Annotated in this window: 46 protein-coding genes, 1 pseudogene and 1 riboswitch (1 of these 48 only partly in view); of the genes and pseudogenes, 11 read left to right on the top strand and 36 right to left on the bottom strand. The window is 70.9% G+C overall.

Features of this window, described 5'->3' with window-relative positions; genetic code table 11:
• Positions 1–49: the 5' portion of a hypothetical protein gene (locus OG242_RS25100; protein WP_405900292.1), read on the bottom strand. The gene continues 923 nt to the left of window position 1, outside the view; only the first 49 of its 972 coding nucleotides appear in the window; its start codon is at positions 47–49; its stop codon lies beyond the left edge, outside the window.
• A 495-nt stretch (positions 50–544) separates the two neighbouring features.
• On the opposite strand from OG242_RS25100, the gene sepH reads away from it, so the two are divergent.
• On the top strand, positions 545–1603 hold the full coding sequence (gene sepH / locus OG242_RS25095; protein WP_405900291.1) for a septation protein SepH: 1059 nt from the start codon (positions 545–547) through the stop codon (positions 1601–1603).
• A 76-nt stretch (positions 1604–1679) separates the two neighbouring features.
• Here the strand turns inward: sepH and OG242_RS25090 are convergent, their stop codons facing one another.
• On the bottom strand, positions 1680–2510 hold the full coding sequence (locus OG242_RS25090) for a sulfurtransferase (RefSeq protein ID WP_405900290.1): 831 nt from the start codon (positions 2508–2510) through the stop codon (positions 1680–1682).
• A gap of 229 nt (positions 2511–2739) precedes the next feature.
• Here OG242_RS25090 and OG242_RS25085 point away from each other — a divergent pair, with 229 nt between their 5' ends.
• A complete protein-coding gene (locus OG242_RS25085; RefSeq protein ID WP_405900289.1) occupies positions 2740–3516 on the top strand; it encodes a VOC family protein in 777 nt (258 codons plus the stop codon).
• 172 nt (positions 3517–3688) lie between these two features.
• Here the strand turns inward: OG242_RS25085 and OG242_RS25080 are convergent, their stop codons facing one another.
• From OG242_RS25080 to OG242_RS25060, 5 genes are all read right to left on the bottom strand, one after another.
• Positions 3689–4288, bottom strand: a complete 600-nt coding sequence (locus OG242_RS25080; RefSeq protein ID WP_405900288.1) for a hypothetical protein — start codon at positions 4286–4288, stop codon at positions 3689–3691.
• Positions 4289–4709: 421 nt separating this feature from the next.
• Positions 4710–5360 (bottom strand): thymidine kinase, encoded by a 651-nt coding sequence (locus tag OG242_RS25075; protein ID WP_405900287.1) that lies wholly within the window; start codon positions 5358–5360, stop codon positions 4710–4712.
• A gap of 57 nt (positions 5361–5417) precedes the next feature.
• Positions 5418–6608 (bottom strand): alkaline phosphatase family protein, encoded by a 1191-nt coding sequence (locus OG242_RS25070; RefSeq protein ID WP_405900286.1) that lies wholly within the window; start codon positions 6606–6608, stop codon positions 5418–5420.
• Positions 6608–7204, bottom strand: coding sequence for a DUF5998 family protein (locus tag OG242_RS25065; RefSeq protein WP_018520601.1), 597 nt, complete (start codon positions 7202–7204; stop codon positions 6608–6610). The genes OG242_RS25070 and OG242_RS25065 overlap by 1 nt, the downstream gene beginning before the upstream one ends.
• A gap of 90 nt (positions 7205–7294) precedes the next feature.
• Positions 7295–10405 carry a GNAT family N-acetyltransferase gene (locus OG242_RS25060; protein ID WP_405900285.1) on the bottom strand — a complete coding sequence of 1037 codons (3111 nt, stop codon included), beginning with the start codon at positions 10403–10405 and terminating at the stop codon, positions 7295–7297.
• 174 nt (positions 10406–10579) lie between these two features.
• Between OG242_RS25060 and OG242_RS25055 the strand changes: the two genes are divergently transcribed.
• Complete coding sequence (locus OG242_RS25055) at positions 10580–10861, top strand: HPr family phosphocarrier protein (protein WP_018520603.1); 282 nt, start codon at positions 10580–10582, stop codon at positions 10859–10861.
• A 165-nt stretch (positions 10862–11026) separates the two neighbouring features.
• Here OG242_RS25055 and OG242_RS25050 read toward each other — a convergent pair whose 3' ends face one another.
• The 4 genes from OG242_RS25050 to OG242_RS25035 all read right to left on the bottom strand — a co-directional run bounded on the left by OG242_RS25050 (position 11027) and on the right by OG242_RS25035 (position 15958).
• Positions 11027–11737 carry a GntR family transcriptional regulator gene (locus OG242_RS25050; protein ID WP_405900284.1) on the bottom strand — a complete coding sequence of 237 codons (711 nt, stop codon included), beginning with the start codon at positions 11735–11737 and terminating at the stop codon, positions 11027–11029.
• Between the two features lie 205 nt (positions 11738–11942).
• A complete protein-coding gene (locus OG242_RS25045) occupies positions 11943–12776 on the bottom strand; it encodes a M23 family metallopeptidase (RefSeq protein WP_405900283.1) in 834 nt (277 codons plus the stop codon).
• Positions 12777–12789: 13 nt separating this feature from the next.
• Positions 12790–12954, bottom strand: a riboswitch (cyclic di-AMP (ydaO/yuaA leader).
• A 233-nt stretch (positions 12955–13187) separates the two neighbouring features.
• The gene (locus OG242_RS25040; RefSeq protein WP_405900282.1) at positions 13188–14570 is read right to left on the bottom strand and encodes a M16 family metallopeptidase; all 1383 of its coding nucleotides are present in this window, start codon (positions 14568–14570) and stop codon (positions 13188–13190) included.
• Positions 14571–14596: 26 nt separating this feature from the next.
• Positions 14597–15958, bottom strand: a complete 1362-nt coding sequence (locus OG242_RS25035; protein ID WP_405900281.1) for a M16 family metallopeptidase — start codon at positions 15956–15958, stop codon at positions 14597–14599.
• A gap of 297 nt (positions 15959–16255) precedes the next feature.
• Between OG242_RS25035 and OG242_RS25030 the strand changes: the two genes are divergently transcribed.
• Positions 16256–18706 carry a DNA topoisomerase (ATP-hydrolyzing) subunit A gene (locus OG242_RS25030; protein WP_405900280.1) on the top strand — a complete coding sequence of 817 codons (2451 nt, stop codon included), beginning with the start codon at positions 16256–16258 and terminating at the stop codon, positions 18704–18706.
• A 26-nt stretch (positions 18707–18732) separates the two neighbouring features.
• Here the strand turns inward: OG242_RS25030 and OG242_RS25025 are convergent, their stop codons facing one another.
• Together OG242_RS25025 and OG242_RS25020 are read right to left on the bottom strand one after the other, a co-directional pair.
• On the bottom strand, positions 18733–19833 hold the full coding sequence (locus OG242_RS25025) for a CobW family GTP-binding protein (protein WP_405900279.1): 1101 nt from the start codon (positions 19831–19833) through the stop codon (positions 18733–18735).
• Between the two features lie 19 nt (positions 19834–19852).
• Positions 19853–21013, bottom strand: coding sequence for a citrate synthase/methylcitrate synthase (locus OG242_RS25020; protein WP_405900278.1), 1161 nt, complete (start codon positions 21011–21013; stop codon positions 19853–19855).
• A gap of 136 nt (positions 21014–21149) precedes the next feature.
• On the opposite strand from OG242_RS25020, the gene OG242_RS25015 reads away from it, so the two are divergent.
• On the top strand, positions 21150–22424 hold the full coding sequence (locus tag OG242_RS25015) for a citrate/2-methylcitrate synthase (protein WP_405900277.1): 1275 nt from the start codon (positions 21150–21152) through the stop codon (positions 22422–22424).
• A 40-nt stretch (positions 22425–22464) separates the two neighbouring features.
• On the opposite strand, the gene OG242_RS25010 is transcribed toward OG242_RS25015, so the two are convergent.
• Positions 22465–23487 carry a LacI family DNA-binding transcriptional regulator gene (locus OG242_RS25010; RefSeq protein WP_405900276.1) on the bottom strand — a complete coding sequence of 341 codons (1023 nt, stop codon included), beginning with the start codon at positions 23485–23487 and terminating at the stop codon, positions 22465–22467.
• 229 nt (positions 23488–23716) lie between these two features.
• On the opposite strand from OG242_RS25010, the gene OG242_RS25005 reads away from it, so the two are divergent.
• Positions 23717–24211 carry a hypothetical protein gene (locus OG242_RS25005; protein ID WP_405900275.1) on the top strand — a complete coding sequence of 165 codons (495 nt, stop codon included), beginning with the start codon at positions 23717–23719 and terminating at the stop codon, positions 24209–24211.
• Positions 24212–24227: 16 nt separating this feature from the next.
• On the opposite strand, the gene OG242_RS25000 is transcribed toward OG242_RS25005, so the two are convergent.
• From OG242_RS25000 to OG242_RS24975, 6 genes are all read right to left on the bottom strand, one after another.
• A complete protein-coding gene (locus OG242_RS25000; protein WP_405900274.1) occupies positions 24228–25820 on the bottom strand; it encodes a cation acetate symporter in 1593 nt (530 codons plus the stop codon).
• Positions 25817–26260 (bottom strand): DUF485 domain-containing protein, encoded by a 444-nt coding sequence (locus tag OG242_RS24995; protein ID WP_405901721.1) that lies wholly within the window; start codon positions 26258–26260, stop codon positions 25817–25819. The genes OG242_RS25000 and OG242_RS24995 overlap by 4 nt, the downstream gene beginning before the upstream one ends.
• Positions 26261–26391: 131 nt before the next feature.
• Positions 26392–27072 carry a response regulator gene (locus tag OG242_RS24990; RefSeq protein WP_405900273.1) on the bottom strand — a complete coding sequence of 227 codons (681 nt, stop codon included), beginning with the start codon at positions 27070–27072 and terminating at the stop codon, positions 26392–26394.
• Complete coding sequence (locus OG242_RS24985) at positions 27069–28232, bottom strand: sensor histidine kinase (RefSeq protein WP_405900272.1); 1164 nt, start codon at positions 28230–28232, stop codon at positions 27069–27071. Before OG242_RS24985 ends, OG242_RS24990 begins: the two co-directional genes overlap by 4 nt.
• Entirely contained in the window at positions 28229–28747 is a 519-nt protein-coding gene (locus OG242_RS24980; protein ID WP_405900271.1) for a DUF1453 domain-containing protein, read from the bottom strand. The genes OG242_RS24985 and OG242_RS24980 overlap by 4 nt, the downstream gene beginning before the upstream one ends.
• A 172-nt stretch (positions 28748–28919) precedes the next feature.
• Positions 28920–31040: a type IIA DNA topoisomerase subunit B gene (locus tag OG242_RS24975; RefSeq protein WP_405900270.1), complete on the bottom strand. Its 2121-nt coding sequence runs from the start codon at positions 31038–31040 to the stop codon at positions 28920–28922.
• Between the two features lie 434 nt (positions 31041–31474).
• Between OG242_RS24975 and OG242_RS24970 the strand changes: the two genes are divergently transcribed.
• Positions 31475–31705 (top strand): hypothetical protein, encoded by a 231-nt coding sequence (locus tag OG242_RS24970; RefSeq protein ID WP_018105354.1) that lies wholly within the window; start codon positions 31475–31477, stop codon positions 31703–31705.
• A gap of 106 nt (positions 31706–31811) precedes the next feature.
• On the opposite strand, the gene OG242_RS24965 is transcribed toward OG242_RS24970, so the two are convergent.
• From OG242_RS24965 to OG242_RS24940, 6 genes are all read right to left on the bottom strand, one after another.
• Positions 31812–32642, bottom strand: coding sequence for a S1 family peptidase (locus OG242_RS24965; RefSeq protein WP_405900269.1), 831 nt, complete (start codon positions 32640–32642; stop codon positions 31812–31814).
• Between the two features lie 174 nt (positions 32643–32816).
• Complete coding sequence (locus OG242_RS24960) at positions 32817–34367, bottom strand: RNA polymerase sigma factor (RefSeq protein ID WP_405900268.1); 1551 nt, start codon at positions 34365–34367, stop codon at positions 32817–32819.
• A 320-nt stretch (positions 34368–34687) separates the two neighbouring features.
• The gene (locus OG242_RS24955; protein ID WP_405900267.1) at positions 34688–35554 is read right to left on the bottom strand and encodes a FadR/GntR family transcriptional regulator; all 867 of its coding nucleotides are present in this window, start codon (positions 35552–35554) and stop codon (positions 34688–34690) included.
• A gap of 179 nt (positions 35555–35733) precedes the next feature.
• A complete protein-coding gene (locus OG242_RS24950) occupies positions 35734–37605 on the bottom strand; it encodes an ATP-binding cassette domain-containing protein (RefSeq protein WP_405900266.1) in 1872 nt (623 codons plus the stop codon).
• A gap of 203 nt (positions 37606–37808) precedes the next feature.
• Positions 37809–38573, bottom strand: coding sequence for an NUDIX domain-containing protein (locus tag OG242_RS24945; protein ID WP_018520828.1), 765 nt, complete (start codon positions 38571–38573; stop codon positions 37809–37811).
• A 143-nt stretch (positions 38574–38716) separates the two neighbouring features.
• Positions 38717–40021, bottom strand: coding sequence for a DUF4192 domain-containing protein (locus OG242_RS24940; protein ID WP_405900265.1), 1305 nt, complete (start codon positions 40019–40021; stop codon positions 38717–38719).
• 110 nt (positions 40022–40131) lie between these two features.
• Between OG242_RS24940 and OG242_RS24935 the strand changes: the two genes are divergently transcribed.
• Positions 40132–42303, top strand: coding sequence for a RecQ family ATP-dependent DNA helicase (locus OG242_RS24935; protein ID WP_405900264.1), 2172 nt, complete (start codon positions 40132–40134; stop codon positions 42301–42303).
• A 217-nt stretch (positions 42304–42520) separates the two neighbouring features.
• Entirely contained in the window at positions 42521–43150 is a 630-nt protein-coding gene (locus tag OG242_RS24930; RefSeq protein ID WP_405900263.1) for a hypothetical protein, read from the top strand.
• 105 nt (positions 43151–43255) lie between these two features.
• Here OG242_RS24930 and OG242_RS24925 read toward each other — a convergent pair whose 3' ends face one another.
• The 7 genes and pseudogenes from OG242_RS24925 to OG242_RS24895 all read right to left on the bottom strand — a co-directional run bounded on the left by OG242_RS24925 (position 43256) and on the right by OG242_RS24895 (position 49876).
• Entirely contained in the window at positions 43256–43873 is a 618-nt protein-coding gene (locus OG242_RS24925) for a hypothetical protein (RefSeq protein ID WP_405900262.1), read from the bottom strand.
• Positions 43874–43933: 60 nt separating this feature from the next.
• A complete protein-coding gene (locus OG242_RS24920; protein WP_405900261.1) occupies positions 43934–44644 on the bottom strand; it encodes a ribonuclease HII in 711 nt (236 codons plus the stop codon).
• Between the two features lie 128 nt (positions 44645–44772).
• Positions 44773–45105: pseudogene (locus OG242_RS24915) on the bottom strand (TetR-like C-terminal domain-containing protein); the annotation flags it as partial.
• A gap of 245 nt (positions 45106–45350) precedes the next feature.
• A complete protein-coding gene (locus OG242_RS24910; RefSeq protein ID WP_405900260.1) occupies positions 45351–46847 on the bottom strand; it encodes a DUF4153 domain-containing protein in 1497 nt (498 codons plus the stop codon).
• 738 nt (positions 46848–47585) lie between these two features.
• Positions 47586–48512 (bottom strand): ADP-ribosylglycohydrolase family protein, encoded by a 927-nt coding sequence (locus tag OG242_RS24905; protein WP_405900259.1) that lies wholly within the window; start codon positions 48510–48512, stop codon positions 47586–47588.
• A gap of 10 nt (positions 48513–48522) precedes the next feature.
• Entirely contained in the window at positions 48523–49182 is a 660-nt protein-coding gene (locus OG242_RS24900) for a histidine phosphatase family protein (protein WP_405900258.1), read from the bottom strand.
• A gap of 88 nt (positions 49183–49270) precedes the next feature.
• A complete protein-coding gene (locus OG242_RS24895; protein WP_405900257.1) occupies positions 49271–49876 on the bottom strand; it encodes a YdbC family protein in 606 nt (201 codons plus the stop codon).
• Positions 49877–50067: 191 nt separating this feature from the next.
• Between OG242_RS24895 and OG242_RS24890 the strand changes: the two genes are divergently transcribed.
• The gene (locus OG242_RS24890; RefSeq protein ID WP_405900256.1) at positions 50068–50604 is read left to right on the top strand and encodes a TerD family protein; all 537 of its coding nucleotides are present in this window, start codon (positions 50068–50070) and stop codon (positions 50602–50604) included.
• Between the two features lie 100 nt (positions 50605–50704).
• On the opposite strand, the gene OG242_RS24885 is transcribed toward OG242_RS24890, so the two are convergent.
• Together OG242_RS24885 and nrdR are read right to left on the bottom strand one after the other, a co-directional pair.
• Complete coding sequence (locus OG242_RS24885) at positions 50705–53608, bottom strand: vitamin B12-dependent ribonucleotide reductase (protein WP_405900255.1); 2904 nt, start codon at positions 53606–53608, stop codon at positions 50705–50707.
• 164 nt (positions 53609–53772) lie between these two features.
• A complete protein-coding gene (gene nrdR, locus OG242_RS24880) occupies positions 53773–54285 on the bottom strand; it encodes a transcriptional regulator NrdR (RefSeq protein ID WP_018520799.1) in 513 nt (170 codons plus the stop codon).
• Positions 54286–54791: 506 nt separating this feature from the next.
• Between nrdR and lexA the strand changes: the two genes are divergently transcribed.
• The gene (lexA, locus tag OG242_RS24875) at positions 54792–55586 is read left to right on the top strand and encodes a transcriptional repressor LexA (protein WP_026171816.1); all 795 of its coding nucleotides are present in this window, start codon (positions 54792–54794) and stop codon (positions 55584–55586) included.
• Positions 55587–55690: 104 nt separating this feature from the next.
• Here the strand turns inward: lexA and OG242_RS24870 are convergent, their stop codons facing one another.
• Positions 55691–57661, bottom strand: a complete 1971-nt coding sequence (locus OG242_RS24870; RefSeq protein ID WP_405900254.1) for an ATP-dependent DNA helicase — start codon at positions 57659–57661, stop codon at positions 55691–55693.
• Positions 57662–57671: the final 10 nt, after the last annotated feature.

The raw sequence follows: 57671 nt of genomic DNA, 5'->3' as shown, positions 1-57671 counted from the left end.
CGATCCGCCTCTCCTTGGGTTCTATGCCGCTTTCCGGCTTATGCACCATTTCCAGCCCTTGATTGACATCTCTCCCACCATGCACCAACTAGGGACACGTGAACGAAGCCGAAAGTTCCGGTTGCGTGGATTATGTGAAGCACGACACGGATCATGGGCAGGAGGCATCTGGAGGGGTAGGTCAACTCCCGCACCTCGCGAGAACTTCGGCGGCGCGGCGGTCCACCTACATGGCCCGAATGGAGTACTGTGGCGAGCCCTGGGGCCGGACTCCCGCGCGGGCGTCCGGAACCTTCGGGAGGGGGCCGAAGGAGGCACTCGATCCGGCGGCGCACGGCATCGCACGGCGGCCAGCTACACGGAGTGACCATCGGTCACTTTGTGTTGCGCAAAGGCTACCGTGGCATACCGGCGATCAAGGGCTCAGGCCCGACACGCCGGGCAACACGGCAATGTTGTGGCAGGCTGCACCCGGGCAGGCCACACTCGACTAGCGGAAGCAGCGACGCACGTGACGTCGGCAGGCACCACCCGGGAGGTCCCCATGCCCGAACTGCGTGTCGTGGCCGTCTCCAACGACGGCACACGACTGGTGCTCAAGGCTGCGGACAGCACGGAGTACACGCTTCCGATCGACGAGCGGCTGAGAGCCGCCGTGCGCAACGACCGCGCCCGGCTCGGCCAGATCGAGATCGAGGTGGAGAGCCACCTCCGCCCGCGCGACATCCAGGCACGGATACGAGCAGGCGCCTCCGCCGAGGAGGTCGCCCAGTTCGCCGGGATCCCCGTCGACCGTGTCCGCCGTTTCGAGGGCCCCGTACTCGCGGAGCGCGCCTTCATGGCCGAGCGGGCCCGGAAGACCCCCGTGCGCCGTCCCGGCGAGAACACCGGCCCCCAGCTCGGCGAGGCGGTGCAGGATCGGCTGCTGCTGCGCGGCGCCGACAAGGAGACCGTCCAGTGGGACTCCTGGCGCCGCGACGACGGCACCTGGGAGGTCCTCCTGGTGTACCGGGTCGCCGGTGAGCCGCACTCGGCGAGCTGGACGTACGACCCGCCGCGCCGGCTGGTCCAGGCCGTCGACGACGAGGCTCGTTCGCTGATCGGCGAGACGGACGAGGTCGCGGCGCCCGAGCCCAGCTTCCCGTTCGTCCCCCGGATCGCCCGGCTGCCGCGCGACCGGCCGCTGGACCGTGCACTGGACCGGCAGATCGAGCGCCCGGCACCGCCGCCGCCCCCGGAGCCGGAGGAGCGGATCGCCGGGGTGACCGCGAGCGAGCGCGATTCGCTCACCAGCCTGCTGGAGGCCGTCCCGAGCTTCCGCGGCGACATGGTCGTACCGGAGCGGCCGGCTCCGCCCGAGCCGCCGTCGATCGAGCCCGCGGCGCAGGAGCCGGAGGCCGAGGAGTCGCCGGCCGCCTCTGCGGGTGCGGGCTCCGCGTACGCCGACGTACTGATGCCGCGTGCGGTCGCCGGTCACCGCGACCGGCTGACCGGGACGACGGACCGGCAGGCCGAGGCGGACGGGGTCCGGCCCGGGCGCCGGGCGGCAGTGCCCAGCTGGGACGAGATCGTCTTCGGCACGCGCCGCAAGAAGCAGGACTAGAGAAGGACCCGCCGGCATGACAGGGGCCCGTACGCGAGCGCGTACGGGCCCCTGCGCGTCGCGCGACGGCGTGCCGTTACCGCGGGTCGGGTCCGGTGGCGACCGGGCGCGACTCGTCGGCGGACCAGTGCGACCAGGAGCCCGCGTAGAGGGCGGCCCGGTGCCCGGCGAGCTCCAGCGCCAGCACCTGCTGGGCCCCGGAGACGCCCGATCCGCAGTAGACGCCGACCTCCGCCGTGTCGCCGTCGACGCCGAGCCCGGTGAACCGGGCGGCCAGGCGCTCGGCGCCCAGGAAGCGTCCGTCCGCGTCCACGTTCTCGCCGGTCGGGGCGGAGACCGCGCCGGGGATGTGGCCGCCGACCCGGTCGATGGGCTCGACGTCTCCCCGGTAGCGCTCGGCCGCCCGCGCGTCGAGCAGGACACCCGAGCGGGCCAGGGCCGCGGCGCCGTCCGCGTCCAGCAGTGGCAGCGCGCCCGGCGCGGGCACGAAGTCGCCCTCCGCGGGGTCCGGGGTCTCCTTCGACAGCTCCCCCGTCCAGGCCGCGAGCCCGCCGTCCAGCACCCGGACATCACGGTGCCCCGCCCAGCGCAGCAGCCACCAGGCGCGCGCCGCGGCCCAGCCCTGACCGCCGTCGTAGACGACGACCGGGCTGTCCTTCCGTACCCCGGAACGGCGCATGGCCGCGCCGAAGGCCGCCGGGTCGGGCAGGGGGTGGCGGCCGCCGCCGCCCGCCGGACCGGCCAGTTCCGTGTCGAGGTCGACGAAGACAGCACCGGGCATGTGCCCCGCCTCGTAGTCGGGCCGGCCGTGCGGACCGCCGAGCTGCCAACGTACGTCGAGGAGCACCGGGGGACGCGGCCCCGCCAGTTCGCTCGCACATTCGGATGCGGAGATGATGGGCTTCATGCGTGCCATCCTCGCGCAGACGCCTGGCTGCCCGTAACAACGGCGAGGACGCCATACCATGACAAACCGGGCTTCCTGTGGCGAGATCCCGGAAAGGACGGCGCGGCCGGAGGGCATCCCACGGCCGGTGGTGCAAGCATCTGCACGGGGCGTACCCGCTCGCACCGCACCACGGCGCGCCGGCCCCGTTTTCCCGTACGGCCACCACGATGGTCCGAGGAGAGTGACGATGACCGAGGCTGCCGCTCGGCGTACACCCGGAACACCTTGCTGGGTGAGTCTGATCGTGCACGGCCTGCGCACGACCCAGAACTTCTACGCCGAACTGTTCGGCTGGGAGTTCGCCCCGGGCCCCGAGCAGCTCGGCCCGTACGTACGGGCGCTGATCGACGGGAAGGAGGTCGCGGGCATCGGGCAGCTGCCGCCGGACCGCCACCTCCCGATCGCCTGGACGACCTACCTGGCCACCGATGATGCGGACCAGACGGCGGAGGCCATCCGGGCCTGCGGCGGCACCGTCGGCGTCGGACCGCTGGACGCGGGCGAGGCGGGCCGCATGGCCATCGCGTCCGACCCGGGCGGAGCCGTCTTCGGTATCTGGCAGGCCGCCGCGCACACCGGCACCGCGCTGGCCGGGCGGCCCGGCACCCCGGTCTGGAACGAGCTGGTGACCCGGGAGACGTCGACGGTCGCCAAGTTCTACCAGGCGGTCTTCGGCTACGAGACCAAGGCCGTCGTCTCGGCGGACTTCGACTACCAGACCCTGCACATCCAGGGGCGCCCGGTGGCCTCGCTGCACGGCGTCGGCCACGCCCTGCTGCGCGACCGGGGACCGCACTGGATGACGTACTTCGAGGTGACCGACACGGACGAGGCCGCGCAGCAGGTGGCGGAGCTCGGCGGGCAGGTCCTGAGCCCGCCGAGGGAGGGCCCGAGCGGCAGGGTCGCGACGGTCGCGGACCCGGAGGGCGCGGTGTTCACGATCCAGCGGTCGACGCGACAGTAAGCCCGCGGCGGGCGCACCCGTCACACGACGGTGGCGGCGGGGCACGGAGCCCGCACCCGTAAAGGGCGAGGCGTGACCGCAGCCGACGCCCCGCCCTGTGCCTGGTGGCACGTGCGGGGCGCGGTTCACCGGACATCCGCCCGGAATCACGCCTCGCACGGTCAGCCGACGGTCACAGCGCCTTCAGGTAGTACTTGGTCCCGAAGCTTCCGCTGGTCGAACAGTCCAGAGTGGACTGCGTGTTCGTGTACGTGTAACCGGACGGCACCGTACAGGCCCACAGGCCGGTCTTCGGAGTCTGCAGGTAGTACTTGGTCCCGAAGCTCCCGCTGGTCGAACAGTCCAGAGTGGACTGCGTGTTCGAGTACGTGTAACCGGACGGCACCGTACAGGCCCACAGGCCGGTCTTCGGAGTCTGCAGGTAGTACTTGGTCCCGAAGCTCCCGCTGGTCGAACAGTCCAGAGTGGACTGGGTGTTCGAGTACGTGAAGCCGGAAGCGGTAGAACAGGCCCAGAGGCCGTTCGTGGGCGGCTGTACGTAGTACTTGGTGTGGAACCCGCCGCCTGTCGAGCAGTCCAGGGTGGACTGCGTGTTCGTATACACGTAACCGGACGGCACCGTGCAGGACCAGAAGGCGGCAGCCGCGACGCCGGACGAGGATTCGGGTGCGGCGTCGTCCGGTGCGGCCGACGCGGGGGCGATGACGGCGCCGAGCAGGGCGACAGCGCCTACGACACTGAGCAGCAACATCCGCAATTTCGATGGCGCCATGAGCTTGAGTACTCCTTGGTCATCCCACGGACAGAACCAACGGGTGGGGGGGTCGGCCGAGGTCTGGCCCGTGCCCGGCCGCCGAATCGTGTGCACGCCGGAATGCTGTCAGCTGCGGTCATGGGCGGCAATGGGCCCCTTCGGCCCCCGCCATGATCCAGCCGTCCGACGCACAGCTCCGGCCTGCCCCTCCGTACGAGAACGTAAGTGCGGCACTGGCTCCACAGCCGGCCGCAGTGGCCGAAAACCCGCCCGCGTCAGCAATCGGGGTGCCTGGAAGACCGGAGGCACGTTCTGACAGCCGCCCTTGCCCGGCTCAGTAACGCTGTCTTCGAATGCGGATGGCTCCCCCTGGGTCGTCCGTGATTCGGGTCACCGCCACCAGTCCCGCGGGCGCCGACGGCCGATGACGGTGCGGCACTCAGGCGGAGGCGACCGGCAGGACGTCCGGAGAGAGAGCGGCGGCACGCGCGGCGGCGCTCGTCATACGGCGGCGGTGGTGGCGGCGGCAGAGCACCTCGTAACCGACCTCGCCCGCCGGGCGGTTCACATCGCCGACGACGACCTGCGCGCCCTCGACGACCATTTCGCCGTCTATGGTCCGGGCGTTGTGCGTGGCGCGGGCACCGCACCAGCAGAGGGCCTCGACCTGGAGCTGTTCGATCCGGTCCGCCAGCTCCACCAGTCGCTGCGAGCCGGGGAACAGGCGGGTGCGGAAGTCCGTCGTGATGCCGAACGCGAAGACGTCCATCTCCAGGTCGTCCACGACCCGGGCCAGCTGGTCGATCTGTGCCGGGGCCAGGAACTGCGCCTCGTCCACGATCACGTAGTCGACCCGGCTCCCCTTGGACAGCTGGGCGACGAGATACGCGTAGAGGTCCATGCCCTCGTCCGCCTCGACCGCCTCGGTGACGAGGCCGAGACGGGAGGACAGCTTCCCCTCCCCCGCCCGGTCGTCCCGGGTGAAGATGACGCCCTGCAGGCCCCGGGCCGAGCGGTTGTGGCCGATCTGGAGGGCCAGGGTGCTCTTGCCGCAGTCCATCGTCCCGGAGAAGAACACAAGCTCGGGCATGAGGGGTTGAGCACCTTTCGGGACGGGAAGCGAGAGCGGCTGAGCGGAGCGGAACGGCTAGGAGCGTACTTCGAGGAGCGGGACGAACTGCTCGACGGGGGTCATGGAACCGTGCATGCCGACCATGGCCGACTCATGCGGTTCGTTGCGCGAGGCGATGATCACCACGTCGTCGTGGGCGGCCGCGACCACGTCACCGATCCTGCCGTACACCCGCTCGTCGATCGTGGGGCCGAACCAGCCCGCCGCGACGGCCTCGTCCCGGCTCGCCACCCAGAACTGCTCGCCCAGCACCTCACGCCAGACGGCCAGCACGTCGGACGCCGCGCCCGGGACGGCGTACACGTGCCGGGCACGGCCCTCGCCGCCGAGCAGCGCGACGCCGGCGCCCAGCTCCCAGTCCTCGTCGAAGTCGATCCGGGACTGCTCGTCGAACGGGATGTCGATCATGCCGTGGTCGGCGGTGATGTAGAGCGCCGAGCGCGGCGGAAGCTGCTCGGCCAGGCGGCGGGCCAGCCCGTCGACGTACATCAGCTGTCCGCGCCAGGCGTCGGAGTCCATGCCGAAGCGGTGGCCCTTGCCGTCGACCTCGCTGTAGTACGTGTAGACGAGCGAGCGGTCGCCGGCGGCGAGCCGCTCGGCGGCGGTGTCCATCCGTTCCTCGCCGCTGAGCCGGCCGAGGAAGGAGCCGCCGCTGAGCGCGACCTTGGTCAGCGGGGTCTGCTCGAAGGCGGGGGCGGAGACCTGGGCGGTGCGCACACCGGCCGCGTCGGCGAGCTGGAAGAGGGTGGGGTGGGGCTGCCAGGCCTTCGGCGGGGTCCACGGGTTCCAGCGGAGCTGGTTCATCAGCTCGCCGGTCTCGGGGTTACGGACCGTGTAACCGGGAAGACCGTGCTCGCCGGGCGGCAGGCCGGTGCCGACGGAGGCCAGCGAGGTCGCCGTGGTGGCCGGGAAGCCCGCCGTGATCGGGCGGCCGGTGCCGCCGCGCGAGGTCGGCAGCAGCGAGTGCAGGAACGGGGCCTCGTCCGGGTGCGCCTTTATCTGCTCCCAGCCGAGGCCGTCGATCAGGAAGACGCAGTTGCGGTCGGCGGGGGTGAGTTCACCGATGGACGCGCCGAAGCCGGGCACTTCCTGACCCGCGAGCAGGGTCGGCAGCAGATCGGCGAGCGAGCCGCTGCCGTACTCCGGGACGGGCGCGGAGTCGACGGACAGCGGGACGAAGTCGTCCTGCCAGGCCGGCTGGGCCATCAGCGGCCGGCCGCGGGGGTCGCGGCCGTGGCCTCGGAGAGCGCCTGGGCGAAGGCGAGGGTCTGACGCACGGTGTCCGGGCCGTCGCCGGCCTCGCTGACCCGCAGGCTCAGGTCGTCGGCGGTGGTGCTGCCGGTGTAGCCGTGGTCGGCCTCGCAGTTGGGGTCGCCGCAGGCGGCGGGCTCCAGGTCGATGCGGGAGACCGCGCCCCAGCCGATGGTCAGGACGACCTCGCGGGGCAGCGTGCCCGGGACGTACTTCTCCGGGTTGGCGACGACGCGGCTGACCACGACAGAGGAGATCCGGTCGAGCTTGACCGACTCGGTGGAGGTGGTGGCGTACGGCGACGGGGAGCTGGTGTCGGCGTTCTGCTCGTCGGTGTGGCTGACGATGAAGCGGGTGTCCGTGAGCACCAGCACCGTGACGTGCCGGCGCACCTCGTTGGAGTCGAAGGTCGTCTCCTGGTGCACCAGGTACGAAGCGACCGGCTCACCGCCCACGGCGGCCTCCACCGCCTCGGCCACGAGGGCCGGGTAGTAGCCGCTGCGCTCGATCGCCGCGCGCAGCCCCTGGGTCGTCGTACCGGTCTTAGCCATGGGACCCATCCTACGGGGGCCAGGTGGCTGCCGGGGACGCCGCTGCGCGCCCGCGCGGGGCGGTCCAGAGGGAAGCGAGCGGGGGCGCGGTCAGTAGTTGGCCAGGCGGCGGGGGCCGAGGTCGGTCCGGGCCGGGGGCGGCGAGAGACGGACGCTCGCCCCGAGCACGGAGATCCCCTGCGGGGCGACAACGACCGGTTCCAGGGCGATGGAGACCACTTCGGGGTGGTCGTCGACCAGCCGGGAGACCCGCAGCAGCAGTTCCTCCAGCGCGTCGGTGTCCACGGGCGCCGCGCCGCGCCAGCCGAACAGGACCGGGGCCGCGCGGATGGACCGGACGAGCTCCGCGGCGTCACGGTCGGTGGCCGGGACCAGGCGGTGGGCGGTGTCGCCGAGCAGTTCGGAGGGCGCGCCCGCCAGCCCGAAGGAGAGCACGGCGCCCGCGGCCGGGTCGATGGTGGCCCGCACAACCGTGTCGACGCCGCGTGGCGCCATGGCCTGGACGACGGGCCGCAGCTCCGCGGGCTTGCCGAGCAGTTCGGTCAGATCGCCGTACGCGCGGCGCAGCGCGGCCTCGCTGTCGAGGTCCAGGCGTACGCCGCCGAGGTCGGCCCGGTGGCGCAGGTGGGGGGCGGTCGTCTTCAGGGCTACCGGGTAGCCGAGCCGGGCGGCCGCGGCCACCGCCTCCTCCGGGCCGGGGGCAGGCAGCGTGGGGCGGACGGCGATGCCGTAGCAGGCGAGCAGTTCGCGGGCCTCGTCGTGGCCGAGCGGCCGGCCGCGCGGGTCGGGGTCCTTGCCGAGCAGTGCGTCGATGCGGGCGGCGGCGCCCTGGGGATCGATGGTGTCGTCGAGGAAGTCGGGCACCTTCCCGGGCACCGCCGCCTGGCGCCGCCACTGCGCGTACCGCACGGCCTCGGCGAGCGCCCGCACGGCGCGCTCGGCAGCGGGGTAGGCGGGGATGCGACCGATGCGGGGGGCGTTCTGGGGGACGCCGGGGGCCTCGGGGGTGCCGTCCGGGGCAGAGGTGCCGTCCGCGCCGACGGGCTGTGCGGCGCCGGACGGCGGGGCTGTGGTCGGCACGTGCGTTCGGAACGCGCCGTTCGTAGCGGGGAACGTCGGTGTCGGAGCAGCAGCGTTCGTGGCGGCGGACGGCTTGGGCGCCCGGGCGCCGGACGGCTTGGGCGCCGGGGCGCCGGTGTACGGGGCGCCGGTGTCCGGGGCGCCGGTGTACGGGGCGCTCGGCGACGCGGCGGGCGCCCCCGTCGCACCGGCCGCCGTCGTCCCCTGCGCCGCCGCGAAGGGCTGCGTGGCCGGGCGCTGCTGGGACACCGTGCTGGTGGCGGCGGACAACGCCTCCGCCAGGCCGCCGATCTCCACGTGCACCACGGCGACCGGCTTGGCCGGTCCGGCGGCGGCCGCCGTGTGCAGGGCGGTGGCCAGGACCTCGCCGTCGCCCGGTTCCGCCTCGCCGTTCTCGCCCACCCAGGGGATCGCCGTGACGATCACGGCGTCGCATCCCCCGTCCGCCAGGGCGGCCGACAGCGCGTCCCGGAAGTCCTGCGGGGTCGCGGACGTGGTGAGGTCGATGGGCGGGCGCGGCCGCAGCCCCTCGGCCAGGCAGACGTCGTACGTGAGGAGCCCGAGGGATTCGGAGTTGCCGAGGATCGCGACGCGTCCGCCCGCGGGAAGCGGCTGGTCGGCGAGGAGCAGTCCGGCGTCGACCATCTCCGTGACCGTGTCGACGCGGATGACGCCCGCCTGCCGCATCAGCGCGGAGACGGTCGAGTCGGGGATGCGGCTGATGGGTACGGCGTGGCCGGGCGGGGTGGAGCCGCTGTGCCGGGCGCCCTTGACCACGACCACGGGCTTCACGGCGGCGGTGCGGCGGGCGAGCCGGGTGAACTTGCGGGGGTTGCCCAGCGACTCCAGGTAGAGCAGGGCGACGTCGGTGTCCGGGTCGTCGTGCCAGTACTGGAGGAAGTCGTTGCCGGAGATGTCGGCGCGGTTGCCGGCCGAGATGAAGGTGGAGAGGCCCGCGCCGCGCCGGTAGAGGCCGGAGAGCAGGGCGATGCCGATGGCGCCGGACTGGGTGAACAGACCGATGCGGCCGGAGGCGGGCCGTTCCGGGGCGAGCGAGGCGTTGAGCCGGACCTCCTCGGAGTTGTTGATGATGCCGAAGGCGTTGGGCCCGATGATCCGCATGCCGTACGAGCGGGCTTGGCGGACCAGTTCGCGCTGGCGCTCGCGGCCCTCGGCGCCCCACTCGGCGTAACCGGCGGAGAGGACGACCAGCCCCTGGACGCCGTGTTCGCCGCAGTCCGCGACGGCCTCCGGGACCCGGTCGGCGGGGACAGCCACGACCGCGAGGTCGACCGGCTCGCCGATCTCGCCCAGGGAGCGGTGCGCGGGGGCCCCGTCGATGGTGTCCTGGCCGGCTTCGAGGGCGCTGTTCACCGCGTGGACACGGCCGGTGAAGCCCGCGCCGAGGAGGTTGCGCAGGACGGTGCGGCCGACGCCGCCGGGGTTGCGGCCGGCTCCGATGACGGCGACGGAGCCGGGGGCGAGCAGCCGCTGCACGGACTTGGCCTCGGCGCGCTGTTCACGGGCGCGCTGGACGGCGAGGGACTCGGCGGTGGGTTCGAGGTCCAGGGTGAGGTGGACGGAGCCGTCCTCGAAGCTGCGCCGCTGGGTGTAGCCCGCGTCCCGGAACACCTTGATCATCTTGGTGTTGGCGGGCAGCACCTCGGCGGCGAAGCGCCGGATGCCGCGCTCGCGGGCGACGGCCGCGATGTGTTCGAGCAGGGTGGAGGCCACGCCCCGGCCCTGGTGGGCGTCCTGGACGAGGAAGGCGACCTCGGCCTCGTCCGCGGGGGCCGAGGCGGGGCGGCCGGTCGCGTCGATCCGGTCGTAGCGGACGGTGGCGATGAACTCGCCGCCCACCGTGACGGCCAGGCCCACCCTGTCGACGTAGTCGTGATGGGTGAAGCGGCGGACGTCCTTGGCGGAGAGCCGGGGGTAGGGCGCGAAGAAGCGGTAGTACTTCGACTCGTCGGAAACCTGCTCGTAGAAGCTGACGAGGCGCTCGGCATCGTCCGTGGTGATCGGCCTGATCCGCGCGGTGCCGCCGTCGCGGAGCACCACGTCCGCCTCCCAGTGATCGGGGTAGGCGTGATGCGGACTCTGCTCCGGAGAGGGCTGCATGGGCCAAGCCTACGGCCGTCGCACCGGTCGCGGGGGCGCCGGGGCGGGGGCAGTCTGGGGTGTCCGGACGACCGTGGGCACGGGCCTAGGGAGGGCCCGCGGGTCGGCCCCGGAGCATCGCGCACCACATGAGACACTGGTCTAGACAACCATTGATTCGTGAAGGGCAGAACCATGGCTGAGCGCCGCGTAAACGTCGGTTGGGCCGAGGGCCTGCACGCCCGCCCCGCTTCCATCTTCGTCCGTGCCGCTACGGCCTCCGGCGTTCCCGTCACCATCGCCAAGGCGGACGGCAACCCGGTGAACGCGGCCTCCATGCTCGCGGTGCTCGGCCTCGGCGCCCAGGGTGGCGAGGAGATCGTGCTCGCGTCCGAGGCGGACAACGCCGAGGCCGCGCTGGACCGTCTGGCCAAGCTGGTCGCCGAGGGTCTGGAAGAGCTCCCGGAGACCGTCTGAGCCCGAGCGGTCACAACCGCCGGAATTCTCGCGGCAAAGCCGCGGCCCCCTGCATGGGGCGCCGCGGCTTTTGCGTATGTGCGCCGACGCGACGACCGGACCGAATAACCCGCGACGCTTTTACGGTTTTTACGCGGGCCCTTATTTATTTGTACGCGACCTTTGTTAATTCCGGCCGCTCGCGGTGTTTACGGCACGTTGCGAAGTCCTCACGCGGCCGGCCCGGGGCACGGTGGCGGAGGTGGGCCGGGCGGCGCGGCGCAGCCGGTGCGCGGCGCCCTGGCGTTCGGCGAGCTGCATGGCCAGGGCCCTCGCCCGCTCTGCGTCGCCGCGCGCCACGGCGTCCACGAGCGCCCCGTGCTCCGCCCACGCCTCGACCGGGCGGGCCGGCTGGTCGACCGCGTACATCCAGGCGATCTTGTGGCGCAGCTGGGTGAGCAGGGCGATGAGGCCGGGGCTGCCCGAGGCCTGGGCCAGCGTCTCGTGGAACCAGCCGGCGAGGGAGCGCAGGTCCTCGCCCTCGCCCCGGCGGGCCCGCTCCTGGCCGAGCCGGACCAGGCCGCGCAACACCTTGAGGTGGGCCTCCGTCCGGCGCTGGGCCGCGCGGGCGGCGCTCAGCGGTTCCAGCAGCTTGCGGACCTCCAGGAGATCGGCGGCCTCCTGCTCCGACGGCTCGGCGACGCAGGCCCCGGCGTGTCTCCGGGTGACGACGAAGCCCTCGGACTCCAGGGTGCGCAGCGCTTCCCGTACCGGGACGCGGGAGACCCCGTAACGCCGTGCGAGCACCTCCTCGGTGAGCCGGCTGCCGCGTTCGAAAACACCGGAAACGATGTCGTCACGGATTGCCGTGCATACCGAATGCGCCGGAACACGCATGTCCGAACCTCCGTCTCAATCCCCGCGAACAGCGGCCGATCGACACCTCTGCCATGACTCTATTGCAATGCGCTCGCATTTCCGATGCCGGGCGAGAATTCATGAATATCTTTTGGTTACGGCCGAGCGGGGCGGGCTGGGCGGTACGGGTACGGCGAAGGCCCCGGCGGGATGCCGGGGCCTTCGCCGGGGAGCCTGCGAACGGTCAGACGGTGACGCCGTGGGCGCGCAGGTAGGCGACCGGGTCCATGTCGGAGCCGTAGGAGGGCGTGGTCCGGGCCTCGAAGTGGAGGTGCGGGCCGGTGGAGTTCCCGGTGGAGCCGGAGAGTCCGATCTGGCGGCCGGCCGCGACCTCTTGGCCGACGGAGACGCCGATCGACGAGAGGTGGCCGTACTGGGTGTACGTGCCGTCCGTCATCCGGAGCACGATGTTGTTGCCGTACGCCCCGCCCCAGCCCGCCTCGACGACCGTACCGGCGCCGACGGCGACGACGGAGCTGCCGGAGGCGGCGTGGAAGTCGATGCCGGAGTGGCTGCCGGACGACCAGAGCGAGCCGCTGGACTTGTAGCCGGTGGTCACGTACGAGCCGGCGACGGGGAGCCCGTAGGTGCCGCCCAGAGCGGTGCGGGTGATGGAGCGGCCGGCGCGTCCGGAGGCCTCGCGTGCGGCCTGGGCCTTCGCCTTGGCCGCCGCCTTGACCTTCGCCGCCTTGGCGGCGGCCTGCTTCTTCGCGGTCTCGGCCTTCTTCACGGCCTTCGCCTTGGCGGCCGCCTTCTTCTCGGCGGCGTCGGCGAGGTGCTGCTGCGCGGCGGCCTGGGCCTCGATCCGGTCGGCGAGGGTCTTCTCGATGGTGAGGATCTGGGAGAGCCCGGTCTCGGTGGCGGCGGGGGCCGTTCCCGCGTCGGCGGCGAGGGCCGGTGAGGCCAGCGATCCGACGACGCCGGTGGTGGCGAGGGTCGCGATGCCGACGGCCTTGGCGCCGGTACGCGTCAGACGGCTCGGGGCACGGTGCTTCCCGGTGGCACGGGTGAACGCCATGGGGTGGCTGGTCCTTTCCTTCCTTCTCGCCTACCGGGTTAGCTGACGGGTTCGGAGCAGGAAGGTCTCCTACGGACGCCTCGCCCCGGGGGGCGCCGGCATCCGATTCACCCCAGGGACTGCGTGGGTCCCCGGCTCCCCGGGCTCGCGCCGGACGGGGACTCGGCGATGGCTGCCCGGTACGTCACGGATGCGGCGTACGAGTGGCGGACAGCGGACCCGACGCTAAGCGGCCGGACTTCCCGTCACCAAACGGGCACGGGGTTTTGTAGCGCATCCCACAGGGCGAATCATCATATAGCGCTCAAATCAGCCACATAGAGGGCAAACGGGTCCAGTCATGCGGGGAGGCTCCGGCGCAACCACGCGCCGGAGCCTCCCCGTTGCCCGTCCGAGGGGCGAAGTGACCGGTCAGCCGGTGACGACCGACACCTCACCGATCCCGAGGGCCCGGACCGGCTCCTCGATGCGGGAGGCGTCGCCGACCAGGACCGTGACCAGCCGGTCCACCGGGAAGGCGTTGACCGCGGCCGCGGTCGCCTCCACCGTGCCGGTCTCGGCGAGGCGGGCGTACAGCGTCGCCTGATAGTCGTCCGGAAGGTGCTGCTCCACCTGGTCGGCGAGGGTGCCCGCGACGGAGGCGGCCGTCTCGAACTTCAGCGGCGCCACCCCCACGAGGTTCTGCACGGCCGTCTCGCGCTCGGCGTCCGTCAGGCCCTCGGCGGCCAGCGTCCGCAGGACCTTCCAGAGGTCGTCCAGGGCCGGGCCGGTGGACTCGGTGTCCACGGAGCCGCTGATGGCCAGCATCGCGGCGCCCGTCGCGCCCGAGGCGGAGTCCGCGGCGCTGGAGCGGAGCACCTGGGCGAAGGCCCGCACGCCGTAGGTGTAGCCCTTCTCCTCGCGCAGGACCCGGTCGAGCCGGGAGGTGAGCGTGCCGCCCAGGCAGTAGGTCCCGAGGACCTGGGCCGGCCACACGCTGTCGTGGCGGTCGGCGCCGATGCGGCCGATCAGCAGCTGGGTCTGCACCGCACCCGGGCGGTTCACGATGATCACGCGGCCGGTGTCGTCGGCCGTGATCGGCGGGGCGGGGCGGGGCTCGGCGGTGTTCCCGGACCAGTCACCGAGGGTCTCGGCGAGCAGGGCGTCCAGGTCGATGCCGGTGAGGTCGCCGACGACCACGGCGGTCGCGGCGGACGGGCGGATGTGCGCATCGTAGAAGGCGCGCACGGCCGCGGTGTCGATGCGCTCGATGGTCTTCTCGGTGCCCAGGCGCGGGCGCGACATGCGGGCCGTGGCCGGGAACAGCTCCTTGGAGAGCTGCTTTGCCGCGCGGCGGGCCGGGTTGGCCTGCTCGTGCGGGATCTCGTCCAGCCGGTTGCGCACCAGCCGCTCGATCTCGCTGTCCGCGAAGGCCGGTGCCCGCAGCGCCTCGGCGACCAGGCCGAGCGCCTTGGCCAGCCGGGAGGCCGGGACCTCCAGGGACACCCGGACGCCGGGGTGGTCGGCATGGGCGTCGAGGGTCGCGCCGCACCGCTCCAGCTCGGCGGCGAACTCCTCGGCACTCTGCTTGTCGGTGCCCTCGGACAGGGCGCGGGACATGATCGTGGCCACGCCGTCCAGGCCCTCGGGCTCGGCGTCCAGCGGGGCGTCGATGAAGATCTCCACAGCGATGACCTGCTGGCCGGGGCGGTGGCAGCGCAGCACGGTCAGCCCGTTGGGCAGAGAGCCGCGCTCGGGCGCGGGGAAGGCCCAGGGGCGCGCCACGCCGGGAGCGGGCTGGGGGTGGTACTGCATCGAAACTTCAGTCGCGGCAGCGTCGGTCACTGGTCCGCCCCTTCGTGCGCGTCGGTGTCGGTGGCGGCCTCGGCCTCTTCGGCGGGCTCGACCGGTTCGTAGACCAGGACCGCCCGGTTGTCGGGCCGCAGCTGGGCCCGCGCGGCCGCCTTGACCTCCTCGGCGGTGATGTCGAGGACCCGGTTCACGGCGGTCAGCGCGAGCTGGGGATCGCCGAACAGCACCGCGTACCTGCACAGTTCGTCGGCGCGGCCCGAGACCGTGCCGAGCCGGTCGAGCCACTCACGCTCCAACTGGGCCTGGGCGCGCTCCATCTCCTCGGGCGTAGGGCCTTCCTCGGCGAACCGGGCCAGCTCCTCGTCGACCGCGGTCTCGATCTCGGCCACCTCGACGCCGCCCGACGTCTTGACGTCCAGCCAGCCCAGGGAGGGCGCGCCGGCGAGCCGGAGCAGTCCGAACCCGGCAGCCACCGCCGTACGGTCGCGCCGGACCAGGCGGTTGTGCAGGCGGGAGGACTCGCCGCCGCCCAGCACGGTCAGGGCGAGGTCCGCCGCGTCGCACTCGCGGGTGCCGTCGTGGGGCAGCCGGTAAGCGGCCATCAGGGCGCGTGCCGGCACCTCCTCGCGGACCTCCTCGCGCAGCTGGCCGCCCATGATCGGGGGCAGCGCGCCGTCGCGCGGCGGCTGCTTGCCGTCGTGGGAGGGGATGGAGCCGAAGTACTTCTCGATCCAGGCGAGGGTCTGCTCGGGGTCGATGTCGCCGACGACCGACAAGACGGCGTTGTTCGGCGCGTAGTACGTACGGAAGAAGGCGCGGGCGTCCTCGAGGGTCGCCGCGTCCAGGTCGGCCATGGAACCGATCGGGGTGTGGTGGTACGGGTGGTCTTCGGGGTAGGAGAGAGCGGTCAGCCGCTCGAACGCGGTGCCGTACGGGACGTTGTCGTAGCGCTGGCGGCGCTCGTTCTTGACGACGTCGCGCTGGTTCTCCATGGACTCCTCGTCGAGCGCGGCGAGCAGCGAGCCCATCCGGTCGGCCTCGAGCCACAGGGCCAGCTCCAGCTGGTGCGTGGGCATCGTCTCGAAGTAGTTGGTCCGCTCGAAACTGGTGGTGCCGTTGAGCGAGCCGCCGGCGCCCTGCACCAGCTCGAAGTGCCCGTTCCCCTTGACCTGTCCGGAGCCCTGGAACATCAGGTGCTCGAAGAGGTGGGCCAGGCCCGTGCGGCCCTTGACCTCGTGGCGCGAGCCGACGTCGTACCAGAGGCAGACCGCCGCGACCGGGGTCAGATGGTCCTCGGAGAGCACCACGCGCAGGCCATTGGCCAGACGGTGCTCGGTCGCTGTCAGGCCGCCGGAGCCGGCCTGGGCGGTGGCCGTGTGACCCATGGGCATGTACGTCCCTTCGATCGCGCTACTGGATGTCCATATGAAGAAGCCGCTGCGGGAAGCTGCTTCGAGACACAGCCACTGTATGCAAGCGAACCGGCACCTGCCGAAGTTCCCGTGCGGTGAAGCTTCGCGCGAAATTCCCCGGAAGGGGGTCCTCCGCCGCCTCGGGACGGGCTGCGAGGGCCCTTTGGGACGGGTCGAGGTCGGGGATGTCAGTGCGGCGGTCCACAATGGTGCGCGTCAGAACCTGAGGGAACCTGAGGTTGCCCGATCGAAATCCGTGAAGGAGTCGCAGCAGCGATGGCCCGCCGCAGCACGAAGACCCCGCCGCCGGTCGACTTCGAGGAGAAGATCCTCGACATCGACGTCGTCGACGAAATGCAGGGCTCCTTCCTCGAGTACGCGTACTCGGTGATCTACTCCCGCGCCCTGCCGGACGCCCGCGACGGCATGAAGCCGGTGCACCGCCGCATCGTGTACCAGATGAACGAGATGGGCCTGCGCCCGGACCGCGGCTTCGTGAAGTGCGCCCGGGTCGTCGGCGAGGTCATGGGCAAGCTGCACCCGCACGGCGACGCGTCGATCTACGACGCGCTGGTGCGCATGGCCCAGCCGTTCTCCATGCGCCTGCCCCTCGTCGACGGACACGGGAACTTCGGTTCCCTGGGCAACGACGACCCGCCGGCCGCCATGCGGTACACCGAATGCCGGATGGCCGACGCGACCTCGCTGATGACGGAGTCGATCGACGAGGAGACGGTCGCCTTCCAGTCGAACTACGACGGTCAGGAGCAGGAGCCGGTCGTCCTTCCGGCCGCCTACCCCAACCTCCTGGTCAACGGCACGACCGGGATCGCGGTCGGCATGGCGACCAACATGCCGCCGCACAACCTGGGCGAGGTCATCGCCGCCGCCCGGCATCTGATCAAGCATCCGGGCGCGGACCTGGAGACGTTGATGCGGTTCGTCCCCGGTCCCGACCTGCCGACCGGCGGGCGGATCGTGGGCCTGGGCGGCATCAAGGACGCGTACGCCAAGGGTCGCGGTACCTTCAAGATCCGTGCCACGGCCACCGTTGAGAACGTCACGCCGCGCCGCAAGGGCCTCGTCGTCACCGAACTGCCCTTCACCATCGGGCCCGAGAAGGTCATCTCCAAGATCAAGGACCTGGTCTCGGCGAAGAAGCTCCAGGGCATCGCCGACGTCAAGGATCTGACCGACCGCTCGCACGGCCTGCGCCTGGTCATCGAGATCAAGAACGGCTTCGTGCCGGAGGCGGTGCTGGAGCAGCTCTACAAGCTGACGCCGATGGAGGAGTCCTTCGGCATCAACAACGTGGCGCTGGTCGACGGCCAGCCGCTCACCCTGGGCCTCAAGGAGCTCCTGGAGGTCTATCTCGACCACCGCTTCGACGTGGTGCGCCGGCGCAGCGAGTTCCGCCGGACCAAGCGCCGCAACCGGCTGCATCTGGTCGAGGGTCTGCTCGTCGCGCTCGTCGACATCGACGAGGTCATCCAGCTCATCCGGTCCAGCGACAATTCGGCGCAGGCGAAGGAGCGGCTCATGGAGCGCTTCTCGCTGAGCGAGATCCAGACCCAGTACATCCTGGACACGCCGCTGCGCCGGCTGACCCGGTTCGACCGGATCGAGCTGGAGAGCGAGCGGGACCGGCTCAATGCCGAGATCGCCGAGCTGACGACGATCCTGGAATCGGACGCGGAGCTGCGCAAGCTGGTCTCCTCGGAACTGGCCGCGGTCGCCAAGAAGTTCGGTACGGCCCGGCGTACGGTGCTGCTGGAGTCGGCCGGTTCGCAGGTCGCGTCGGTGCCGCTGGAGGTGGCGGACGACCCGTGCCGGGTGCTGCTGTCATCGACGGGCCTGCTGGCGCGTACGGCCAACGACGACCCGATCGTCTTCGCCGAGGGCGCCAAGCGGTCCAAGCACGACGTGATCGTCTCGGCGGTGCCTGGGACGGCCCGCGGTGACATCGGGGTGGTGACGTCGAACGGGCGGCTGCTGCGGATGCCGGTGATCGACCTTCCCCAGCTGCCGGACACGCATGCGGCGCCCAACCTGTCGGGCGGGGCGATGGTCGGGGAGTTCCTGACTCTGGAGGCGGACGAGGAGGTCGTCTGCCTCACCACGCTCGACGAGTCGTCACCGGGGCTCGCCATCGGCACGCTGCAGGGCGTCGTCAAGCGCGTGGTGCCGGACTATCCGGCCAACAAGGACGAGCTGGAGGTCATCACCCTCAAGGACGGTGACCGGATCGTCGGCGCGGTGGAGCTGCGGACGGGCGAGGAGGACCTGGTGTTCATCACCTCGGACGCGCAGTTGCTGCGGTACCCCGCTCCACAGGTGCGCCCGCAGGGACGGGCGGCCGGCGGTATGGCGGGCGTCAAGCTGGCGGCGGGGGCCAGGGTGCTCTCGTTCGCGGCGGTGGACCCGGCGGCGGAGGCCGCGGTGTTCACGGTCGCCGGTTCGCACGGCACGCTGGACGACTCGGTCCTGACCTGCAAGCTCACCCCGTTCGACCAGTACCCGCGCAAGGGCCGGGCGACCGGTGGGGTGCGCTGCCAGCGGTTCCTGAAGGGCGAGGACGTGCTGGTGTTCGCCTGGGCGGGCACGACGCCGGCCAGGGCCGCGCAGAAGAACGGCACCCCGGCGTCGCTGCCCGAGCCCGATCCGAGGCGCGACGGTTCCGGGACGCCGTTGGAGAGCCCGGTCGCGGTGATCGCCGGCCCGGTGTAGGCCGTCCGGCCCGGTGGCGGGGCGCGTTACGCGTCGTCGTCACCGGGCTGTCGCACGTACCGCAGGACGCCCCACATGGCTCGCTCGTGTGCGGCGTCCTGCTGCGTTTCCGCGGCCGGCTCTTCCGTGGCCCGGCAGCTCTCGAGCTCCTTGCGCAGGGCGGGTACGTCGATGCCGGAGCCGATCAGGACGAGCTGCGTCCGCTTCGGCTCGCCGCGCGTCCAGGGCCTGGGGGTGAACCGCAGGAACCTGCCCACGGCGTGCACCCCGTAGGCGTTTCCGGGGTCGCCCGCGCCGAAATCCACGTACCCCTTGATGCGGTACAGCCCCTCGGGCCGTGAGTCGAGGAACCGCATCAGCCGCCGTGGGTCCATCGGCACGTCGGAGTCGAATTCGACGCTCTCGTACGCGGTGTGCAGATGGCCGCCGTGCCCGTCACCGTCCTCCGCCGCGCGCTGCTCCAGGTAGAGATCCTCGAAGGTGAGCTGACGTGCCCTCTCCTCGCCGTCGGGCCGCAGCGCCGGGTCGAAGAGCAGCTCGGGATCGATGCGCCCGTACGTGGCGGGGACGATCGCCGCCGTGCTGCCGGTCTCCGCGACGGCCTGCCGGATACGGGCACACTCCTCGTCCCCGACCCGGTCCGTCTTGTTGAGCACGACGAGATCGGCGACCGCGAGATGGCGGCCGACCTCCGGATGGCGCTCCCGGACCGCCTCGAACTCGGCGGCGTCGACCACCTCGACCAGTCCCCCGTACACGATGTGCGGGTTGTCGCTGGCGAGGATCATCCGGACGAGCTCCTGCGGCTCGGCGAGGCCGCTCGCCTCGATGACGATCACGTCGAGCCTCGCGGAGGGCCGGGTCAGCGTTCCCAGATACGTGTCCAGCTCGCTCGCGTCGACCGCGCAGCACAGGCAGCCACCGCCCAGCGACACGGTGGAGCCGACCTGCCCCGAGACGGTCATGGCGTCGATCTCGATGGCCCCGAAGTCGTTGACTATCACGCCGATCCGGTTGCCCGCGCGGTGGAGCAGGAGGTGGTTGAGCAGCGTCGTCTTGCCGGATCCCAGGAATCCCGCGAGGACGACGACCGGGATCTGCGGGCTGCGGGGCGACGACGAGCTCAACGGGGGCCTTCCTGCGGGGTCAGACTGCCGGAACCGGCTGCGGCGGGGGCGGACCCACGTAGCGGGCCGCCGGGCGGATGATCTTCGAGTCCTCCGCCTGCTCCAGGATATTGGCGCTCCAGCCCACGACCCGCGCCGCACAGAAGGTCGGCGTGAACATTTCACGCGGCAGCCCGCACAGCTCCATGACCACTCCGGCGTAGAACTCCACGTTGGTGTGCAGTTCACGCCCCGGCTTCAGCTCGGCGAGGATCGCCTCGACCTGGCGTTCCACCTCGACGGCGAATTCCACGAGCGGTCCGCCGAAGCCCTGGGCGATGGACCGCAGCATGCGCGAGCGGGGGTCCTCGGTGCGGTAGACGGGGTGGCCGAAGCCCATGATCCGGTCGCCGGCGAGCACCCGTTCGCGGATCCAGCCGTCGATGCGGTCGGGGGTGCCGATCGCGTCGAGCGTGTCGAGAGCACGGCTGGGGGCGCCGCCGTGCAGCGGGCCGGAGAGCGCTCCGACGGCGGCCACCAGGCAGGCGGCGACATCCGCCCCGGTCGAGGCGACGACCCGGCCGGTGAACGTCGAGGCGTTGAAGCCATGGTCCACCGTGGAGATCAGGTACTGCTCGACGGCCCTGACCCGGGCGTCGTCAGGAACGGAACCGGTGAGCATGTACAGGTAGTTGGCCGCGTGCGGCAGGTCGGGACGCGGCTCGACGGGTTCGAGCCCCTGGCCGAGGCGGTGCAGGGCGGTCAGCACGGTGGGGACGGCGGCGCAGACGGCCAGCGCGTCCGCACGCCGCCGCTTCGCGTCGATGTCGTACACCGGTCGGAACCCGGCCGTCGCACCCAGCAGGGAGAGCGCCGTACGCAACCCGGACAGCGGGCCCGACACCGCGCTCGCCCGCGCAATGGCGGGCAGGGCTTCGCGTACCGCGTCCGGCAGCGCGCGCAGCGCGGCCGTGCGGGCGGCGAAGTCGGCTCGGGCGGCCGGGCCGGGCAGCTCGCCCTCGGTCATGAGGTACCAGACGTCCTCGAAGCTACGGGACTGCGCCAACTCGACCGCCGAGTACTGGCGGTAGTGGTAGAAGCCCTCCCGGCCCCGGACGTCACCCAGAGCCGTATCGGTCACGACGACACCCGCGAGACCTCGGGGGACGTCGAGCGGTGTTCCGCCGGTCATGGTCGTCATTACTTCCTCCGTGGACTGGTCCGGAAACTCCTTGACATTGATTCGACTGTCCATGCATGACTGTACGCCTGTCAACATTGATTCAATCAATGACCACTCATGGATGTCGTGGACGGCATATGGATACGGTGGCGGCATGACGGATCGATCAGAGGCGGACGTGCAGCGACCGGACGCGGGCGGGCAGCGGCTCACAACGCGGGAGGCCGCAGAGCGCCTGGGGGTGAAGCCCGAGACGGTGTACGCCTACGTCAGCCGGGGTCAGCTGAGCAGCAGCCGCGCGCCGGGCGGGCGGGGCAGTACGTTCGACGCGGCGGAGGTCGACGCGCTGGCCCGGCGCAATGGGCGCAGGGAACCGTCCTCGGCCCCGGGCGAGCCGTCCGTCCGTACCGGCATCACCCTCATCGTCGACGACCGCTACTACTACCGGGGCGTGGACGCGACGGAGCTGGCCACGCGCTACTCGTACGAGGAGGTCGCCGAGTGGCTGTGGACCGGCGAGCTGCGGCCGGGCGTCCGCTTCACGGCCCCGGAACAGGCGGTGGCGGCGGCCCGGCGGGCGGTCGGCGCGCTGCCGGTGCACTGCGGCTCCACGGACCGGCTGCGGGTGGCGGTGGTCGCCGCGGCCGCCGCGGACCCGCTGCGCTTCGATCTGTCGCGCGATGCGGTGCTCGGCGGCGCGCGAAGCCTGATCCCTACACTGGTCGCGGCGTTGCCGACGGTGGGCGGGGAGGAGGACCGCCTGTCGGCTTCCGACAGCCTGGCCCGCCAACTCTGGCCGAAACTCACCGCCCGACAGCCCGACGGACCGTCACTCGCCGCCCTGGACGCGGCACTTGCGCTGCTGATCGACCACGATCTGGCCGCCTCCACGCTGGCCGCCAGAGTCGCCGCATCGGCCCGGGCGCATCCGTACGCGGTGGTGTCGGCGGGGCTCGGCGTCCTGGAAGGCCCCCTGCACGGCGCGGCGAGCGGCCTCGCGCACCGGATGCTGGCCGAGGTCCTGGAACGCGGCGGCGCCGCCCCGGTGGTGGCGGACCATCTGCGGGCCGGCCGCCGGGTGCCGGGGCTCGGGCACCGGCTGTACACCGGCGAGGACCCGCGCGCCCGCACCCTGTTCGGCCTGCTCGCGCGCATCCCGCAGGCGGGGCCGGCCCTGGCCGCCGCCCGTGACGTGGTCGCCACCACGGCGCGCGATACGACCCTGCACGCCAACGTCGACCTTGCGCTGGCCGTACTCTCGGTCGCCTCGGACATGCCGGCGGAGGCGGGCGAAACGGTGTTCGCGATCTCCCGTACGGCGGGCTGGGTCGCGCATGCGCTGGAGGAGTACGGGGAACGCCCACTGCGGATGCGCCCCAGCGGGCACTACACCGGCCCCCGGCCGCCCCAGCCATTCCCGTGCCCGTAGACACGCAATTGAGGGCAGCGGCGGCGCAAAATTCCGACGGTCAGCGGGAAGCCGTCGCGCGCGGAGGCTGGGCCGTGGAACCCCGCACGACCAGTTCCGGTTCGAAGAGCAGTTCGTCGGAGGGGACCGCGCGGCCGCCGATCTGCACGGAGAGCAGCTCGACCGCGGCGCGCCCCATGGCCTCGATCGGCTGGCGGACGGTGGTGAGCGGGGGCTCGGTGCAGTTCATGAAGGCGGAGTCGTCGTATCCCACGACGGACACGTCGTCGGGCACCGAAAGGCCCCGCCGCCGCGCCGCGCGCACGGCCCCGAGGGCGAGCGGGTCGCTGGCGCAGATGAACCCGGTGACCCCCTCGTCCAACAGCCGCGCGGCAGCGGCCTGTCCCCCCTCCAGCGAGAACATCGCCCGGGTCACCCACTCGTCCGGGATGCTCGCACCCGACTCCACGGCGAGCGCCCGGGCGGCGGCCAGCTTGCGCTGCGAGGGCATGTGGTCCGAGGGGCCGAGCACCAGACCGATGCGCTCGTGGCCCAGCGAGACCAAGTGACGCCATGCCTGCTCGACGGCCACCGAGTCGTCGCAGGAGACGCAGGGGAAGCCGAGGTGGGCGATGGCCGCGTTGATCAGGACCACCGGGATCTTGCGGTCGGCCAGCACCTTGTAGTGGTCGTGCGGTGCGTCGGCCTGGGCGTAGAGGCCTCCGGCGAAGACCACACCCGAGACCTGCTGCTGCAGGAGCAGTTCCACGTAGTCCGCCTCGGAGACACCCCCCTTGGTCTGGGTGCACAGGACCGGGGTGAGTCCCTGCTGGGCGAGGGCACCGCCGACCACCTCGGCGAAGGCGGGGAAGATCGGGTTCTGCAGCTCCGGCAGGACGAGGCCGACCAGGCGTGCCCGTTCACCGCGCAGCTGGGTCGGGCGCTCGTAGCCGAGGACGTCAAGCGCGGACAGGACGGCCTGCCGCGTGGCGTCGGAAACGCCCGGCTTGCCGTTGAGCACCCGGCTGACCGTGGCCTCGCTGACTCCAACCTTCTGTGCCACCTGAGCAAGTCGTCGCGTCATACGTGCAAGATTAGCGCAAGAAACGCAAGCAGATTGCGTGGGGTGGGAATGAGGTGGGAATCAAAGACGAATTTCAGCAAGTCCCGGCAAGAAGCTTCTCGGCAGCCGCTCCGGAGCCCTGCGCCCGCCGCGGTGCCGCCGCTCCCCCACCGCCGCCACCGTACCCGCCACCACCCCGCGCGGGCACCCCTCGGAGCATGAGCCCGGGCCCGCCCATACCCTCGGAGACATGAACCAGTTCGAGGGCGGCGACGGCCGGTCCCTGTCCATGACCAACGGCGGCACGGCGGTGTTCGTAGACGTACTGACCTTCGCCGTCTCGGAGCTGGCCCGACGACCCTGGGATTTCCGCTTCGCCGCCCTCCTGTCGCTCCAGAACCAGAACGTGATGGGCCGCGGCGTGGTCGGATTCGCTCTGGAGGAGCTCGACTGGGGCAACTCGCCGCAGGAGGCCGCCGCGGCCAAGGACTTCCTGCTGCGGGTCCTCGATCTCACTCTGACCCACCACCGGTGGGACGAGCTGACGTACGAACCACCCCGGGCCGAAGGGTATGTGCGCACCTACCGGGGGATGGTCGAGGACTTCGACCCGGCCACCGCGAAGGGCGGCGAGGACGTCCTGCCCGGACCGGAGGAGGCGGCGAGGGCCTCCTGCGTACGTCACCGCGTCCTGAACGGGCTGCCGTTCTGGGAGGAATGCGTGTTCTGCACGGACGGCCTCTGACCGTCCATGCCGATACTCACACCGCGCCGGCCCCCGTCATCGCCCGTACCTCGATCTCCGCGTGCTTGGCCGCGTCCGGCGGTTCGTTCGCGGTGACGGTCCCGATCCAACCGGCCAGGAAGCCGAGCGGGATGGAGACCAGGCCGGGATTCTCCAGGGGGAAGACCTGGAAGTCCGCGCCGGGGAAGAGCGAGCTGGGGCTGCCGGAAACGACCGGGGAGAGCACCACGAGCAGCACGGCCGGGACCAGTCCCCCGTAGACCGACCAGACCGCCCCGCGCGTGGTGAAATTCCGCCAGAACAGCGAGTAGAGCAGGACCGGCAGGTTGGCCGACGCTGCGACGGCGAAGGCGAGGCCCACCAGGAACGCCACGTTGAGATCCTGGGCGAGCAGGCCGAGGCCGATGGCGACGACTCCGATGCCGGCCGCCGCCACCCGGGCCACGGCCACCTCGCTGCGCTGCTTGGAGCCGGGCCGCTTGAGCGAGGCGTAGAGATCGTGGGCCACGGACGCGGACGAGGCAAGGGTGATCCCCGCGACTACGGCCAGGATCGTCGCGAAGGCGACGGCGGCGACCACGGCGAACAGGATCGTTCCCCCGGTGGAGCCCTCGCCCCCGCCCAGCGCCATGGCCAGCAGCGGCACTGCCGTGTTCCCTGCCGGATTCGACTCCCGTACGTCGGCCGAGCCGACCAGCGCGGCCGCCCCGAATCCCAGCACGATCGTCATCAGGTAGAAGCTCCCGATGAGCCCGATGGACCAGACGACGGACCGGCGGGCCGCGCGGGCGGTAGGAACGGTGTAGAAGCGGGACAGGATGTGCGGCAGCCCCGCCGTGCCCAGCACCAGGGCGAGGCCGAGGCTGATGAAGTCAATACGCGCCGTCCAGCTCCCGCCGTACCGGAGACCGGGCGAGAGGAACTCCTTGCCGTGCCCACTGCGGTCGGCTGCGGAGTTGAGCAACTCGTTGACGTTCCCGTGGAAGTGGACCAGGACGAGGACGGTGAGCACCACGGTGCCCGCCATCAGCAGGACTGCCTTGACGATCTGGATCCAGGTGGTGGCCCGCATCCCGCCCAGCGACACGTACACGACCATGAGCGCCCCGACGCCGACGACGGTCCAGGAGCGCGCGGCGCCGCTCGTCCCGCCGAGGAGCAGGGCCACCAGGCTGCCCGCACCGACCATCTGCGCCACCAAATACAGCACGGACACGGTGACCGAGGACGTCCCCGCGGCGATGCGGACCGGGCGCTCCGCCATCCGGGCCGCGACCACGTCGGCGAGGGTGAACCGGCCGCAGTTGCGCACGAGTTCCGCGACGAGCAGCAGAACGACGAGCCAGGCGACGAGGAAGCCGACGGAGTAGAGCATCCCGTCGTAGCCGAAGAGGGCAATCAGGCCGGAGATGCCCAGGAACGACGCGGCGGACATGTAGTCGCCCGCGATGGCGAAACCGTTTTCCATGGGGGAGAACAGACGGCCTCCGGCATAGAACTCCTCCGCCGAGCCGTGCCTGTTGCGGCTGACCCAGGTGGTGATGCCCAGGGTGACCGCGATGAAGGCGCTGAACAGCAGCAGCGCCAGGGTCTGGTGGTCGCCGCTCAACGTCCGGCCCCCCGTGTCATCTCCTGGGTCTCCCAGCGCAGATCCAGCGCGGCCCGGTCCCGGCGCAGCCGCGCGTGCCGTGCGTACGCCCCGGTGAGCAGGAACGTCGTCAGGAACTGCCCGAGCCCCACGACCATGGCCACATTGACGGCCCCGGCCACCGGCCGCGCCATCAGCCCGGGCGCCGTCACCGCCGTGACGACATAGACGAGGTACCAGACGAGGAAGGCGAAGGTGGCGGGCACGACGAAGCGCCGGTAGCGACGGCGCACCTCCTGGAATGCCTCGCTGCGCTGCACCTCCAGATAGATGTCCGCCGCGCTGTGGCCACCCCGCGGCGCGGCCTGTCCGGGCACCGCGGCGGGCGTGGAGCCCTCCGCACCGTCCGGCTCCTCCGACCCGGTGGCCGGTGCGTCGTCCCACGGGTCGTCGAGCCGCACCGCTGCGGACTCGCGCCCTGCTTCCTTCTCCACCGAACAACTCCCCTGGTCCACGGACCACTTCGGCCGCGTAGCCAAGAATGGGCAGATCGGGAAGATCCCGGGCACTTCATTCGCCAGACTTCACCTCTTCAGGTGAAGGATCTCCCGGGTGGACGTACCAGCCCCCGCATGTAGGCATAGCGCACAGCCTGGGCCCGGTCGCGGAGCCCCGCCTTGGCGAAGAGGTTGTTGATGTGGCTCTTCACCGTGGCCTGCGAGATGTGGAGGGCGCGGGCGATGTCCGCGTTGGACATTCCCTCGGCGATCAGGACCAGCACCTCGGCCTCACGAGGAGTCATCCCGTCCGGCGGCTTCGCCTCAGCGCCCCCGACGCCGGCCGCGGGAGGCCCCGTGGTCACCTGCTCCAGCAGTCGGCGCTGCACCGTGGGCGAGAGCCCGGCCTCCCCGGAGAGCACGGCCTCGACCGCCCGCACGATCTCGTCGCCCCCTGCGTCCTTGGTCAGATACCCCCGTGCCCCTGCCCGGAGCGCGGGAAACAACGAGTCGTCGTCCGCGAATGTCGTGAGCACCACCACCTGCGTACCGGGGAACTCCTCCCTGATGCGACGGGTCGCCTCCACGCCGTCACAGCGAGGCATCCGCAGATCCATCAGCACCACGTCCGGCGCGTGTTCGGCCACCTGCGCGACCGCTTCCTCCCCGTCCTTCGCCGATCCGACCACCTCGATTCCCGGCAGCAGTCCGAGCAGCATGACAATGCCCTCCCGCACCACCGCCTGATCGTCGGCCACCACCACCCGCGCCGTCACGCGGGCACCCGCAGACTCACCACGAACCCCTCCTCGCCCGGACCGGCCACCAGCGTGCCGCCCAGCAGTTCGGCACGCTCCCGCATCCCGAGCAGACCGTATCCGGATCCGCTGACCCCCAGGTCCCCTCCCGGTCCCCGTCCACCGGAGTCCCTCACCTCCAGCACGACCCCGTCGGGCTGGTACTCCAGCCGGACCAGCACTCTGGCGCCCTGCGCATGCTTGCGGACGTTGGTCATCGCCTCCTGTGCCACCCGCCGGACCGTCTGCGACGCCTGGGCGGTCAGCGCCCGCTGCTCTCCCTCGACTCTGACCTCGGCCGGCTCGGCCGCCACCAGTTGCCGCAGGAAGTCCTCCACCGGTGACACCTCACCCCTCAGCGCGGAGAGCGCCTGACGCGTCTCGGAGAGGCCCTCCCGGGCCATGGACCGGGCCGCGACCACCCGCTGCAGGACCTGGTCCCGGAACTCCCCCGCGGGCTCCCTCTCGATCAGCAGCCGTGCGGCCTCCAGGTGCACCAGCTGCGCGGAGAGGCTGTGCGCCAGCACGTCATGGATCTCCCGGGCGATCCTGGAGCGCTCGTCCAGCGCGGCGGTCTCCGCCTCCGCCACCCGGGCCGCCCTCTCCTGGGCCAGCAGCCGTTGCGCGTTGCCACGGGCCTCGGCATCCAGGCGAAGCACGTACCCGGCGAGGCAGAGCCCGGCCGTGGTCACCGCGGTGGTCATCCAGTCGTCCATGTCGACCACCGCGTAGGCGCCGAGGGCCACCGCTGTGGCAGGGACTCCCGCAGAAAGAGGCAACCGTTCCAGAGAGGTGACCGCGCAGGCGCACCAGAGCACCGTTGCGGGCACGGTGGCCCCCGCCTGCCCCGCCCCGAACGCGGCCAGCATCAGCAGCCCGAGCAGGCCGAGCGACGGCCACAGGCGGTTGGCGAGGGTAGTCCGGAAAAAGGCGATCGCGAGCAGCGCGCAGACGAGCACCCCGAGAAGCCCGACGACGATCTCCCAGGGCCCGAACAACCCGCCGGTGAAGGTCCCCCACAGCATCAGAGTGAGCAGACCGGCCCGTACCGACCAGGCGATCCCGGTTCGCGCGCGGCTGCGGGTGTCCCGCTCGAGTGCCTCTCGCGAAGGCCAGCTCGTCCAGGAAGCGCGTGTCACACGTGGTCCTTCCATTCCTGCCGCACCGGAACGCCGGCAGGAGGCCCACCGTACGGCGCGGGTATCGCCGCCGCCCGCCGCGCCAGCAGTCCCTCCCGTACCAGCAGAGTCGCCGCGAGCGTTGCCAGCAGGGCCGGACTGCCCTGATGCACGCCCAGCACGACCGCGATCCCGTAGAGAGCCGCCCGCAGGCCCAGTCCGCCGGCCCAGACCAGGACGGTGGCCCTGGTTCCCTTGCTCCACAGAGAGCCGTCCTCGGCACGCCAGACGCGGGAGGTCCAGGCCCATCCGGCGCCCGTCACCAGCCCGGCCGTCATCTCGGCGCACAGCACGGTGGCCGAGGCTATCCGGTGGTGCTGGTCGACGAGCCCGGGTTCGCGCACGGCCATGATGAGCAGGACGGCGGGCAAAACCCACCAGCGACGGTCGCCGGAGATCCGCTGTGCCGAGCACTGACGGACCACGACGAGCGCGATGACCGCGACGATCACCAGGGCATTGACTAGCCCGGACATGGGCGCCTCCGAGATGCGAGAAGTTCTGCACCTCCGAAGCTACGGAGAAGCCCGGCTCAGCAGATCGGCTCCCGGGTGGATCATGGGTGGAGAAGTCGTCTCCACCCACGGGTGGAGACGACTTCCGGTGCCGGCCCGCACCGGACGTCGACCGTGCCCCGGGAGCAGACGCTCAGACGTCGATGCGTGAGCGGTCCAGCGTGGCCGCCGAACTGGTGATGAACTCCTTGCGCGGCGCCACCTCGTTGCCCATCAGCAGGTCGAAGACCTTCTCGGAGGACTCCAGGTCACCGATGTTGATCCGCCGCAGCGTGCGGTGGCGCGGGTCCATCGTCGTCTCCGCCAACTGGTCGGCGTCCATCTCGCCCAGGCCCTTGTAGCGCTGGATCGAGTCCTTGTAGCGGATGTTCTTGCGCTGGAGCTCCAGCAGCCGCTGGCGCAGCTCGTTGTCCGAGTACGTGTAGATGTACTTGTCCTGGCCCTTCTTCGGCTGGACCAACTCGATCCGGTGGAGCGGGGGCACCGCGGCGAAGACCCGGCCCGCCTCGACCATCGGCCGCATGTACCGCTGGAAGAGCGTCAGCAGCAGGATGCGGATGTGCGCGCCGTCGACGTCCGCGTCGACCAACAGCACGATCTTGCCGTACCGGGCGGCGTCGATGTCGAAGGTCCGCCCGGAGCCGGCTCCTATGACCTGGATGATCGCGCCGCACTCCGCGTTCTTCAGCATGTCGGAAACCGACGCCTTCTGAACGTTGAGGATCTTGCCGCGGATCGGCAGCAGCGCCTGGAACTCGCTGTTCCGTGCGAGCTTTGCCGTACCGAGCGCGGAGTCGCCCTCCACGATGAACAGCTCGCTGCGCTCCACGTCGTCGCTGCGGCAGTCGGCGAGCTTCGCCGGGAGCGAGGACGACTCCAGCGCCGTCTTGCGCCGCTGGGCGTCCTTGTGCTGGCGGGCCGCGATCCGGGTACGGGCGGCCGCCACCGCCTTGTCGAGGACAGCTCTGGCCTGGGCCTTCGCGTCCCGCTTGGTGGAGGTCAGGAAGGCCTTGAGCTCCTTGGCGACGACGTTGGCGACGATCCGGTTGGCCGCAGAAGTGCCCAGCACCTCCTTCGTCTGGCCCTCGAACTGCGGTTCCGCCAGGCGTACGGTCACGACCGCGGTGAGGCCCTCCAGGGCGTCGTCCTTGACGATGTCGTCCTCGGCCACCCGCAGCAGCTTCGCGGAGCGCAGCACCTCGTTGACCGTCTTGGTCACGGAGCGCTCGAACCCGCTCATGTGGGTACCGCCCTTGGGAGTGGCGATGATGTTGACGAAGGACTTCACGTTCGTGTCGTACCCGGTGCCCCAGCGCAGCGCGATGTCGACGCCCAGCTCGCGCGTGACCTCGGTGGCCGTCATGTGTCCGCGGTCGTCCAGAACCGGAACGGTCTCCTTGAACGTGCCCTGCCCCGTCAGCCGCAGGACGTCGCAGACGGCCTTGTCCTGCGCGAGGTACTCGCAGAACTCGCTGATGCCTCCGTCGAAGCGGAAGGTCTCCTCCGTCTTGCCCGCTCCGTCCAGCCCCCGCTCGTCGCGCACGACGATGGTCAGACCGGGGACGAGGAAGGCCGTCTGGCGGGCCCGCTGGTGGAGCGTCTCCAGGCTGAGCTTGGCGTCCTTCAGGAAGATCTGCCGGTCGGCCCAGTACCGCACCCTCGTGCCGGTGCGCGCCTTCGGGACGCGCTTGCCCTTGCGCAGCCCGTTGCCGGGGTCGAACGGGCTGTCCGGGCCCTGTTCCGTGAAGATCCCCGGGACACCGCGCCGGAAGCTGATCGAGTGGGTCGCGCTGTTGCGGTCGACCTCGACGTCGAGCCGGGCGGAGAGGGCGTTGACCACGGAGGCGCCCACACCGTGCAACCCGCCGGAAGCGGCGTAGGAGCCGCCGCCGAACTTGCCCCCGGCGTGCAGCTTGGTCATCACGACTTCGACGCCGGAGAGGCCGGTCTTGGGCTCGACGTCGACCGGGATGCCCCGGCCGTTGTCCCGGACCTCGACGGAGTTGTCGTCGTGGAGGACGACCTCGATGTGGTCGCAGTAGCCGCCGAGGGCCTCGTCGACGGAGTTGTCGATGATCTCCCAGAGGCAGTGCATCAGGCCGCGGCTGTCGGTGGACCCGATGTACATGCCAGGGCGCTTACGAACCGCTTCGAGCCCCTCGAGTACGAGCAGGTGCCGCGCGGTGTAGTTGGAACCGTCTCGGTCTGCTCCGGTCAGCAGCGCAGTGGACGGCACGGACGTATCGGCGGTCACGCGGTTCGCTCCTCGCTGAATTTCATTTGGGGCCCAGTGGGTCACGGGCTCGGCTTCGGTTGCCGCTGTGAGGGTACCGATGCCTGGTAGAGCCGGTGAAACGCCACCCTCGAAGAACCCTCACACTAAACCAGCTTCGCATGTACGTTCGATCACTCCTGGGGGTGACATGCACATCACGTTCCCTTCCAGGCATGAACCATTTAGGCTCCGGGCACGTCCTCATGAACAACCGGCAAGCCAGCCGGCCCGGACCGACCAAGCCAAGCAACGCGAAACCGTAGCGCCACGCAATACGGCACATTCGCCGCGAACCGGCAACAGACAGCCATCCTGAGAAGAAGTTTCGAAGAAAAGCCACGAGCGGGAACGTTTTCGGCCTGGTTGGATGTTGACCCTGGTACGACAGCTCGTCGAGCTAGAGAAGAGGCGACGTGACTACTGTTCTGACCCCCGCGAGCCCGCTGACCGCAGCAGACCGCTGTGACCGTTGCGGCGCCCAGGCCTACCTGCGCGTCGTTCTCATCAGCGGCGGTGAACTGCTCTTCTGCGCCCACCACGGTCGCAAGTTCGAGCCGGAACTCAAGAAGATCGCCGCGGAAATACAGGATGAGACGGACCGACTGACGGCCGTGCAGGCCCAAGCCGCCGAAGAGGAACACTGACACCTCGCATCCACGACGAGCCAGGGGCCGGTCCCGGACCGGCCGACGGGCGGCCTCCCCTGCTGAGGGAAGCCGCCCGTTCTCGTGCCTGCGGAGCCCGTGCCGGTCAGTCGGCGGCCGCCATCCAGCCGATGGCGGCAGAGATCCGCGTGTAGACGCCGGGGCTCCCGGCGCGCCCGCAGCCGTTCCCCCACGACACCAGCCCCACGAGCCGCCCCTGGGCCACCAGGGGCCCTCCGCTGTCCCCCTGACAGGCGTCGTACCCGCCCTCGGGTTCGCCCGCGCAGAGCATCGACGAGGCGTCGTACGTACCGTTCCTGCCGCCTGGGTAGGCCTGCTGGCACGAGCTGTCGGGCAGAACACTCACCTGGGCGGACCTGAGCGACGATGCGTAGTCGCCGGAGCCCGTGGTGTCACCCCAGCCGTAGACGACCGCTGGGGTCCCCGCCTTGTACGCGGAGTCACCGGCCTTCGCCATGGGGATGCTGTCGCCTTCCGGCAGCGCCTCGGAGAGAGTCAGCACCGCGACGTCCCCGCTGTTGGTGGCGGCGTCGAACCCGGGGTTGACCCACGTTCCGCTCACCGGGATCTCCTTGCCGTCGGTGCCGTTGAGCTCGTCCCGGCCGGAGATGATCCGCAGATCACTCACCTGGTCGACATCGGTACCCAGTGCTTCACGACTCAGGCAGTGCGCGGCGGTGAGCACCTTCTTGGGCTCCACCACGACACCGCCGCAGAACTGGCCGGCCCTGGTACCTCCGAACCGGTCACGGCTGGACAGCGCCACCACCCACGGGTTGTCGGCGACGTGCGCGGGCTGGCCTCCGATGATGATGCTGTCCGCGACCGCCGGAGCGGGGGACGCGAGCGGTATCACGGCCGTGGCGGCGGCGAGGGCGAGCGCCCCGGTCATGGTGCGGACGACAGTGCGGGACATACGTGCTCCTGACTCTGTGATGGGCATTGCCTACCCAGAGTCATTCCGCCGTCCCCGACGCGCACGTTCGCCTCGTGCGGAGAGGCCCACGATCCTCGCGGAGACCAGAAACAGGATGAGGGCCCGGATCTTTGTGGGATTCGGGCCCTCATCGCTAGTAATACCGCCGCCGACCTAGTCGAGGTAGTCCCGCAGAACCTGCGAACGGGACGGGTGGCGAAGCTTCGACATGGTCTTGGACTCGATCTGGCGGATGCGCTCGCGCGTCACGCCGTAGACCTTGCCGATCTCGTCCAGCGTCTTCGGCTGCCCGTCGGTGAGGCCGAAACGCATGGAAACCACGCCCGCCTCGCGCTCGGACAGCGTGTCCAGCACCGAGTGCAGCTGCTCCTGGAGAAGCGTGAAGCTCACCGCGTCGGCCGGGACGACCGCCTCCGAGTCCTCGATCAGGTCACCGAACTCGCTGTCCCCGTCCTCACCCAGCGGGGTGTGGAGGGAGATCGGCTCGCGCCCGTACTTCTGGACCTCGATGACCTTCTCGGGGGTCATGTCGAGTTCCTTGGCCAGCTCCTCCGGGGTGGGCTCGCGGCCCAGGTCCTGGAGCATCTGGCGCTGGACGCGCGCCAGCTTGTTGATGACCTCGACCATGTGCACCGGGATACGGATGGTGCGGGCCTGGTCGGCCATCGCGCGGGTGATCGCCTGACGGATCCACCAGGTGGCGTACGTGGAGAACTTGTAGCCCTTGGTGTAGTCGAACTTCTCCACCGCGCGGATCAGACCGAGGTTGCCCTCCTGGATCAGGTCCAGGAAGAGCATGCCGCGGCCGGTGTAGCGCTTGGCCAGCGAGACCACGAGGCGGAGGTTGGCCTCCAGCAGGTGGTTCTTGGCCCTACGGCCGTCCTCGGCGATGATCTCCAGCTCGCGCTTGAGCTTGGGGGCGAGCTTGTCGGAATTCGCCAGCTTGTCCTCGGCGAACAGGCCCGCCTCAATGCGCTTGGCGAGTTCGACCTCCTGCTCGGCGTTGAGGAGCGGGACCTTACCGATCTGCTTCAGGTAGTCCTTGACCGGGTCGGCCGTGGCACCGGCGACGGCGACCTGCTGCGCGGGCGCGTCGTCCTCGTCGTCGTCGGAGAGGACGAAGCCCTTGTTCTCGCCCTCGCCCTCCTCTTCCTCGCCCTTGCCGGCCTTGACCTCCTCGACGACGTCGTCGCCGTCGAGGATCTCGTCGTCCTGCTTGCCGGTCTTCTTCGCGGCTGTCTTCTTGGCAGCCGTCTTCTTCGCCGCTGTCTTCTTCGCAGCCGTCTTCTTGGCTGCGGCCTTCTTGGCGGGCGCGGCCGCGGGGGCGTCCTCGGCCGCGGGGTCCACGGGCTCGGCGGACGTGGGGGCGGCGGGGGCCGCGACAGTCCGCGTCACCGCCGTCTTGGCCGCGACGGTCTTGGTGGCGGTGCGCTTGGCCGGGCTCTTCGCTGCAACGCTCTTGCGGGCGCGCTTCGACGGCTCCGCGGCACTGACCATCAGCGTCACACCCTCTTCCTCGAGGATCTGGTTGAGGCTGCGCAGAACGTTCTTCCACTGGGTTGGCGGAATCTGGTCAGCCTCGAAGGCCCGACGCACGTCGTCGCCGGCGATCTGCCCATCAGCCTTTCCCCGCTCAATGAGCGCCATCACAGATTCGGACTCGGCGATCTCCGGCGGGAGCGTACGGGATGTGCTGGCCGACACGAACAACCTCTCGGAACGATGGAAACGGCTTCCGGCCCGGCCCTGAGAGGGCTGGAACCGACGACCGCCGGGCGGGGAATGCACCGACGGCGCGGGCTAGGCCTCAGAACTGCACAGCGCCCTGAACGACTGCTGTATTCCTTCTGCGACGGTCACCTCTTAAGTCATCGCGCTGTTTCGAGGAGTGTTACGTCCGATGCGCGTGGCCCGAGTCACACCCCATTTCGCGATGAACACGACCAAGGCGACATCTCCCCGCCTGTGTCGCCGGACCGCCGGGTCCGACGACACGTGGCGCGTACACCCTGCCCGTGCCTCGGTCAGTGCTCGCGCGGCGCCGGCACCACTCGTTCCGCCTCGTGGTGGCTCACCAACAACTGGCGCATGGCCCCCTCGGCGCCCGCGGAGTCACCGGAGGCGAGGGCGTCGACGATACGCGCGTGGAGAGCGAGCGACGTCTCGCTGGGCCGGTCGCACGCGGTGGCCGGGCCGCCGGAGACGTGCAGCGCGGCGGAGACGATTCCGGAAAGGTGCTCCAGCATGCGGTTGCCCGCGGCCTGGATGAGCAGGGAGTGGAACTCGGAGTCGGCGCGGGCGCACGTGATCATGTCGCCCTGACCGAGCGCATGTCCCATGATCTCGACCATGTCGGCAAGGCGCTGCTGAAGGTCCTCACGCCCGTGCCCTGCGGCAAGGCGGGCGGCGAGCGGCTCGATCGTCCACCTGAGATCACCCAGCTCGCGGCGCTGGTCATCCCGCTGCGGACCGAAGGCGCGCCACTCAATGATGTCTGGGTCGAGCAGATTCCAGTCACTGACCGGTCGCACCCGCGTACCGACATTGGGGCGAGCACTGACCAGCCCCTTCGCCTCCAGTACGCGCAGCGATTCCCGCACGACGGTCCTGGAAACCTCGAAACGCTGACCGATCTCTTCCGGCACCAGCGGGCGATCCGCACCGAGGTCACCGGAGACGATCATCTGCCCCAGTTGCTGAACAAGTTGGCCGTGCAGCCCGCGGCCACGGCTGGCCGATCCCCGTCGGCCCACACGGCCGAGCTCGGCATCGGAACCACCCCAGGAGCGCGTGGCGGCACGCTCGCCGGCCGGCGCCTCCGCATAGGGGTAACGGTCGAGTTCGCCCGGGCCGGCGAGGCCGGAATCGGCGGAGCGGGCGGTGGTCATCATGGTGTGCGCAAGGGTACTCACGCATCCTTTGTCGGCGGGTCCCAGCCGCCCCTTGAGGTCTTTGCTGAAAAGCACACGAAAGGGTGATCGGCACCCGCCCCTCAATTGACGCCTTACTGGTATAAACCGGACTATTCGCAGGGTCGTCGAGATCTCGCCCTCCCGGCCACGCCTCGCGTTCACCAACGGACCCTGCCACGAAGACTGGTGAACAGGAACGCGCAGATGAGGGCCGACAACGACAAGGCCAGGGCAGCTCCCACGGGTTGTGCCACGATCCGAACCGCGGCCAGCAGCCACCGGTCCACCTCCCCCGGCCACTGAAGCCAGGCCAGTTCCCGCAGCCGACCTGGAAGCCCGGCCATCGAACGGGCGGTCGACGCCTTCGGTAGCCGCTCGACGAGCGGCACCATCACTACGGGTACGGCGAGCACGGCGGCGATGCCCGCGGTCGTCACCCGGAAGACGCCGGCGGCCAGCAACCCGGCCCAGGCACAGCCGACGGTCAGGCCGGACCAGCTCACGGCCAGGGACACCGCATTCGACGGGAGGTGCAGCCAATTCCCTCCGTACACGATGCGCAGGGTCTCCGCCGAGGCCAGCACCACCAGCATCGCCAACAGGAGCGCGACACCCCCGGACACCGCCAGCTTGGCGAGGAGCAGGCCGAGTCTGCGGGGCACGGTCCCCCGGCCCGCGGCGAGTGCCGGATAGCGGAACTCGTCGCCGAAGGAGAGTGCTCCGAGCAGCCCGGCACCGAGGGCGGCGGGCGGGAGCGGCAGCAGCGCGGGCCAGGCGACGATCACATGCACCGACGGGGCGCCGCCGCCGCGGGCCAGCAGTAGGGAAAGACCCACGGAAGCAAGCAGGACCACGGTCATGATCACGGTCGTTGGCCGCACGCCGAACAGGCGGCGCAGTTCGTAACGCACCGGCCACAACGGGCCCCGCGCCGGACGCCGTCTGATCGGCGGGGGAACCTCACCCCGCGCGACCGGCCGGCCGGGGCGGGAATCGGCGCCGCGGCTGTCGGCCACTGCTGTACGCGACGAGGCGCCGGGTACATCGGTCCCGGCTGTACGCACCGCCGCCCTAGGCGGCCCGACCGCGAGCGCGGAGGCATCGGGGGTGCCGTCCGCGCCATGGACGGCGTCCGCTCCGCCCGCGCCGGCGGGTCCCATGTCGCCCACCTCGTCGGCGAGCTGGTGGACCGGGAGCCCATGCCGGAAGGCCGTGTCACCGACTTCCGCACAACTGCTGCCGTACACGGAGAGCCGGTTGCCGGCAGCTTCGGCGACGACCTTCACGGACCGCCGGGCGACTCGCGCTTCCCGGCTGACGATCGCGGCCAGGCGAGCGGCATGCGGGGAACAGACGGCCACGCGAGGGCGCAGACGAGTACGGGAGAAGGCTGCCCCGTCCTGATCGGCGACCAGGCGTCCGTCGTCGATGGTCACCACGTGGCCGGCCGAACGCGCCGCCTCCTTGGGGTCGCTGGTGGCGAAGAGCACGGTTCCACCCCGCTCGGCGTGGGACCGCAGCATGCCGTGCAACCAGTCGGCCTCCCTCGGCGACAGGCCCTCCACCGGGTCGTCCAGGAGGAGCGTGTGCGGGTCACCGAGCAACGCGCAGGCGAGCGCCAGCCGGCGGTCCATGCCGAGGGAGAGCCGGCCGATGCGCTGGTCGCCCAAGCCGGCGAGGCCCACGGCGTCGAGCAGTTCGTCCGCCCGGGACACGGGGGCGCCCGCCACGGCGCAGAGCATGCGCAGCTGCCCTCGCACCGTGCGCGCGGGATGCCCGGGCACGTCCCCCAGCACCACGCCCACCTCACCGGCCGGACGTCGCACGCGGTGCAGCGGCCTGCCACGGAAATAGGTGACGCCCCGGCCCGGCTCCAGTTCCAGCATCAGCCTGAGGGCCGCGGTCTTACCGGAACCCGGCGCCCCCAGCAGCGCCGTGACGCAGCCCGGCTCGGCGTCGAAGGTGAGGTCATCCACGGCGGGATTTTGTCCACGGGTGCGGGCACTGGTGAGTCCGACGGCCTGGAGCATCGCTTCTCTCGCAGGAAATGGGACGGCACAAGCGGGGCCGCCCGGCGGCGAGTGAGTACCGCAGCACGATAACCCGACATATCCGACTTTTTGCGCAGAGCGAAACGCTCGGCGCTTCGGACGCCCGCGCTACAGCCGGCTTCGGCGACCCACAGGTCGCCCGGTGCCGCTCCCCTCTCCGGCCCTGACCGGCCGGAGAGGGGCTAGACCTCGGGCCGCAGCATCGGCGGGTTGAGCACCGTCGCCGTCCCCGACCGGAACAACTGGGCGGGTCGGCCCCCCTGGCGGGTGGTCGTCCCGCCGGTGGGCACCAGGAAGCCCGGCGTTCCTGTCACCTTGCGGTGGAAGTTCCTCGGATCGAGCACTACGCCCCACACCGCCTCGTACACCCTGCGCAGTTCGCCGACCGTGAAGGCGGGCGGGCAGAAGGCAGTGGCCAGCGAGGAGTACTCGATCTTGGAGCGGGCTCGCTCGACCCCGTCGGCGAGGATCCTCGCGTGGTCGAAGGCCAGCGGCGCCTGGTGCTCACCGTCCGGGGCGAAACCGCCTTCGGGGCCGAGCAGGTCCTCGACAGGCGCCCATCGCGCACTGTTCGCGTCACCGCCCGCCCGGGGCGCAGGCAGATCGGGGGCCAGCGCGAGATGGGCGACGCTCACGACCCTCATTCTCGGATCCCTCGCCGGGTCCCCGTACGTGGCGAGCTGCTCCAGATGAGCGCCGTTACCGACGGCCGGGGCGGCCGGGTCCTGCGCGCACAGTCCGGTCTCCTCGACGAGCTCCCGCGCCGCCGCGGCCCCGAGATCCTCGTCGGCTTTCACGAAGCCGCCCGGCAGCGCCCACCTGCCCTGGAACGGGGTCTCGCCCCGGCGCACCACCAGCGCGCACAGGGCGTGTCGGCGCACCGTGAGCACGACCAGGTCGACGGTGACGGCGAACGGTGGAAAGCTCGACGGGTCGTAGAGCGGCATGCCGCGATCATAGTCGTCTTCCTGACGATAAACACACCCTTCCCGGCTACTCTTCGCAAGCTTCCGGAACCGGCTCCCGGGCGCTCCGAAAGAGCATCAGGCCCAGCCCGGCGTGCGGCGCCGGAACCGGCGCCGCACGCCGCTCAACGACCGGTCCTGGTGCCTCGGCGTCCCTGCATCCCGGGACGGACGGTTCGGCGCCGGCCCACCGCACCCGGGCCGGGCCGGGTGGAACCGGAACGCGTCCTGGCGCGCCCGGCCGGGCGCACGCGTGCGGGACGGGCCCCCGCGACCCGTTCCGCACGCCGGGTGTGCCGGGCCGGCCGCGCACTGCGTTCACCGCGCAGGCAGCGCCGCAGGGTCTCCGGGTCGAGGCCCTGGTTACAGGCTTCGTGCAGCAGCTGGGCAAAGGTGTAGTGCGGATCGGCGCGCAGCGCGAGCCCCAGAGCGACACGCGCGGCCGGTTCGTCGCCGGTCGACCAGGAGACCCAGCCCGCCAGAGTGAGAGGGGCCGCGGCGTGCTCCTCGTAGGGACCGACACAGCGGCGGGCCAGCGCGCGCCAGAGCCTCAACGCCGCATCCGCTTCCGCCCCTTCCATCCACTCGGCCGCCTTGTCGCGCGTCTCCCTGTCCTGGAGGCCGAGAATCACCGACGCGGCCTCCTCGTCGGTGATCAGCCGGTCGTCGTTGATGTCGGCCACGGAAGGCGCCGCCGGGGGCGCCTGCCCGAGGCGGTCCATGAGCCGGCGAGCGAGCTCCAGCGTCGCAACGCCGACCTCCTTGCGGCGCTCCGGGTCGAACAGCAGGGGCACCATCGCGCTGCCCGCCGAGTCAAGTGCCCGCAGCTGCGCGTCGTCCGAGGTGCGGGTGAGCGGTGTGAGCCGCGTCTCCATCTCGCGCAGTGATCCCCGCACCTGGATGCCCGCGTAGGTGGCCGCAGCCGCCATGACCGAAGTACCGGGCACGGCCAGCGCGTTGCCCTCGGCCGGGCAGCAGCGGGCATCGGGGCAGACGTAGGACCAGTAACGATTGCCCGAGATGCACAGCGCTTCGAGAACGGGCACGTCAAGTGCTCCGCAGGCGGTACGCAGTCGCTGGGCGAACGGCCGCAGGCGCTCCATGGTCTGGTTGCCCGTCTCGCCGTCCACCGGATCCTGGCAGAGGAAGACGACGATGGCGTCGGGCCGCGCGCCGCGCCGCTCGCTCCCCTTGATCAGGCACTCGGCGAGCTGCTCGGCGATCGCGGGCCACTCCTGAGCGGACTGCGGGATCCCGAGCCTGAGCCGTCCACCGAACCGGCCCCGACCGCCGTGCAGGGCGACCATGACCACGCTGTCGTTCGGATGGAAACCCATGAGATACGGAAGAGCGTCGGCCAGCTCGGCGGGGCCCCGCAGGGTGATCTGCTGTTCTTCGGAGGGGCCGATGGGTTCGGGGTGTTTGTTCATGGCAGGACCGTCTCGCGGTTCACCGATCCCCGCTACCCCCTGTGGATAACTTATCCACAGGGGGTAGTCGACTGTTCGCGGTTGTCGGACCCATCAGGTTGCATGGAGGCATGACCAACGCAGACCGCGCAGAGCTCAGGGCTTCGGCCGACTCCGTACTGGCCCGACTTGTCGGTGACGCCACAGGTACCGCCCGGCTGCGTGAGGACCAGTGGCGGGCCATCGAGGCACTCGTCGCGGACAAGCGGAGAGCACTGGTCGTCCAGCGCACCGGTTGGGGCAAGTCCGCGGTGTATTTCGTCGCGACCTCCCTGCTGCGTGCCCGGGGCTCGGGGCCGACCGTCATCGTCTCGCCGTTGCTGGCGCTCATGCGCAACCAGGTTGCGGCGGCGGCACGGGCCGGCATCAGCGCGCGCACGATCAATTCGTCCAACACGGAGGAGTGGGAGACCGTGCAGGCCGAAGTGGCCGCCGGTGAGGTCGATGTGCTGCTCGTCAGTCCCGAGCGGCTCAACAATCCCGATTTCCGGGACCAGGTGTTGCCCCGGCTCTCCGCGGCCACCGGGCTGCTCGTCGTCGACGAGGCGCACTGCATCTCCGACTGGGGGCACGACTTCCGGCCCGACTACCGGCGGCTGCGGACGATGCTCGCCGATCTCCCCGCCGGGGTCCCTGTGCTCGCCACCACGGCCACGGCGAACGCCCGGGTCACCGCCGATGTGGCGGAGCAGCTGGGTACCGGCGCCGACACTGACGCGCTCGTTCTGCGGGGACCGCTGGACCGCGAGAGTCTGAGCCTGGGAGTACTGCGGCTGCCCAGCGCGGCACACCGGCTGGCATGGCTCGGAGACCACGTCAAGGACCTTCCGGGCTCGGGGATCATCTACACCCTGACTGTCGCGGCCGCCGAGGAGGTCACCGCCTATCTCCGCCAGTGCGGGCACACCGTCGCCTCCTACACCGGACGCACGGAGAACGCGGAGCGGCAGCAGGCGGAGGACGATCTGCTGGCCAACCGGGTCAAGGCGCTGGTGGCGACCTCGGCTCTCGGCATGGGCTTCGACAAGCCCGACCTCGGCTTCGTCGTCCACCTCGGATCGCCCTCCTCCCCCATCGCCTACTACCAGCAGGTGGGCCGTGCCGGACGCGGTGTCGAGCATGCCGAGGTACTGCTTCTGCCGGGCAAGGAGGACGAAGCCATATGGAAGTACTTCGCGTCGGTCGCCTTCCCGCCGGAGGAGCAGGTGCATCGCACCATCGATGCGCTGACGCAGGCCGGGCGGCCGCTCTCGCTGCCCGCCCTGGAGCCTTTGGTCGACCTGCGGCGCACGCGGCTGGAGACCATGCTCAAGGTGCTCGATGTCGACGGCGCGGTCCGGCGCGTGAAGGGTGGCTGGACAGCTACGGGCGAGACCTGGGTCTACGACACCGAGCGATACGCCTGGGTGGCCCGTCAACGGGCGGCCGAGCAGCAGGCGATGCGCGACTACGCCACGACGGACGGCTGCCGGATGGAGTTTCTGCGCCGGCAACTGGACGACGAGGAGGCGACCGCGTGCGGGCGTTGCGACAACTGCGCCGGCGCGCGATTCGACGAGGGAGTGTCCACCGCCGCGCTGGACACCGCGAAGGGAGAGCTCGGCCGGCCGGGCGTGGAGGTGGAACCGCGGAAGATGTGGCCGACCGGGCTCGCATCGGTCGGTGTCGATCTCAAGGGCCGTATCCCGGCTGCCGAGCTCTCCGGCACGGGTCGGGCGCTGGGCCGGCTCTCCGACATCGGGTGGGGCAACCGGTTGCGCCCGATGCTGGCCGCGCAGGCGCCGGACGGTCCGGTGCCTGACGATGTCGCCGGTGCCGTGGTGTCGGTGCTGGCCGACTGGGCCCGGGGCCCCGGCGGCTGGGCACCAGGGGCCGGGGACGCCGTGCCCCGCCCGGTCGGTGTCATCACTGTCGCGTCGATGCGCAGGCCCCAGCTCATCGAATCCCTGGGCGGGCGCATCGCAGAAGTGGGCCGGATGCCCCTGCTCGGGCGTGTGGACCTGGCTCCAGGCGCCGATGACGTCCGGACGTCGCAGACGAACAGCGCCCAGCGGGTCCGGGCCCTGCACGAGAAGCTGGTCGTGGGGCCGGAGCTCGCGGAGTCCTTGGCGGCCGCGGGCGGGCCGGTGCTGCTCGTGGATGATCTCTCGGACACCGGCTGGACCCTCGCCGTGGCGGCGCGGCTGCTGCGGCGAGCGGGTGCGGAGGCGGTGTTTCCGCTGGTCCTCGCTGTTCAGGCGTGAAGGGGGCGTCAGCCGGGGCAGGACTGGGCAGGGATATCCGTGTCATTCCGGCTGATTACCGTCAGCCGCGTCAATTGCTCGTTGCCGCCTGCCGATACGCCAGGAAGAATTGGACTCGCTCCCCGCACGGTCCTTTCGCGGGCCCGAAAGGGCTGTGCCGCGGCGCGCCCTCACCCGACCCTGCCCGCATCGTGGGCGCGTATGCGAAGGGAGGACCGTGACCTTCGGATTCGCTCCGTCCGCAGCCACATCGATGTCGGCAGCCGCCGCCTCGGCCAACCGCCTTTCCCGAATGCTCGAACCGGCCGAGTGGGCAGCGGCCGGCATACCTCTGCTGCGCAGTCCGCGTGAGGTGGTCAGCGGACTGCACGCGAGGCATCGGCCGACCCCTGCGACCGCCGTGGTCGCCGTCCTGGACCACGAGGAGCGCCTGGCGGCGAGCGCCTCGTTCGTCCGCCGCTCGGTAACGGCGGACGGCTGGGAATTCCGGAACTCGCTGCTGGCGCACCTGCGCCGCGTCATCCCGCACGATCTGCGCCGCCGCACGCCCGTCCGCACCGCGGTGCTGCTCTACTGCCGCGAGGGCGACGAGCGTTGGACGGAGGAGGACGGGGCCTGGATGTGGGGGCTGCGGGACGCCTGCACCTTGCACGGCTTGCGGTGCGGCGCGTACATCACGCTGACCCGCGGTGGCTGGCAGGTGCTGGGCGAGGGCCGGGGTGGCCGTCGTCCGAGCTCCACATCGCAGCCTTCCACGCTCGCCGACACCTCGCTGGACCTGGATCCGGTGCCGTCGCGCAGGGGTGGAGGCGCCGCACAGGCACTGCACCGCTCCGCCGCACGCTGAGCACGCGCCGACCCGGCCGCCCTCACGGGTGGCCGGGTCGGCGAAGGCACACGGGTCACCATGTGCCGGAAGGCGCGGTCGCCGCGCAACGGCGTGCGCAGTGGCTCAGACGCCGGCCCCGAGCGCGGCGTTGATGCGCTGCGGGTCGCCGCAGACGATCAGCAGCGCGCCGGCGGACTCCCGGGCGTTGGACAGCGCCCGCGTGGCCGCGTCGTCGACCGGGCCGTTGACCGCGACGATCACCACGGGCCGGGACTTGACCCGGTCCGCTGCCACGGCCGCAGCGAAGAAGACGTCGTCGCCCGCTTCCTGGTGGGCCCAGTAGGCGGCGTCGCCGAAGGACAGCTCGTGCATGGCCCACGGGTGCTGTCCGCCCGTGGTCAGCACCAGGATGTCGCCGGGCGCGCGACCCGAGTCGAGCAGCAGGTCCACCGCCTCGTCCGCGGCGTCGAGTGCGCCGTCGGCCGATGCGGGGATGATCTGGAGCTGCGGTGCGGAACGATTCTCCGGCCGCGCCGCCTGGGGTCGGCCGGAGGTGGGGTGCTGGCGCTGCGCCGGGGGCGCAGGCCGCGGCGCGGGACCCGGGCGACCGGGGCGCGGCATGGCCGCTGTACGCGGGCCGGGTACGGGACGAGGGGTCGACGCGGTGCGGCCGGTGGCCGGGGTGGCGCGGGGACCCTGGGCGCTCTCGTGAATCTGAGGCTCCTCGGGGATGAGAGGCATGAGTGGTTGTCTATCAAACGCCGACGCTTCGGGCATCGGCGGGTGGGCACATGTGCGCGATCAGAAGTCGAAGCCGAGCTGGCCCCCGCTTTCCAGTGCGGCCGCCTCCGCGGAGAAGCGGACCTTCTTCAGGTGCTGCCACCGGGGCAGCGCGTCGAGGTAGGACCACGAGAGTCGGTGGTGGGCGGTGGGCCCACGCTCCTCCAGTGCGGCCCTGTGCACGGGGGACGGGTAACCGGCGTTGGCATCGAACGCGAAACCCGCGTACTCGCTGTTCTCCGCGCCGAGTTCGGCCATCATGGCGTCCCTGCGGACCTTCGCGATCACTGATGCCGCGGCCACCGCGATGCAGGACTGGTCGCCCTTGATGACGGTACGAACCCGCCAAGGGCTACCCAGGTAGTCGTGCTTGCCGTCGAGGATCACCGCGTCGGGGCGCATGGGCAGCGCCTCCAGGGCGCGCACGGCGGCGAGCCGGAGTGCGGCGGTCATGCCGAGCTCGTCGATCTCCTGGGGTGAAGCGTCACCGAGGCCGTACGCGGTCACCCAGCTTTCCAGCACCGGGGCGAGCTCTGCCCGGCGCTTCGGGCTGATCAGTTTGGAGTCGGTGAGCCCGGCGGGGGGCCTGCGGAGACCGGTGATCGCGGCGCACACGGTCACGGGTCCCGCCCATGCTCCGCGTCCGACCTCGTCGACACCTGCGACGGTCTTGGCACCGGTGGTGGCGCGCAGTGAGCGCTCGACGGTGTGCGTGGGCGGTTCGTACGGCATGGCGTCTGTCAGCGTACGCCGATGGGAACGCCAGGAACACCCCGGGGCACCCCTCGGCCGCACGCAGCGGTGCCCGCGCGCCGAGCGAGTCGCCGTACGGCTCGGGGCACGCGGCTTCGGGTCGGGCCTCAGTGCGAGCCGGAGCGGAAGAACGGCACCGCGACCTGGTCGATCAGCGCCTCGATCTCTGCGTCGTTCCACTCACTGCCGCACACCTTGGTGCGGTACATCATCATCGCGGGGATCACGTCGAAGGCCAGTTCGCGCATGGCAGAGGGGCGCACCTCACCCCGCTCGACCCCCCGGCTCACCACTTCTTTGATGAGCTCGGTCGACGGACGGATCACCCCGTCGAGGATCACCGACTGGAAGCGTTCCGCCGTTCCGGAGTCGCACTCGTGAATGACCGAGCGCAGGGCCGAGCCGGAAGTGGAGAGCATCGCGTCGCGCATGCCCCGGCAGGAGGCCATGGTGGCTCTCGCCCTGCTGACCGCGTTGCTGGTCATCCGCGTGCGCAAGAGTGATCTGGACGCGCTGAGCGGCGAGGCCGCTGCCGGAGGGCCGGTGGCCTAGCGGGGCCAGACGCGACGCCGGTTGCGGGCCGCCCCCGAGGGGGACGACCCGCACTGTCGGTGCCGCCGACGGCCGGCAGTCGGTGCCGGGTGCGCGGTGCGCCGGTGCCGCTCGGGCGGGACCGGGCTCGGGATCAGTACGGGTCGTACGGGTCGTAGTCGTCGTCCGTGCCGCCGCCGCGCTGGTCGCCGTTGTCACCGGAGCTCAAGCCCCGGCAGTCGAGCGTGCGGAAGCCGGGGTCCCAGTCGCCGAGGATGTCCCGGGCTCGCGTCTCGCCCCAACTCGTCGCATACCAGGGCTCCTCGGAGTCCCGGAGCGTCCGCTGGATCTCCTGCAGGGCACAGGAGCGCAGGGGTTCGGGCAAGGTGTCGAGCGCGGGTACCGCGTCGGCAGACAGGCCCTTGAGATACTCGATGTCGATCGAGTGGTCGTTCCGGTACCGCTGGACGTTCTGCTCGGCGATCAGGCCGTCGGGCGAGACGAGACCGAAGGCCAGTACGCCGATGGCAGCGCTCGCCGCGACCGCGCGCGGCAGCATCCGGGAGCCGAAGACTCCGGCCGCGATGATCAGGACGAGGACCACTCCGAGCCACAGTTCCACGGCGGCCACGGAGATCCTCAGCCGGGTCAGACCGTACGCGTCGACGTAGAGGTCCATGCGTCGAAGGGCCGAGGCGACCACCACGAGCGTGAGCAGGCACAGGATGCCGAGCACGGTGCGGACGAGGGTGCGGTCCCGGGCGCCACCACGCGGTGCCCAGCGAAGCGCCAGCGCTATGACGCCGAGCGTGAGCACCGTGGCCCAGAGCAACTGCCAGAAGCCCTGGCGGGCGTACTCCGAGTAGCTGAGGTCCGTCTCGGCCATCACCTTGTCGTACCCGCCGAGCAGCACCGTGAGCTGAATGGCGAGGAAGACGGCGAACAGGAGGTTCAGGACGATCAACGGGAGGACCCATTCCAGCCGCCCCCGCGCCTTGCCCGGGCGTACGGTCACCCCGTCCCAGCGGACCGGGGCGGCGGCGGTGTAGGCGGCGGCGAGCGCGCCGACGAGACCGAGCAGTCCCAGGAAGATCCGCCACGGACTGTCACCGACGGACACATCAGGGGTGAGGCTGCCCAGCAGGTCCGCGAAAGCGGCGTCGGCGCTCGCGAAGAGCGCACCGAACACGATGAGCAGGACCACGGCCACGGCCGCGGACCGGAACAGGACTCCGAAGCGACCCCGCGACCCCGACATGTGGTCGCGCACACCACGGGCCCCCCAGCCCAGCGATGCGAAGAAGGAGGTGAACAGGCCCAGGGAACCGAGGAAGATCCCGAGCCAGCTCCTGCTGCCGTGCAGCGCCAGCGAGCCGAGCGCCAGAGCGGACACGATCGCGAGGAACGTCGGCCAGCCGGCGTCCCGGAGCGCCGGAACAGCCAGCAGTGCCAGTCCGCCGATCCCCCACACCGCGGTCCATGGGCGCAGCCTGCGGCCGGCCGCGCGCGCAGCGATGTACGCCCCGGCCGATGCGGGCAGCGCCACGAGAAGCAGGTTCAGCCCGATGCCGTCCCCCAGCAGCGCCATGCTGAGCAGTGCCGTCGCGAGGGCGGCCACGAGGGTGCCGGTGTGGACGGGCCCCGGCTTCACGGCCCGGAGCCGCGTGACCAGCGAAGGAGGCGCAGCAGCCCAGGGGCTGGGCTGCCTCGGTCGGCCCGGCCGCTGCGCGGCGTATGCGGGGATCTTCGGCGGCTCGGGCGGTACGCCCTGCGCCGAGGGTGCACCGGCCGCGGCGCGTGCAGGCTCTGCCCCGGCGTCGGGCGCGACGGCCTGCGTGGGGATGCGCCCGTCCGCCTGTGCGGCAGTGGTCCGGGAGTCCCGCGTGGGCGAATCGGACTGCGAGGCCGCGGCGGACTGCGAGGTCGCGGCCTCTGGCCCCTCGCCCGGTGCCGGGCGGCCCGCTGCGGCCGTCGTCGCGGGCGGACGGCCCTCCGGAGACTCCGGCACCGCGGTGTCCGGCGCGGGCCGGGACGAAGCGGATTCCTCCGGTACAGGTTCGGGCCTGGATGAATCTGACGGTATTCCGGACATGGGACCCCTCCCCACCGGGGTCCGCCCACGCGTGCCCTCGGCTGCGCGCGGCCCCCGGCGTCTCATTCGGTGCGCGCCCGGGCCCATGATCACCGAGGGCGGCGTGGCCGAAAGAGTAACCCCGGGTCACGGCCGCCAGCCGTGAGAGGCCGTGCTGTGGCAGGACCGTGACAGTTCCGGCGGTGGCCCGGCTACGACAACGCACGATCGGCTACGACAACGCACGACCGGAGGAGGGCCGCCCCGGACCGGCGCCGCCCGCCCCTGGACGAGGCAGGCCACCGCGCTTCGGACCGGCTACGGCCTGGTACCGTCCGGCAGGGCCTCCGCCCCCACCGGCCACTCCGGCAGGGCTTCCGTCTGGGCCGTCCAGTGCGCCGGAGGCGCACCCGCCGCGCTCGCCGCGATCACTCCTCCGACGATCGCGCAGGTCGTGTCTACGTCGCCGCCGGCCTGGGCGGTCACCCAGAAGGCCCGTTCGAAGTCACCGAGGCTCCGAGCCGCCGACCACAGGGCGAACGGGACGGTGTCGTGTGCGCTGGTGCGACGCCCGTTGCCGAGGACCGCCGCGACGGTGCCCGCGTCCTCGTAGTCCAGCATGTCGCGGGCCCGCCGCAGCCCGGCGCCGACGGCGCTGCGCGGGACGAGCGCGACGACCCCGTCCAGCAGGTCCTCCGGAGCGGGCGGCCCGGCCGGTGAGGCGGCGAGCGCCGCGGCGGCGGCGACGGCCATCGCACCGACGACGGCCTCACGGTGCTGGTGTGTCGTGTACGAGGAGATCTCGGCCTGGTGGGTGGCCTGCTCGGGGTCGTCCGCGTACCAGGCGCCGAGCGGCGCGATACGCATCGAGGAGCCGTTCCCCCAGCTGCCCTGCCCCTTGAACAGGGAGGAGGCGAGCTCACGCCAGTCGCCGCCCTCGCGGACCAGGCGGAGCATGCGGTTGACCGCGGGGCCGTATCCACGGTCGAAGTCGTGATGGTGTGCGAACGCGTGGGCGAGGGCGTCCTGGTCGATGCGCCCGTGCTCCCGGAGTACGGCGACGACGGAACAGGCCATCTCCGTGTCGTCGGTCCACTGCCACGGCCCGGGCGGGAGGGCGCGGTCCTTGAGGAGCGGATAGTTGGCGGGCACGAAGAACTGCGAGCCCAGGGCGTCTCCCACGGACAGGCCGCGCAGGCTGGCAAGGGCGCGTTCGAGGCGCTGATCGAAAGCGGATTCGGTCATTACTTCTACTCTATCCGGTGATGCCGTAGGGCTCAGGAGTGCGCCAGCGCTCGAAGGGGCGGTCGAGCGTGTAGCGCCCGTCCTTGCCGAGTAGCAAGGTCCGCGATTCCCCGTTTCCGGGGTTGGAAAGCGATTCGAATTCGGCCACGGACCAGTGGAACCAGCGCATGCAGAAGAGCCGCATGGTCAGTCCGTGGGTGACCAGGAGGACGTTCGGCGGGTGGTCGGGCGCCTCGAAGCTGCGGTGGAGGCTCTCCAGGAAGGCGCCGACCCGGTCGTACACGTCCGCCCCGGACTCTCCCTGCGCGAAGCGGTAGAAGAAGTGGCCGTATGCGTCCCGGTAGGCCTTCTGGAGTCTCACGTCGTCGCGGTCCTGCCAGTTCCCCCAGTCCTGTTCGCGCAGCCTCGGCTCCTCGCGCACCCGTACGCGCCCGGCGTCCAGGCCGAGGGACGCGAACGTCTCGTGGGTGCGCCGGTAGGGGGAGACGTACACGCTGACCCGCTCCTCGCCGAACAGCTCGCGCAGCAGCACCCCCGTCTCGCGGGCCTGCTGCTGCCCCGTGGGAGTGAGCTTCAATGCGTGGTCGGGCTCGCGCTCGTACACGGTGTCGTCGGCGTTGCCCTCCGACTCGCCGTGCCGGACGAGAACGATGCGTTGCGGTCGTGCCATACAACGACCCTAGATCGAGTCGTCGACGTTCGAGCACCTGTCCGGAATTCGTCGGTGGATGTCGTCGGCCTACCCTGCTCCCGGACCGTCACACCGTCCAGGACGGTTCGAGCTGCACCACGTCGCCCGCGAGCGCGACCACGTCTTCCTCGGTACCCGCACGCTGCGAGAGCCGGTCGATGCTTCCCGGACGGTACTTTCCGCGTTCCGCGCTGGACTGCCACATCGACAGGACCAGGAACTCGTGCCCCGGAGCCTCGCCGAAGACCCCGCGCAGCATGCCGGGCGATCCCGCCATCGCCGGGTTCCACACCCGCTGCTGCATCAGCGCGAAGTGCTCGACCCGGTCCTCGTGGACCCGGCTGTGGGCCACCCTGAGCACGTCGGCGTCCGTGAAGCGGGGTTCGAATCCGGTCTTCACGTCGAAGCGGTACTCGAAGAGCTTGACCTGCAGGTCCTTGTACGTGCCGGCCTGGGAGGCGGCCAGGGTGTCGTGGCCGCGCGCCATGAACGAGTCGTAGAAGACCCGGTTCTCCCAGAACGCGAAGACATGCGCCACCTCCGGCCGGCCACGGCTCCAGCCGCCACCCTGCCCCCTGAAGCCCGGCTCACCCAGCAGCCCCGCCCACTTCCGCTGCCCCCGTTCGAATCCCCGACGGTCCGACACACTGCAGCGAATCCACTTGACCAGCACCGCGCCATCGTACGGCCGCCGGACGTGGCGTGGGTCGCGCTCCCACGGAGTCCACCGGAACCGGCCGTCTCGCGCCCGATCCTGGCCCATTTCAGCCGCTCGTCCCCAAGCCGGTTGGTCTGGCGGGAAGTTGCCGACATGATCGGGGGACGGAACAGGAGCGCCGTGCCCGCGCGCAGGAGGGAAGTCCGATGACCACTCCCAACAAGGATCTCGGAAAGGTCGAGGTGCGGATCAAGTGGGATCCCAGCGACCGGAGCGAGACGCCCAACGACCTCGACATCATCGCGGCGACCTACCCGGCGGACGAGCCGTACGGCAGCCCCGCGTACCTCGTGCACTTCGACAGCCGGGCGCCCGACGGCACGATCACGCTCAACCGTGACAGCAGGACGGGGCAGGGGCTCGGCTACGACGAGGTGATGACGCTGGAACTGGACCGGCTGTCGGACGCCTACGCCCGGGTGGTCGTCGGCGTCGCCATCCAGCAGCGCGACGGCCGCAAGACGTTCGGGGCCATAGAGAGCACCGGGGTCCAGATCCGCGAGGGCTACACGACGCTGGCCGAGGACGACTTCTCCGCGGTGGGCGCCGCCACCGCGGCCGTCGTGGCCGAATTCGTACGGGAAGACTCCGGCGGCTGGCACTTCCACGGCGCCGTCCGGGGCTTCGACGGCGACCCCGACGAGTTCGCCGCCGCGATGGGCGGCCGCGCGTTCGGCGCGTAGGCGCCGCCGGTACGGAAACAGGAGTGCGGGCAGGTCTTCCGGGGAAGACCTGCCCGCACTCGTTGTCACTCGTGGTGCCTCACGACACCGGTTTCACCGCTCAGCTGCAGCCGCTGGTCGAGCCGCAGCCCTCGCAGATGTAGCAGGAGCCCGCGCGCTGCATCTTCGTACCGCAGGAGAAGCACAGCGGCGCGTCCGCGCTGATACCGAGCTGCATCTCGACGAGCTCCGCCGAGGTGTGTGCCGTCCGCGGCTCGGCCTTCTCGGTCTCCTGGACCGGGGCGACCGCCTTCAGCGTCTCCGTCCGCACCGGGGCGGTCTGGGCCAGCGTCTCGGCCTCCAGCTGCTCCTCCTCGAACGTCGGCTCGTAGGAGCCGGTGTCGAGGTGGCGCTGACGCTCCTCGGCGGAGTGGATGCCGAGCGCCGAGCGGGTCTCGAAGGGCAGGAAGTCCAGCGCCAGGCGGCGGAAGATGTAGTCGACGATCGACTGCGCCATCCGCACGTCCGGGTCGTCCGTCATGCCGGCCGGCTCGAAGCGCATGTTGGTGAACTTCGAGACGTACGTCTCCAGCGGGACGCCGTACTGAAGGCCGACCGAGACCGCGATGGAGAAGGCGTCCATCATGCCCGCGAGGGTCGAACCCTGCTTGGACATCTTCAGGAACACCTCGCCCAGGCCGTCGTCCGGGTAGGAGTTGGCGGTCATGTAGCCCTCGGCGCCGCCCACCGTGAAGGAGGTGGTGATGCCGGGCCGGCCCTTGGGCAGACGCTTGCGGACCGGCCGGTACTCGACGACCTTCTCGACCGCGGTACGGATGGTGTCCTCGGCCTTGGCCGTGACTGCCTCCTTCTCCTTCTCCTTGGTCTTGGCGGAGAGGGGCTGGCCGACCTTGCAGTTGTCGCGGTAGATCGCGAGCGCCTTGACGCCCATCTTCCACGCCTCGAAGTAGACCTCCTCGACGTCCTCGACGGTGGCCGTCTCCGGCAGGTTCACCGTCTTGGAGAGCGCGCCGGAGATCCACGGCTGGATGGCCGCCATCATGCGGACGTGACCCATCGCGGAGATGGAACGCTCACCCATCGCACAGTCGAAGACCTCGTAGTGCTCGGTCTTCAGGCCGGGGGCGTCGATCACATTGCCGTTCTCGGCGATGTGGGCGACGATCGCCTCGATCTGCTCCTCCTGGTAGCCCAGGCGGCGCAGGGCCTGCGGGACGGTGCCGTTGACGATCTGCATCGAGCCGCCGCCGACCAGCTTCTTGAACTTGACCAGGGCGAGGTCGGGCTCAAGGCCGGTGGTGTCGCAGGACATCGCGAGACCGATGGTGCCGGTGGGCGCGATGACCGAGGCCTGCGCGTTACGGAAACCGTTCTTCGCGCCGAGCCGGATCACGTCCTGCCAGGCCTCCGTCGCGGCGGCCCAGATCGGGTTGTCCAGGTCGTCGGCGTGGACGGCCACTGCGTTGGCGTCGGCGTGCTGCTTCATGACGCGCTGGTGCGGCTCGGCGTTGCGGGCGTAGCCGTCGTACGGGCCGACGACGGCGGCCAGCTCGGCGGAGCGCTTGTACGAGGTGCCGGTCATCAGTGAGGTGATGGCGCCGGCGAGCGCGCGGCCGCCGTCGCTGTCGTACGCATGGCCGGTCGCCATCAGCAGGGCGCCGAGGTTGGCGTAGCCGATGCCGAGCTGCCGGAAGGCGCGGGTGTTCTCGCCGATCTTCTCGGTCGGGAAGTCGGCGAAGCAGATGGAGATGTCCATCGCGGTGATGACCAGCTCGACGACCTTGGCGAAGCGCTCGGACTCGAAGGACTGGTTGCCCTTGCCGTCGTCCTTGAGGAACTTCATCAGGTTCAGCGAGGCGAGGTTGCACGAGGTGTTGTCCAGGTGCATGTACTCGCTGCACGGGTTCGAGCCGTTGATCCGGCCGGACTCGGGGCAGGTGTGCCAGTGGTTGATCGTGTCGTCGTACTGGATGCCCGGGTCGGCGCAGGCCCACGCGGCCTCGGCCATCTTGCGGAAGAGGGACTTGGCCTCGACCTCTTCGATGACGTCGCCGGTCATCCGGGCGCGCAGCCCGAACTTGCCGCCGGACTCCACGGCCTTCATGAACTCGTTGTTCACGCGGACCGAGTTGTTGGCGTTCTGGTACTGGACGGACGTGATGTCGTCCCCGCCCAGGTCCATGTCGAAGCCCGCGTCGCGCAGGGCGCGGATCTTCTCCTCCTCCTTCACCTTGGTCTCGATGAAGTTCTCGATGTCGGGGTGGTCGACGTCGAGGATGACCATCTTGGCCGCACGGCGGGTGGCGCCACCGGACTTGATGGTTCCGGCGGAGGCGTCGGCGCCCCGCATGAAGGAGACGGGACCGGAGGCGTTGCCGCCGGAGGAGAGGAGTTCCTTGGAGGAACGGATACGGGAGAGGTTCAGGCCGGCACCGGAGCCGCCCTTGAAGATCATGCCCTCTTCCTTGTACCAGTCGAGGATCGACTCCATGGAGTCGTCGACGGCCAGGATGAAGCAGGCGGAGACCTGCTGCGGCTGGGGCGTGCCGACGTTGAACCACACCGGGGAGTTGAAGCTGAAGACCTGGTGCAGGAGGGCGTACGCCAGCTCGTGCTCGAAGATCTCCGCGTCGGCGGGGGAGGCGAAGTACTGGTAGTCCTCGCCTGCCTTCCGGTACGTCTTGACGATCCGGTCGATCAGCTGCCGCAGACCGGTCTCGCGCTGCGGGGTGCCGACAGCGCCCCGGAAGTACTTGCTGGTGACGATGTTGACCGCGTTCACCGACCAGAAGTCGGGGAACTCGACGCCACGCTGCTCGAAGTTGATCGAGCCGTCGCGCCAGTTGGTCATGACGACGTCACGGCGCTCCCAGGACACCTCGTCGTACGGATGCACGCCGGGGGTGGTGTGGATGCGCTCGATACGCAGGCCCTGCTTGGACGCAGTCGACTTGGTCCCCTTGCTGCGGGAACCCCGTGCCGGGCCGCTCGCCGTCTCTGTCATGCCGCCTCCCATATGTGGGCAAAAACGCCCTGAAGTGCCGAGAACTTCCCCGGGCACAGTGTGTGTCTGGTGCTTCGGCCGCCGTATTCGTCATACGTCGCCCGGAGCAAGGTCCTGGTGCCGGCCCGCCCGATCCCCGGATCGGCGCGGACGACGGCTGCCGCTCAGTCGGCGGCGACGGCGGGAACGGGGACCACCAGGGTCTCGCCGCTCCCGCTTTCCTCCACGGGGGGCCGCCGCTCACGGAGTTCCGTAATGGCGGCCTCGAAGTCTTCGAGGCTGTCGAACGCCCGGTACACGGACGCGAACCGCAGGTAGGCGACGAGGTCGAGTTCCTGCAGGGGGCCGAGGATGGCCAGGCCCACGTCGTGCGTGGTCAGCTCCGCGCTGCCGGTCGCGCGCACCGCCTCCTCGACCCGCTGGCCGAGTTTGGCGAGGGCGTCCTCGGTGACGGGCCGCCCCTGACACGCCTTGCGCACACCCGAGATGACCTTGGTGCGACTGAAGGGCTCGGTCACGCCGCTGCGCTTGACCACCATGAGCGAACAGGTCTCCACCGTGGTGAAGCGGCGAGAGCAGTCGGGGCACTGGCGGCGCCGGCGGATCGAGGTCCCGTCGTCGGTGGTGCGACTGTCGACGACCCGGCTGTCGGGGTGCCTGCAGAAGGGGCAGTGCATGGCTCCCAACCCTCCTTCACAGCACGACTGAATAGCCTCTTCAGGCCCGGTAGGGGGCCCTCGAAGCGGTCTTAAGCATAGGCGATGACCACACCCCCGATGGACGGGGGACCACAACTTCTGGGCGGTCGAAACAATCCAACCACTAGATCTTGGGTTCGGCCGCGCATTTGGCCCTAAGCGCGTGTCGCGCCGGAGGGCGGCCGGGAGGCAGCGTACGGCCGACCAAGAGGGTACGGGAAGCACCCGGACGACGGACGACCGGGCGGCCACCCCCGCGTGCACCCCGGGCACCCCTCGGGGATACCGTCGGAGACCGCCACCACCGCTCGCCCGGAGAGTGGCGGAGCCCGCCGCGTCGCGCACTGTACGCAGCCTCATACACCCCGCAGCGAAGCCCCGACAGTCTTTTATTCGTTTTTCACTCGAACGTGTGTTTGGCGCAACCTTTCGAAAGCTACTACCGTTGTGCCAGCCAGGGAGACCATTCGAGAGGGGCCGCCGACGTGACCACCACCGCAGACAGTGCCATCATCACTGCCCAGGACCGCTCCCAGAGCCGACTCGAGCCGGTGCATGCCATGAATGACTCAGTCACGAACACGGAGGGCCCGGAGCCCGGGCGCCCAGCGCGCTCGCTCCCCGGACGACCTCCCGGGATCCGGGCCGACAGCTCGGGGCTCACGGACCGGCAGCGACGGGTGATCGAGGTCATCCGGGATTCCGTGCAGCGGCGCGGCTACCCGCCGTCGATGCGGGAGATCGGTCAGGCCGTGGGACTCTCCAGCACCTCCTCGGTCGCCCATCAGCTGATGGCCCTGGAGCGCAAGGGCTTCCTCCGCCGGGACCCGCACCGCCCCCGGGCCTACGAGGTGCGCGGCTCCGACCAGCCGAGCACCCAGCCGACGGACACCACGGGCAAGCCCGCCGCTTCGTACGTGCCGCTGGTGGGCCGGATCGCCGCAGGCGGGCCGATCCTCGCCGAGGAGTCCGTGGAGGACGTCTTCCCGCTCCCCCGCCAGCTGGTCGGCGACGGCGAGCTCTTCGTGCTGAAGGTCGTCGGGGACTCGATGATCGAGGCGGCGATCTGTGACGGCGACTGGGTCACGGTCCGGCGCCAGCCCGTCGCGGAGAACGGCGACATCGTGGCCGCCATGCTGGACGGCGAGGCCACCGTGAAGCGCTTCAAGCGCGAGGACGGCCACGTCTGGCTGCTCCCCCACAACGCCGCGTACCAGCCGATCCCCGGCGACGAGGCGACGATCCTCGGCAAGGTCGTCGCGGTGCTGCGCCGGGTCTGAGCCCCGCACTCTCTGGCAACAAGGGCCCCGGGTCCGGCTCAGCGCCGGCCTCGGGGCCCTTGTCTGTGCATACGCCCTTGGCGGTTCGGGTACGTCGCCGAGGGCTACCGTCCGTCGGCCTTGGCCGCCGCGTCGATCGCGGCGAGGGAGCGACGGGCCTGATTGCGGTCCGTGGTGTACCAGAATCCGGGCAGCGAGGCCCGCAGATAGCTGCCGTACCGGGCGTTGGCCAGGCGCGGGTCGAGCACCGCGACGACGCCCTTGTCCGCAGTGGCCCGTACGAGACGGCCGGCGCCCTGGGCCATCAGCAGCGCGGCATGCGTGGCGGCCACCGCCATGAAGCCGTTGCCCCCGGCCTCCTCGACCGCCTTCTGGCGCGCGCTCATCAGCGGGTCGTCGGGGCGGGGGAACGGGATGCGGTCCATGACCACCAGCTGACAGCTCGGACCCGGCACATCGACGCCCTGCCAGAGCGAGAGCGTGCCGAAGAGGCAGGTCTCCGGGTCTGCCGCGAAGTTCTTGATCAGCTCGCCCAGCGTCTCCTCGCCCTGGAGGAGGATCGGCTTGTCCAGACGGCCGCGCAGCTCCTCAGCGGCCGCCTTGGCCGCCCGCATGGAGGAGAACAGCCCAAGCGTGCGCCCGCCGGCCGCCTCCACCAGCTCGGACAGCTCGTCCAGCATGTCCGTGCGGGAGCCCTCCCGGCCCGGGGTCGCCAGATGCCGGGCGACGTACAGGATGCCCTGCTTCGGGTAGTCGAATGGCGAGCCGACGTCCAGGCCCTTCCACTGCGGGACGTCCTCACCGGCGGTGCCCTCCGGGGCGAGCCCCAGGGAGGCGCCCACGCCGTTGAAGTCGCCGCCGAGCTTGAGCGTGGCCGAGGTCAGGACGACGGAGCGTTCGGAGAACAGCTTCTCGCGCAGCAGCCCGGAGACGGAGAGCGGAGCGACGCGGACCGAGGCGCCGAACCGGTCGTGCCGCTCGTACCAGACAACGTCGTACTCGGACCCCTGCGTGATGCGTTCGGCGACGGCGTGGATGGATTCGACCGAGGCCAGCGCCTGCTTGCGGACCGCGTCCTCGTCCTGGACGGACTTGTCCCGCGTGGAGCCGATGGCGGAGATCACCGTGCGCGCGGCGTCCCGCAGGGCCATCAGCGCGTACCCCAGGTCCTCCGGCACCTCCTCCAGGCGGCCGGGGAGCGCCAGCTCCATCACCCGCTCGAAGCCCTCGGAGGCGGTCTGCAGCGCGTCGGCCGCCTTCTCGTTGACCAGCTTCGCGGCGCGGCGCACCGCTCGGTTGACCTGGCCCGGGGTGAGCTCACCGGTCGCCACACCGGTGACCCGGGAGACCAGCTCGTGGGCCTCGTCGACGATCAGCACCTCGTGCTGCGGGAGCACCGGGGCACCCTCGATGGCGTCGATCGCCAGGAGCGCGTGGTTGGTGACCACCACATCGGCGAGCTTCGCCCGCTCCCGGGCCTGCTCGGCGAAGCACTCCGCCCCGTACGCGCACTTGCTCGCGCCCAGGCACTCCCGCGAGGAGACCGAGATCTGGGCCCAGGCCCGGTCCGAGACGCCGGGGGTGAGGTCGTCCCGGTCGCCCGTCTCCGTCTCGTCGGCCCAGTCGCGCATGCGCAGCAGGTCCTGGCCGAGCTTGCTGGACGGAGCCGCCGCCTCGAACTGGTCGAACAGCCCCTCCTCCTCGTCCTGCGGCACGCCCTCGTGGAGCCGGTGCAGGCAGAGGTAGTTCGACCGGCCCTTGAGCATCGCGAACTGGGGGCGGCGGCGCAGCAGCGGATGCAGCGCGTCCACCGTGCGCGGCAGGTCCCGCTCCACGAGCTGGCGCTGGAGGGCCAGCGTCGCCGTGGCCACGACGACGCGCTCGCCGTGGGCCACGGCCGGCACCAGGTAGCCGAGCGACTTGCCCGTCCCCGTGCCGGCCTGGACGAGGAGGTGGGATTGGTCGTCCACGGCCTCGGCGACGGCGGTCGCCATGGCGGCCTGGCCGGGCCTCTCCGTACCGCCGACGGCGGTCACGGCGGCGTGCAGGAGCTCAGGGAGGGATGGCTTCGTCATAGCCCGGCCA

Origin of the sequence: Streptomyces sp. NBC_00727 (genome assembly GCF_045161745.1) — a bacterium.
In the GTDB taxonomy this organism is placed as follows: domain Bacteria; phylum Actinomycetota; class Actinomycetes; order Streptomycetales; family Streptomycetaceae; genus Streptomyces.
The sequence above is the reverse complement of the archived record's forward strand: the minus strand, read 5'-3'. Positions and strand labels throughout refer to the sequence as shown.

Bases quoted from the DNA above. Each gene is read 5' to 3' on its own strand.
- sepH (WP_405900291.1), top strand. From the start codon at position 545: ATGCCCGAACTGCGTGTCGTGGCCGTCTCCAACGACGGCACACGACTG.
- OG242_RS25090 (WP_405900290.1), bottom strand. From the start codon at position 2,510: ATGAAGCCCATCATCTCCGCATCCGAATGTGCGAGCGAACTGGCGGGG.
- OG242_RS25085 (WP_405900289.1), top strand. From the start codon at position 2,740: ATGACCGAGGCTGCCGCTCGGCGTACACCCGGAACACCTTGCTGGGTG.
- OG242_RS25080 (WP_405900288.1), bottom strand. From the start codon at position 4,288: ATGGCGCCATCGAAATTGCGGATGTTGCTGCTCAGTGTCGTAGGCGCT.
- OG242_RS25075 (WP_405900287.1), bottom strand. From the start codon at position 5,360: ATGCCCGAGCTTGTGTTCTTCTCCGGGACGATGGACTGCGGCAAGAGC.
- OG242_RS25070 (WP_405900286.1), bottom strand. From the start codon at position 6,608: ATGGCCCAGCCGGCCTGGCAGGACGACTTCGTCCCGCTGTCCGTCGAC.
- OG242_RS25065 (WP_018520601.1), bottom strand. From the start codon at position 7,204: ATGGCTAAGACCGGTACGACGACCCAGGGGCTGCGCGCGGCGATCGAG.
- OG242_RS25060 (WP_405900285.1), bottom strand. From the start codon at position 10,405: ATGCAGCCCTCTCCGGAGCAGAGTCCGCATCACGCCTACCCCGATCAC.
- OG242_RS25055 (WP_018520603.1), top strand. From the start codon at position 10,580: ATGGCTGAGCGCCGCGTAAACGTCGGTTGGGCCGAGGGCCTGCACGCC.
- OG242_RS25050 (WP_405900284.1), bottom strand. From the start codon at position 11,737: ATGCGTGTTCCGGCGCATTCGGTATGCACGGCAATCCGTGACGACATC.
- OG242_RS25045 (WP_405900283.1), bottom strand. From the start codon at position 12,776: ATGGCGTTCACCCGTGCCACCGGGAAGCACCGTGCCCCGAGCCGTCTG.
- OG242_RS25040 (WP_405900282.1), bottom strand. From the start codon at position 14,570: ATGCAGTACCACCCCCAGCCCGCTCCCGGCGTGGCGCGCCCCTGGGCC.
- OG242_RS25035 (WP_405900281.1), bottom strand. From the start codon at position 15,958: ATGCCCATGGGTCACACGGCCACCGCCCAGGCCGGCTCCGGCGGCCTG.
- OG242_RS25030 (WP_405900280.1), top strand. From the start codon at position 16,256: ATGGCCCGCCGCAGCACGAAGACCCCGCCGCCGGTCGACTTCGAGGAG.
- OG242_RS25020 (WP_405900278.1), bottom strand. From the start codon at position 21,013: ATGACGACCATGACCGGCGGAACACCGCTCGACGTCCCCCGAGGTCTC.
- OG242_RS25015 (WP_405900277.1), top strand. From the start codon at position 21,150: ATGACGGATCGATCAGAGGCGGACGTGCAGCGACCGGACGCGGGCGGG.
- OG242_RS25010 (WP_405900276.1), bottom strand. From the start codon at position 23,487: ATGACGCGACGACTTGCTCAGGTGGCACAGAAGGTTGGAGTCAGCGAG.
- OG242_RS25005 (WP_405900275.1), top strand. From the start codon at position 23,717: ATGAACCAGTTCGAGGGCGGCGACGGCCGGTCCCTGTCCATGACCAAC.
- OG242_RS24980 (WP_405900271.1), bottom strand. From the start codon at position 28,747: ATGTCCGGGCTAGTCAATGCCCTGGTGATCGTCGCGGTCATCGCGCTC.
- OG242_RS24965 (WP_405900269.1), bottom strand. From the start codon at position 32,642: ATGTCCCGCACTGTCGTCCGCACCATGACCGGGGCGCTCGCCCTCGCC.
- OG242_RS24955 (WP_405900267.1), bottom strand. From the start codon at position 35,554: ATGATGACCACCGCCCGCTCCGCCGATTCCGGCCTCGCCGGCCCGGGC.
- OG242_RS24950 (WP_405900266.1), bottom strand. From the start codon at position 37,605: ATGCTCCAGGCCGTCGGACTCACCAGTGCCCGCACCCGTGGACAAAAT.
- OG242_RS24945 (WP_018520828.1), bottom strand. From the start codon at position 38,573: ATGCCGCTCTACGACCCGTCGAGCTTTCCACCGTTCGCCGTCACCGTC.
- OG242_RS24940 (WP_405900265.1), bottom strand. From the start codon at position 40,021: ATGAACAAACACCCCGAACCCATCGGCCCCTCCGAAGAACAGCAGATC.
- OG242_RS24935 (WP_405900264.1), top strand. From the start codon at position 40,132: ATGACCAACGCAGACCGCGCAGAGCTCAGGGCTTCGGCCGACTCCGTA.
- OG242_RS24925 (WP_405900262.1), bottom strand. From the start codon at position 43,873: ATGCCTCTCATCCCCGAGGAGCCTCAGATTCACGAGAGCGCCCAGGGT.
- OG242_RS24920 (WP_405900261.1), bottom strand. From the start codon at position 44,644: ATGCCGTACGAACCGCCCACGCACACCGTCGAGCGCTCACTGCGCGCC.
- OG242_RS24905 (WP_405900259.1), bottom strand. From the start codon at position 48,512: ATGACCGAATCCGCTTTCGATCAGCGCCTCGAACGCGCCCTTGCCAGC.
- OG242_RS24900 (WP_405900258.1), bottom strand. From the start codon at position 49,182: ATGGCACGACCGCAACGCATCGTTCTCGTCCGGCACGGCGAGTCGGAG.
- OG242_RS24890 (WP_405900256.1), top strand. From the start codon at position 50,068: ATGACCACTCCCAACAAGGATCTCGGAAAGGTCGAGGTGCGGATCAAG.
- OG242_RS24885 (WP_405900255.1), bottom strand. From the start codon at position 53,608: ATGACAGAGACGGCGAGCGGCCCGGCACGGGGTTCCCGCAGCAAGGGG.
- nrdR (WP_018520799.1), bottom strand. From the start codon at position 54,285: ATGCACTGCCCCTTCTGCAGGCACCCCGACAGCCGGGTCGTCGACAGT.
- OG242_RS24870 (WP_405900254.1), bottom strand. From the start codon at position 57,661: ATGACGAAGCCATCCCTCCCTGAGCTCCTGCACGCCGCCGTGACCGCC.